Origin of the sequence: Pedosphaera parvula Ellin514 (assembly GCF_000172555.1) — a bacterium.
In the GTDB taxonomy this organism is placed as follows: Bacteria; Verrucomicrobiota; Verrucomicrobiia; order Limisphaerales; family Pedosphaeraceae; genus Pedosphaera.
Genome location: NZ_ABOX02000008.1, coordinates 115343 through 173013, shown reverse-complemented (window position 1 = coordinate 173013; position 57671 = coordinate 115343). Strand labels below are relative to the sequence as shown.

The window sequence follows — 57671 nt, the reverse complement described above, 5'->3', positions numbered from 1 at the left end:
CGGAGCCCAGTCACTTCATGGCAACATCCGCGCGCACTGGGCAAGCCTGGGCTATGAAACCAGTCCGCTTGGCTATCCCACTACCGATGAAACCGGCACGCCTGATGGCCTCGGACGTTACAACCACTTCCACAACCTGACGACTGGCGTCGCCGGCTCCATCTACTGGACACCCCAAACCGGTCCCTGGGCAATCTACGGCGCCATACAGGACCACTGGGCCAGCCTCGGTTGGGAAACCAGCCCGCTCGGTTATCCCACCACGGATGAAAACAGCACGCCCGATGGCATTGGCCGCTACAATCATTTCACCAACCTCGTGAGTGGCGTTGCCGGCTCCATTTACTTCACACCCAACTACGGTGCCTGGGCCATCTACGGCGCCATTCACACGCACTGGTCCAGCCTCGGTTGGGAAACGAGCGTCCTGGGTTATCCTGTGACCGACGAAACGAGCACACCCGACGGCGTTGGTCGTTACAACCACTTCAAGAATCCCCACCTGAATAACCAGGACGGCTCCATCTACTGGACACCTTCCACCGGAGCCTATGAAGTCCACGGCCCCATCCGCACCTACTGGGCCAATGCCGGCTGGGAAAAAAGCACACTCGGCTATCCCACCAGCGACCAGTTTACAGTGAGCGGTTCAACCAACCTCGTGCGAAACAATTTCCAACATGGCACGATAACACTCAATACCACCACCGGCGTGGTCACCTCTCCGTAATCATTCAGACCGTACTCCAAAAAGAATGTCAAAAAAGGGGTTGTGCTCTGATGGGAAAACAACCCGTGATGGCAATCCGCGCCATCATGCCCAATCAACCATGCGCTGCCAGACGTAGTCACCCTCTCCCTTTGCGCATGGGAGAGGGCGGGGTGAGGGAAGATGCGCCCGGGACTCCGCGCCGCCTCGGGTGACTTCCACGCCCCCCAACCGATGAGGCGGCCAATACCTCGCTCCGTTTCCGACATTCATTTTGAGAAATGTTATAACATCATCACAGACACAACCGCGGCGGCGGCGCAGCCAAGGTTCGTGTGAGTCGAGCAGGAAGTGCGAAGCCAAGGTTGCGACCGCCGTGCTGCAACGAATCTCAATTTAGGGGTCTAGCCAAAATAAAGTTGTCTTTTATGGCGCAGGGATTTTGGTCGCTGGCGAGGCGCGAGCGACGAACATACCCTGCCCATGGGTCTGTAAGGAGCGAGCAACGAAGCCAGCGGCCAAAAGACCAAGCCAGAATGGGCAAAATTATTTTGGCTAGACCCCTTAAACCTGGCCAGGTGTTTGAATGTGGGATCGTCAAATCGGCTGTAGAGGAAACCGAAAATCCATCAACCCTGGCGAGTCTTTTTCAAGCACGTAGACAGCACTTCCTCGCTCTGCAAAAAGTGGGTGACCAGTTCAAAGCGGAATTGTGAGTAAGTTACCTGTATTACCAAAGTCAATTGTCAAGCACAAAATTACTTGACCGTGTCCTTTGGACCCATCTAGCATTTTGCCCTAGCTCCCCCGTCTTGCGATGTGCCTTCAGGCATATTCGCGCAAAAATCACGGTGGCAGAAACAAACCACATGAAAACAATATTCAAACCCATTAACAATCCTCCTCCCGCTTCGATTGAAACAAACCTTGTTACGATGAATCGCCAAGGAAGCAGAAAGAGGATTTGGAGGTCGATGTTGGCAACCGGGCTGACCCTGGCCTTCAGCGCCGGCCTTGCCCAGGCGCAACGCCCGATTGGCATCGACGTCTCCTCCTACCAAGGCTCGCCCAACTGGTCGAGCGTCAAGGCTTCCGGTATTTCGTTTGCCTGGGCCAAAGCGACGGAGGGTGCCAACACAACCGATGGATCTTTCACCTACAACCAAAACAACGGCAAGGCCGCCGGCGTTTACATGGGCGCCTATCATTTCGCCCATCCGGAACTGAACAGCCCCAGCGCAGAGGCCGCTCACTTCTGGGCCGTCGCCGGTCCTTACATCAAGGCGGATGGCAAAACGGTCATGCCAGTGCTCGATTTTGAAGTGTTCAACGGCGTGGTCGGCGCCAGCAGCTACTCGGACTGGGCCAACCAATGGTTCAACGACATTTTGAACGACGCTTCCGCGGCTGGCATTGCGGTCAAACCCGTGCTTTACACCAGCGCCTGCAGTGCCTGTAACTTTGACGGCAGCGTGGCCAAGTGGATGAACTGGATCGCAGATTACAATGGCCAGAACCCGCAGAGCAGCACTCCTTGGACCGTCTGCGGCGGCTGCAACGTCTGGGGCGGCTGGAATGCCTGGCAGTACAGCGATGCCGGCTCCATTGGCGGAATTTCGGGCGGTTGTGACGTGGATGTATTCAATGGCTCCATGTCCAGCTTCGTCTCCGCGATGGTCATTGGCAGCGTCCAATCCACCCCTGCTTCCGGTTACTCTGTCGGCCCCATCGCCATGAACACCGATGGCACGCTGGAAATGTTCGCGGTCACCAGTGGCAACACTGCGGCTCATGAATATCAAAACAATCCCAACGGCAGTTGGACCGCCCTCTTCAACATGGGTGGCATCACCGCGGTACCCGGCGTGGCCGTGGCCAGAAACCCGGATGGTCGTCTGGAAATCTTCTGCGTGAACAGTGCTGACAAGAAGGTTTATCACAACTACCAGAATTCGCCGCACTCATCCTGGAGCGGCTGGTTCGCTCAGAATGCAGTGGGTGTGACCAATCTCAACGCCCTCACCAACGCCGATGGACGTCTGGAGGTCTTCGGCATCGGCTCCAATGGCGACATCTGGCACAATTATCAAAACACCCCCGGCGGCGCCTGGAACGGTTGGGTGGATCATACCGGAGCACACTTAAAAGCCGGCTATGCGGCAGCCAGGAATGGTGACGGTCGCCTGGAAGTCTTCGGCGTCGGCGACAACGGCCATGTCTGGCACGATTGGCAAACCAGCGCCGGCGGTGCGTGGAACGGCTATGCCGACATGGGCGGAGCGGGCATGAATCCCCGCCTGTCGGTCGGCCAAAACGCAGACGGACGCCTGGAACTCTACGGCCTCGGCAGCAATGGCAACGTCTGGCACAACTATCAGGTCATCGGCGGCGGCGGTGCGTGGAACGGTTGGGGTGACATTGGCGGATTCGGAACCGGCGCGAAGCCCGGCATGGCCGTTGGCATCAACCCGGATGGACGCCTGGAAGTTTTCGGCGTCACCACTGCCGGCGTCGTCTGGCATCGCTACCAAAACGTGGCGGGTGGCAGCTGGACCCCGTGGTATAGCCTGGGCGGCAGCGGCCTGGATTCCCAATTGATGGTGGCCAACAACGCGAACGGAGCCCTACAGATCTTCGCCATCAGCGGCACTGACCTGGCCATGTGGACCAACTACCAAACCACCCCCGGTGGTGGCTGGAACGGCTGGTTCAGCATGGGCAACGCGGGTGCCAAATTCTACTACGGCCAGCCATAATCCAAAACCATGAGCAAAGCCCGCGCAAGCTCCTCAGAGTTTGCGCGGGTTAAATTTTTTCAGCCAGGTGGTCTTGGCTTGGATCGATAATCACCAACTCCTCAAGGCTTCAAGTAAAGATACAACGTCTGAGTCTGGCCACTTCCTCCCCCGCTGCTTTGACTTTGACCGGTGCTGTAGCTGAACGTGTCATTGAAATAAGTCGTGGAATTGTAAATCCCGCCAAAGATCAGCATCTCGCTGCCCGTCCAAACGGCTGAATGCCAGTTCCGCGCCGAAGGCTCACCGGTGGTTATCATCGCCGTCCATGAATTGTTGGACGGATTATACCTCGCCCCATCATTCAAGGAACCAAAGTTGTATCCGCCCCAGATAATCATCTCGTTCCCGGTCCACGCCCACGAGTGTCCGAACCGTGGCCCCGGCGCGCCGCTGCTGCTCATCGCCGTCCAACTGTTGTTCGCCAGATTATATCGCGCACCATCACCCAAATAGCCGCTGGCACCGTATCCACCCCAAATCAGCATCTCCGTTCCCGTCCATACCGCTGCCTGGTAAAAACGTCCCACCGGCGCACCGGAACTTGAAATCGGCGTCCACGTATTTGCGCTCGGGTTGTATCGCGCTCCGGAGTTTAGAAACGCCCCGTCACCATTCGAACCGCCCCACACGATCATCTCGGTACCAGTCCACACCGCCGTGTGAAAATAACGTGCCACCGGCGCATTGGCCGTGGCCATCGGCGTCCAGGTGTCGGTGTTCGGATTATACTTCGCTCCATCTCCCAGGTAATGGGTGCCGTTGTTATTGTATCCGCCCCAAATAATCATTTCCGTGCCGGTCCAAATCGCGACCGGCGCATCGCGTATCACCGGCGCTCCGCTCGTGGTGACCGACGACCAGGTGTTCGATGCCGGATCATACATCGCCCCATCATTCAAATAAATGCCGTTATCATAGCCGCCCCACACAATCATTTTGCTCCCCGTCCATACCGCCACATGAAATTGCCGCGGTGCCAATCCACTCGCGGGCAGCGGCATCCAGGTTTGTGTGGAAGGATTATAACGTCCTCCATCGCTTAGGTAGTTGGCGTTGATGCCACCCCACACAATCATCTCGCTGCCAGTCCAAACCACCGTATGCCCCCAACGAGGTTGCGGCGCATTATTATTCGACCGCTGATTCCACGCCTCTGCTCCCGACGTGGGAGGCGGCGAATTTGAGACCGCACCAGCGATCTGCCCGACCATTTGATAACCGGCATTCAGCAAATTCGCTGCTGCAGCGGATGTTGAAAGAATGATGCCACCGCTCGGAACAGCGCTCTGGCCGCTGGCCTGCAAATTGTCCACAGCTGCTCCGGGAGCAAGGTTCCCGGAACTCACCGCATTGCCGGAAAGTTTCGCAGATGTAATCGCGCCATCCGGCACCGTGGCGGCTACGCTGGCATTCGCCGCAGTCATGGCATAGCCAACCGAGGCGAGACGTTGGTCGGGGGTCATTTGCTGAAAGCCGTGCTGCCCATCATTAAACCAGATGCGCAACCGGACATCGCTGTTAGCAAATACCCCCGGTAAAATGGAACTCATGTTGTTCAGCGAAGTATCGCCCAACAGGACTGAAAAAAGTCCGTTCGCCGCACTAATGCCCACCGATGTATTCGGCTCACTCCCATTATTACTGGTGCCGTCATTACTCCAGTACGTGACGGAGCCATCACCATTGACGAGCGCGAATTTGAATTGTCCTGAACCAGTAAACGCATTCCCGCTCACCGCTACGCGACCCTGGTAATGGATGAGTTGCGGCACCTGCGCCAAAGCTCCCTGCGGCACCGCGCAGCCAAGCATTACAGCTAGAACGAAAATAAAGTATTTCATAAAAACAAACACTCTCATCCCCGCCGTCCTGCTCACCCGCCTCATTGCGGGCAACCAAGGCAAACCCGTCGATTTCACAGGTGAAGTTGTATGATCTGGCTGCAAAAAGGTATATGGAGTCCCTTATCCATACCGCATGGAGATTCGCCCCATTCATTTTCGCAACATTCCCCTCCGACAGGACGCTCCCGGTCTCATACGAGCCGCGGTGTCGTGGCCGGGAATTCCAACCCCGCCGCCAGGCTCGTGGGTAGGGCGTATCAGTCCCTGAGCGCCGCACTAACCTGGCCCACGATTCCATACAACCCCTTGCCCCAACTCGCGTATGCGCCCCACGACTCAACACCTCGCGCCAGCAATCAGTGCCGAATGGCAGACTTCAATGCTCTCCCTAAAACAAGAGGAAACTTTACTTCGCATCCAACTTTCCTACACTCACCACGCTTGAAAACTACTCTCAAAAGGCGGGTGTTTCTCGGAGTCCTCTGCTCCGCCCTATATCTTTGTAACCTCATTTCTTCCCATGCTTTCTCTCTCCTTGGCCCGTTTACGCCGTGGATGACTCCCGACCTGGGCTACTTTCCAAATCAAGGTGACATCGGCGGCCCAATGGCCTTGGGTGAAGAATATCGCTGGAACGTGCCAGTCGTCACCTATGGCTTCGACCAATCCTTTCTCGACTACTTCGGCCAACCCGGCGTCGACGCCGTCGAGCAGGCGATTCAGGTAATTAATGATCTGCCACCCGCTTCAAACATCGCGTTAACCAACTATCCTTTGGCAACGAGCCGCTTTAATTACCAGGCGCAAGCGCAAACTCTTTATGACCTCAAGACGGTCACCCTTTCTTTGCTCCTGGAACAATTGGGCCTGACATCCCCCTCACGTTACGTTTGGACTCTCAGACATTGGGATGCCGCTACGGCCAATTACTTTTATCAACCCTCAAAGTTTTTGGACGGTCTCTGGGAAACAGATCTCGAACAGGCCGGATTTATTCCCGATTACGGCATTTTACGAAATTACGATCCTACCATCTTGCAGCCCACCAACTCCATCAACCAAATCAGCTATTCGTTTTATCTTATTGCTTATGGCCCAAACCTCTCCAAGGCAATTACTCGCAATTTTCCCGTCGATCCTTCATCGGCGGATAATGGGAGTGTTGCAGATTATCTCTTTAATTCCTCCAATCTAAGCGGTCAATTCTGCATCGGCTTGTCTCAAGATGATGTCGGCGCCCTGCTTTTCCTTTTAAATCGTACGAATGTACATACAGAAACGCTGGAGGATTCGGTTGTTGCCGCCTTAAATAGCACCAACACACTTGTCCGCACAGCTCCGCGTCCTGGCATCGAAAAGCTCACTTTTCTTCGCCACAGCACCAATTCCTTCGGCAATTTTGCGCCGATGACGAACCAATTTGCGGATCTTTATTTCACGAATGGGCTGCTGGCAACCCAAATGGTTCAGCGGGTGACTGCGAAACCCGATTTTATTTTCAGCGTCAAGGACCTTGGCTTCAGTATAGTGAAGGACAGGGATGGCAATCCTTTTATGGGTTTCACCCCCATCATGCAGAGGTCGGGCACAACGAATTGGGGCAACAATTGCAACTTGAACGCAAACCCGGGAGGCGCCGGGCCAGGAGTAATTCACGGCCCGATCCAGATTATTTACCAAGACGAAAGCAAGTATATCGCTGCTGCTGGTGGGTTAACGAACTATTCCTGTGGTGGAGCGCTTATCAACTGGGGCAGCTTCTCCGATTCTGACGAAGAAATCATTCACACTGGCAATCAAACCAACATCACCTGCCTCACCCTCTCCACCAAGGTAATTTCGAGTAATGGCACACCTACTCTGGAGTGGCTCGTACTCGGCCATCAAAGTGCCAGCTACCGCATCGAATCCTCCACCAACCTGGTTGACTGGACGGTCACCGGTTCCATCACCAACACCAATGGTATCTTTATTTTGCACCAGCCGCTCGACCAACCTGCCAAATATTTCCGCACCATCCTCGAAGAATAATTGCTAAATTCTCCAACCATCGCCGCGTATATCGGTTGCAGACGCTCTCTCAGACCGCTATTTTCTTATTATATCAGCCGGTTCAGTCATTTGCCTGACGGCTGGTCTGATAAGTTGTAAGAATAAACAACCCGCGGCGAGCGTCGCTTCTAATGGCACGTGCGAAAAAGCTTGTACAGTTTAATTGGTGTTCTGCTGCTGGGAGTCCAACCCGCTTCGGCAGCCGACGCTGTCGCGCATCCCGATCCCTTCAAGGAAGAAATCCGCCCATTACTTGACCAATATTGCGCCAAATGCCATGGCCCGGATAAAGCCAAGGCCGGAGTCAACTTCAGTTCGTTCACCAACTCAATCTCCGTCTATCACGACATCAAACTCTGGGAGAAGGTCGTCGCCAAAGTCCGCGATGAGGACATGCCGCCCGAGGGCAAGCCACAACCCACCGTCGAGCAGCGCAAGCAGATGGTTGCCTGGATTGAAAAATCCTTAAAAGACCTTGAAGAAGGCCGTCTGCCCAAAGACCCCGGACGCGTGCTCATCCATCGCCTCAGCAAAACGGAATACAATTGCACCGTGCGCGACCTCCTGGGCGTCGATTCCAATCCCGCCGACAAATTTCCCACCGAAGGCGGCGGTGGTGGCGGCTTCGACAACAATGCCGACACCATGTTCATCCCTCCCATTCTGATGGAACGCTATTTGGCTGCCGCCACGGAAATACTCGACGCCGCCCATCACGATAAAATTTTCTTTGCAAAGAAAAACATCTTCAACTCCGACCGCGCCACGGCTAAAAAAATCATCGCGCATTTCGCGCTGCAAGGCTTTCGCCGCCCCGCGCAAAAAGAAGAAGTAGACCGCCTCTTATCCATTTACGATACGGCCAGAAAACAGGGACAAGACTACGAAGCTGCCGTAAAAACCGCGCTGAAAGGCATCCTGGTTTCCCCCAAATTCCTTTTCCGCGTGGAACAGGATCGCGAATCCTCCCAGCCCTATCCTGTCAGCGATTACGAGCTCGCCAGCCGGCTTTCCTATTTCCTTTGGTCCTCCATGCCCGATGACGAACTGTTTGCTCTCGCCTCCAAAAACAAGCTCCACGAGCCGGCAGTATTGGAGCAACAGGTGCAACGGATGTTGCGCGATCGCAAATCAAAAGTTTTCTCTGACAGCTTTGCCGGTCAATGGCTGCGCGTGCGCGAATTGAAAACCTCCGCCCAACCCGACACAAACAAGTTTCCGGAATACACACCTGCACTTCGCGATGCCATGTATGCCGAGGTGATTGAGTTCTTTAACTCCGTTGTTCAGGAAGACCGGAGTGTGATGGACATTCTCGATGCCAATTATACCTACCTGAACGAAGATCTCGCGCAGCTCTACGGCATCGATGGAGTTCATGGCCGCGAATTGCAAAAGGTCGAATTGAAAGACGCCAATCGCGGCGGCGTGCTCGGCATGAGCGCCGTCCTTACCATGACTTCCTATCCCTTGCGCACCAGTCCAGTGCTCCGCGGCAAATGGGTGCTGGAACAAATTCTTGGAACTCCTCCACCTCCGCCGCCGCCACTCGTTCAAAGCCTGCCTCCCAACGATCATCCAGTCGATGGCCTGACCCTACGCCAACAATTGGAAAAACATCGCTCCAATCCGAACTGCGCCGGTTGCCATTCCAAGATGGACCCGCTCGGCTTCGGTTTGGAAAACTTCGATGCCATCGGCCGCTGGCGCGCAGAGATTGAGCAAAAGCCGGTGGACGCCTCCGGTGTAATGCCTTCCGGGGAAAAGTTTACCGGTCCGGCGGAATTGAAAAAAGTCCTGCTGAATCGCAAGGACGATTTCGCTCGAAACCTCACCGAAAAAATGCTAGCGTATGCGTTGGGTCGGGGATTGGAATATTACGACGTCCCCACGGTCAAAGAGATTACCAAAAAGTTGGCAGAGAGTAATTATCGCAGCTCGGTTTTGATTGCTGAGATTGTAAAGAGTTACCCGTTTCAGTACCGTCGCAACCAACCCACCCAACAGGCATCCAACTAATATGCAAAACTGGAAAATCTCCCGCCGAACCATGTTGAAAGGCGTCGGCGCCATGTTGAGTCTCCCCATGCTCGAGGCCATGGCCCCGCGCTCGTTGTTCGCCAACTCTGCAGCAAGTACCGCCACCCGCAGCTTTCCCGTCCGCATGGCCGTTCTTTACATGGCCAATGGCGTCAATCCCCACCACTGGACACCCAAGGGTGTCGGCCACGATTTCGAACTCTCTCCCATCCTCCAGCCGCTTTCCAAACTGAAGGATGAACTGCTGGTTCTCACTCAGTTGATGAATGCGAAGACCGAAGGTGGAGACGGGCATTACGTCAAGACGGCCGCGTTCCTCACTGGCACCACCATCACGCGCACCACCGGAAGCGACCTGCGTTGCGGCGGCACGTCCATGGATCAAATCGCGGCGCAGCGCATCGGCAATCTCACCACCCTGCCCTCCCTGGAACTGGGCATCGAACCGGTGACCACTGGCGTCGATAGGACTGTCGGCTACACCCGCCTGTACGGCTCCCACATCGCCTGGAGCACACCCACCACTCCGGTCGCCAAAGAAATCAATCCTCAACTGGCTTTCGACCGCATGTTCCGCACTGGAGATGCTGGGGGCAAGAACAGTACCGCCGACAAAAGCGTCGTGGACCTGGTGATGGAAGATGCCCGCCGTTTGAAATCCAAAGTGGGCCAAGCCGATCAGGCCAAGATAAACGAATATCTTGATTCGGTCCGCGCCGTGGAAAAGCGGATCGAATTCGATGCCAAACGCACACGCGAGGAATACAGGGCTGATCCCCTGGTCCGCCGCGAAATCGATAAGCTCGGCGCTCGCATCAAGGATTTCTACCTTGATCCCGCCCAGGCCAGTGAACGCTCCGGCAATCATACCGAACATGTCCGCCTGATGCTCGACTTGATGGTGCTGGCCTTCTGGAGCGACTCGACCCGCATCTCCACTTTCATGTTTGGCAACGCTGTTAGCACTAAGAATTTTTCCTTCCTGGATGGCGTGAAAGGCAGCCACCACGAAATCTCTCATCACCACAGCGACGAGAAAAAGCTGGAGCAATACAAGTTAATCAACATCTGGCACATGACCCAACTCGCTTACATGCTGGAGAAAATGCAATCCATCCAGGAAGGCGAGCGGACCTTGCTCGACAATTCCATGGTGTTGTTCGGCGCCGGCATGCGTGATGGCAATGAGCATAACCCGCACAATCTTCCCATCCTGCTCGCAGGTCAAGGCGGCGGCACACTTTCACCCGGCCGCCATCTCGTTTACGAGAAGAACACTCCGCTCTGCAATTTATATCGCTCCATGCTCACCCGCATGGGAACGCCCGTGGATCAATTCTCCGACAGCACCGGCGAACTACCCGGATTGAACGATCCCGCATTCAAGGGCGTTGGTAATTCCAAGGCATAGAAGTCATCCATTGGACGTTTTTGCTCTGCAACACCCTGTTTTCCATCCTTTCACTATAGGGTGTTTATTCCTCGAATTTGAGACTCACTGCTAATTGTCAGATTACTGCCGCAGCCTGACGATGGCCGGCGATGCAAAAGAAGTGTTTCGTTTTTCGTTCCCTGGTTTCGACTCTCGTCAGACCCCGCCTGAAAAACCGTTTCAAACCTCTGTCATGCGGACGGGGATTTTTAGCCGCCCTGCTGGTTCCGGGATTCCTGAATTGTGCCTCGGCCGCCATTCCTCTGCCCATTGATATTCAGACACCGGCACCCGGCGATCATGCCCTGCGCATTCTCTCTCCTAATTTGCTGGAACTGTTTCTCGTTAACACCAAGCAGCCCGATCCCGCGCGCGTGAATGACTGGGATTGGGTCAACGACCAGCAAACTTTTGTTTCGCCGGACATGTCCAGCGTCAGGGTAATCGTCAATGGCCAAACCAACCTCGTCACGGGAGTTGGTTTCAAACGCCGTCCGCTCTATGCGCCTTTACTCGCGTGGGATTTGCGAATCGGCAACCAGCTTTATCTGCAATTGAGCAATTCCATCGCGGCGGGCGCTGCGGTTCAGGTGATCAACAATGGAACACTCTGGCCAACCAACATGGCTTTTAGAGCTGCCGCTGACACATTGAGATTTAATCCTGCGATTCACGTCAACCAGGAAGGCTACCTGCCATCGTACCCGAAAAAGGCGGCGATTGGTTATTACCTGGGTGACCTTGGCGAAATGACGATTCCCGCCAATCAATTTTCCATCGTCAACGCATCCAGTGGCACCACAGTCTATCAGGGCACGCTGACCTTGCGCCCGGATGTGGGCTACAATTATACGCCGACGCCATATCGAAAAGTCTACGAAGCGGATTTCAGTAGTTTGACCACGCCCGGCGAATACCGCCTCGCCGTTCCTGGCATGGGCGCTTCACTGCCATTCCGCGTCGATGACGGCATCGCCATGGCTTTCGCACGCACCTACGCCTTGGGAATGTTCCATCAGCGCGGCGGCTTCGCAGTGGACATGCCGTTCACCCGCTTCACCCATGCCGCCGATCACCTCGCTCCCGCGAGCGTGCCGACCAACGCCTCAGCACCCTTCGCCTTCACCTGGCAGACAGTTTCGAACTATTGCCTCGAAGTGAATTCGGACAATCCGCCTCAAACCGCTCCTGCGCTCACGAATTATTCCACGCAACTTTATCCTTTCGTAAATCAAGGGACCGTGTCCGTTTCCGGTGGCCACTTCGAAGCGGGCGATTACAATCGCGTCACCTATAACGGAGCACAATTGGTTCACACCCTCGTGTTCGCGGCCGACTCACTGCCAGGCGTGGGAGCCTTGGACAATTTGGGCATCCCGGAAAGTGGTGACGGTATCAGCGACGTATTGCAGGAGGCGAAATGGGAGGCGGATTTTCTGGCGCGAATGCAGGATGCCGATGGCGGCTTCTATTACTCGGTCTATCCGCAATTCCGCGAATACGAGCTGGACGTGTTGCCTGAAAATGGCGACCCACAGGTCGTGTGGCCGAAGAACACCGGCTGCACCGCCGCCGCTGTGGCCGCGCTCGCGCAATGCGCTTCCTCACCTCGCTTCAAACAGGCTTACCCGCAGGTTGCCAGCAATTACTGGGCGAAGGCGCAACTCGGCTGGCAATTCCTGACCAACGCCATTGCGCGCTTCGGCCTCGATGGCTCGTACCAGAAGGTGCAGCATTTCGATGACGATTTCACCCACCATGACGAACTGGCCTGGGCCGCCTGCGAAATGTTTTTGGCCAGCGGCGACCCGCAATATCAGGCGAAGCTCTTCGAATGGTTTCCCAATCCCACGGATTTTACCACCTTTCGCTGGGGGTGGCTGCGGATGTATGCCTGTTACGGCAATGCTGTGCGTGATTACGCCTTTGCCGTGAGAAATGGCAGATTGAGCAACGCGCAAATCCAGCAGGATTATCTCGAGAAGTGCATCAACGTGATCACGAACTGCGGCAATGACATTCTGAGTTGGTCGCAGGATAACGCTTACGGCACGAGTTTCCCGGATTTATCGAAAGCCTATCGCGGTGGCGGCTGGTATTTTTCGTCCGCCCAGGCTTTCGATATGGTAGTGGCTTATCAGTTCAACCCTGACCCGCAATATGTGGATGCTCTTCTCCGCAACCTGAACTTTGAAAGCGGTTGCAACCCCGTCAACGTCTCCTACATCACCGGTCTCGGCTGGAAACGTCTGCGTAACATCGTGGATCAATACTCGCTCAATGATCGTCGTGCGCTGCCCAAGGATGGAATTCCCATCAGCAATCTCCAAACCGGTTTCCAACCCACATGGGTCTATGGTTGGGAATTGAGCGGGCTTACCTATCCTTCCGACAACGTGGACACTTCACCCTATCCTTATTACGACCGTTGGTGCGATGATTGGAATGTTTCCACGGAAGGCTCCACCACTGACACCGCGCGAAGCTTCGCCGGCCTCGTCTGGCTCGCAGCACAAACGCCGCTCGCCAGTCAGCTCTGGCGCTCAACCAATGCCAGCATCATCGCGCCCACAACCGCCAGTCTCCCGAACCAACCCGTAACCGTTACCCTCAACGTGGCCGATACGAATCTGAGCACAGCGAGGATTATGTGGGAAGCCAGCGGCCAGGAACCCGCTTTCGGCAGCCAGAACTACACCTTCTCTCCGGGATCTCAAGCCGGGACGTATTGGATTGAGGCTGAAGTGCAATGGCCAGATGGCCGTCGCGCCTTCGCCACCAACTCAATAACAGTCAGCCCCAATGCGCCACCATTTCTAAGCCAATTACAAAAAGTCTTCGGAGGAGGATTCACCTTCGTTCTCACCGGAACTCCCATGGCAACCTATATCATCCAATCATCCGCGGATCTCGTCTCCTGGAATCCATTGGCCACAAATGCTCTGCCGGCAAACGGCGTGTTGACCATCACTGATCCGCAGTCCGGCTCGGCTTCACGTCGTTACTACCGCGCGCTGAAGTCTCCCTGACCTCCCTTTTCCTGCTTATCTGGCAGTCGCGGCAGTCGTCTCCACCGCTTCGCCATTTAATCTAATCGCCGCTGTTGTTCAGGGATTCCAAGACCTTTTTGACACTCTCCCTATTTTTGAAGTAATAGTCCTTCTCACACGAGTAGGTGATGACGAAGGTGGCGGATTTCGTGTAATAACACGTTCTAAAGGAAATTTGCGGCACCTTCGTCTCATCCGTAAACTCATATGCCAGCAAAAAGCATTTCAAATAGGCGCCATTCAGCACCTTTGAATCCAGCTCCTTTGTCACGTTTATTCCCGTTTGCGCAAAAATGGGACGCATTTGCCGGAACATCGCGTCGGCCAGTCCCTTTCTTTGCTTCGGCGTGAATGCCTTCAACTCATCCTGGGAAATTTCGGGCGGACCCAGGGTCAACAGGAGCTGGCGCGTGGGAGCCGACTTATTATCCACCGCAGCCAGGAGGGTCGTTCCGGCATTGGGGCGGAACGTCAATTTCGGGCGTAGTTTGTCCGCTGTTTCTGTGATGTATTTGTCAATTCTCTCGATGTTGGCGGAATCAAGTGCCTGCAGTTCCCCGGGGCACAGGATGCTGCAACCCTGTTTGAATTGAATCACCTTAAAATCGTTTGTAGCGGCGGACGCGGGCCTGGAGGTAAGGACGGCGAAAAGGATCAACAAGCTCGCGCAATACTTTTTTGTGAAATTCCTGTTTAGACCGTACTCCAAAAAGAATGTCAAAAAAGAGGTTGTGCTCTGATGGGAAAACAACCCGTGATGGCCATCCGCGCCATCATGCCCAATCAACCATGCGCTGCCAGACGTAGTCACCCTCTCCCTTTGCGCATGGGAGAGGGCGGGGTGAGGGAAGATGCGCCCGGACTCCGCGCCGCCTCGGGTGACTCCCACGCCCCCCCCCAACCGGTGAGGCGGCCAATGGCTCGCTCCGTTTCCGACATTCATTTTGAGAAATGTTATAACCGGGGTTTTCCATTCGATTTTTCTGCCCAGGAACAGCGTGGGTGTTGTGATGTTGTTCCTGCTCCAAAGGTTTGCAAGTCCTTTTTTCAGTCCACCCTCCCTCCGTCCTTCTCGCGCCAGGCGGATTATCAGCCGGGGATGATGGCCGTCTTATTTGACGGACGATCCAGACGCTTCCGGGGCTGCTGGCTTCGGCTTGGAATCGCTGGCGACATCCGGCTTCACCGCCGGCACAGCATCAGCCACGGCGAGTTCGTCCGGCAGAATGGTAATGGCAATGCGGCGATTTCGCGCACGACCTTCAGCCGTTGAATTGTCCGCAATGGGACGATATTCGCCATATCCGGCGGCTCCCACCCGGCGAGGATCGACTCCCGCTTTTTCCGTGATAAAATGCACTGCCGCAATGGCCCGCGCCGCGGAAAGCTCCCAATTGCTGGCAAACCGATTGCGAATAGGCACATTGTCCGTGTGGCCAATCACCTGAATTTTAAGCTCCGGATGACCCGCGAGAATGGTCGCAATCTTGCGCAACACAGATTCACCATCCGGTTTCACCGCCGCTTCACCAGAATCGAACATCACGCGATCGAGGATATTCACCGTCAGTTTACCCTTCAGGTTGGAGATGGTGACATCCCTCGATTCCAGGTCTGAACGCATTTCATCCTCCAACCCCTTCGCTGTCTGCCCGACTTTTTCCTTTTCCTTCTGCAAGTCAGCTACTTGTGCCTGCAACTCCGAAATCTGTTCCTGGTTCTTCTGATTTTCGGCGAGAGCCTTTGCGAGGTTACCCTTGGCCTCCTGCAACTTGGCCGGGAGCGGTTCCAACCCGCGCAACTGTCCCTCAGTCGTCGCCCAAAACAGCAATGCGCCGATTAAAAGCACGCCCAGGATGCCGGCAGTAATCCAAGCCGCTCTGGCATTGCCCGGACCGCGATTTGCCTTGGTCACGTATTCGGTAAATGGCTGTCGGTTCTCGCTCATATTCATCACCTTGATTTAAACAGACCGAAGATGGTACACAAAGGAAAGATTGCAACTAATTCTCTTCACTGCGATGGCTCTGAAAAGTCAGACAGATCAATGGGAACTCCATTCAACAACTCTTCTGACAACACAGGCGAACTCTCCCCAGCTCGAATTGATCCTGCTTAAGGCCTGGTGGATTCCAAGGCATGGAAAAATTCCGGCACAAATTTTTGGTAGTCTCCTAATTCAAAATCAGGCCGGCACGGAAATGAAGGATGCGTACAGCATTGCACTTTGGATTTGCCTTCCGCTTTGTCCGCTGATGGGACAGGACTGCTTGGTTTAATAGGGTGCGAGAGGATCGTCAACTCCCCCGCTGTCCGCCTTGAATTTAAGCGTCGCCGCAAACTCAAAACAACTGCACCAGCAAGCCCTTCTGCTTTTTGGCGGCGAGCCCGAGGGCGCGATTGAAATGCTTTATATAGGGCAAAAAGCCTTTCTCAAAAGTGCGCTCCACATCCTCAATCTGCAAAACCTCGGCAAGGGTTTCGCGGACGTCTTCACAGGCTTGCGAGTCGAACATATCCCGATACAGCGTGAAATCAACATCGTCGGCCAGAGCTGCGAAACGAGCGGCGGATTCGGGACTGATGCTTAGAAAAACCGATTCCGCGGGCAGGTCGTGGCAATAGTCGGAATAGGTGATGAGGTGGTCCATAAACTCACGCGCTTTGGCATCGACCTCCGCTGGAACACCCTCTGCGCCTCGGATGGCTTCCCACGCCTCGGCGCACTCAAAATACCAGTTCTCCGAACCAGGGAACCAATTCAACAGCTGAATCCATTTTTCCTTGTTGTAGGCTGCCTCGCCCAACATTTCGCCCAGCGCGGGCTCTTCCTTGGCGCGCTTGGTCGCCTCTTTCCAGTCCACCAGATATGCCTCGAAGTCCATAGTTTGTTTTCCGGATTCTCTCCAAAATGCTCTCGGGCGATGCTGTCCGAAATTAACTCGCTTGTCAAAGGTGCGGCTTAACTCCCAGTCTCGCCGGGTGCATCTTGACACTTTTCTTACGCACAGAGCCAAACTTGCGCTCACTTCACCTCATTGATGGTGAGCGAGCCGACCACATTCTCGCCAACGACGAGCAGTTGGGTAAACAGGTCGTGCCGATCAATCTTATAACGTCGGAGCACGGCTTCGAGCAGCAGACCTTCCGGCAACAATCCTTCAAACACCGCCGGAAACTTTTGAAATTCATAAGGCCTTTCCCGAACGGGGAGAGTCAGTGAGATGGGCTCACCCGCATAGTTGGTTGCATAGCTGAACCGATACTCGGACGGGCTTAATTCCTCCAGCAAGCCTGCCAACTCGTTTTGTTGAAAAACCTCTGCCTTTCTCATGTATAAAAATTCGTTTCGCGCGCGATCGTTGACACAACTTTAAAGCACGAGCTGGATATTTAGCGCGGTCAGGATTTTCTTAAAGGTACCATCTTGGACCATTTTCTTTCCCATTTCCGAGATAAAAGCGTCCTGCAAACTCTAACCAGCTTCGCGAACGCTTCTTATGTGAGTTCGCTCAACTGGCGGCCTTTGGCAATATGTTTTAATTCGGTGTTCAGTTACCGTCATAACAGTATAAAGACAAGATTTTAGCACTATGAATGCTTTAGCATGGAAGTGTCCCATATAATTTACTGCCATAGCAGTAAATATGGTTGTTTACTGTCTTGTTTTCATTTTTCCAAGTGCCTCAAATATCAAATCAGCAAGCTTACAGTTGACAAAACCCTGGGACCGCTCCGATTCTTTAATCAGCAATGATTCGCCAGGATTATATACTTCGGATGGTGGAGGAACTGGGCCGCATTCTCCGGCGCATGCGCAACAAGGTCGATTCTCAAGAATACGACGAAGCCGAGAACGATCTCGATGAAGCCTTCACCAAATTGCTCGGCAGCGGGGCTGAAGCCGTCAGCGAACTCTCCGAGATGGAGCTTCTGGAGCGTTTGACGCACGATGATTCCACCCTGGTCCTGCGTCAAAAAGCGATGTTGCTCATCGACGTGTTGCAGGAAGCAAGCCGCATCTACTCAGGACAAGGTCGTGAAGCAGAAAGTCACGAGTCGCTCATTAAAGCCTTGAACCTCCTCCTGACCCTTCAACTGCGTGATTACGATCTCGAAGCGCCCGAACTCGTGCCAAAGATTGAGCTCGTCCGCGAACAACTCGCCGGTGTCGAACTGCCCCTGCGCACCCAGGCGGGATTGTGGCGACATTACGAACACGTCGGCGCCTATGGCAAAGCCGAGAACGCCCTCTTCGCCATCCTCGAAACCGAACGAGCCAATCCCAATCTTATTTCCGAAGCCAGGGCATTTTACGAACGCCTCCTCCGTCAGGATGATCAAACCCTGGCAGCTGGCGATTTACCCAGACCCGAAGTCGAAGCCGGCCTGAAAGAAGTGCGCTCCATGGCGGTGCAATAAAAATCATCGAGTGAGCTTTTCTCTGGCGCTCATTGAAGTGGATTCCTTCCGCTAATTTGAGATTGCAATTGGAATCCTAGGATGGGGATTTTGCAATATCACACCGGTTCCCGAACTGACATCAGAAATCATGTAATCAGGCGCAAAGACTGGTGCAAAGGCTTCCTCATCTGTAAACGTTGGATTCACTTCGATTTTCTTGAACACCACTTTCCTTGTCTCGAATGAAGAATCGGCTCTCACGGTGGAGATGGTCCAGACGGTTGGTTGACCATCTTTGTTAAATTTTCCCCTCTTGGAAAAGGTGGCAACATGTTGCATCTGATTTGTCATGCTTTCCTGCAGACAAACTGTTTTGCCCGACACCTGGCCAAGCCAAACATCTACCTGGAAACCATTCGACGTGACATCGGGGTTTGATCCAGGCAGCAGGGCGAAGCCTCCCTTCAAGCAAAAGTGGGTGACTTTGCTCCCATCCAGCTTTTCGTCGGTGGTTTCCAGCCTCCCGCTCGGATTTGATTGATCAGAAAGTTGCTGGGCCTTTGCATCATCCATCCGCATTTTACTGAGATCAAAGTGGTGCGGGTCCATGGTTTTGAGGTTGGAGAAGTCCAGGAGCGGTAGAATTAATACCCCGGCCGCTTGTTCCTCAATTTGCAAAGCCTGCCAAAGCTGGTTTCGTTGCACTGATCGCTCCTGCTTGAAAAGCATCAAGTCGCGCAGATTGCGGTTTACCTGATAACTCGCATACGGGGAAAAAGGTGCGTTAGGAATATTAACAGAGGATTCGTAGTATTCACCCGGATGAGCTCGCATGAATTTCTCTATGCCCATTGCCTCATCGTTTATATCCAGCCTGAAATAGTCACCAGAATACCATTCCCGCACATGCTGAATCCTCTTGCCGGAATTGGCCTTCACAATCGCATTGGACTGTCCAATCCTCCAAGCCGCCCTCTCTTGCGCCCTCCAGTTTGGACGCCGCTTTTGAAGCGTATTTTCAATTTCATCAAGTGTGGCTTTTACCTGTTCGCGGGTAAAAGCTGGTGTGGTCAGTTCTATGTCTGCCACGAATTGGCTGCGTTCCGGTCTGGGTGTTGTCGCAAGGGCGAACAACTGCTGGATTTCAGATAACGTGGCTGCCCGTGGGCGATGGGATTCATCCGCGTGCATGCTCGACACTGTCACAACGATCGCTGTCGCAGTGATGAGTCCGAATGCTCCGGCTGCCCCCAGCTTGAATTTCATCCAGGTGACCATCTTTGCAGTTCCGCTCGCGAGAGCCGATATCGAGGCACTAACTGTGGCTCCTTTTACAATCGCGGCGGTGGTCACAGACTTTGCCAGCGGGAGGGGGGCAGCTTGGATGGCGTGGCCAGACACTGTTGCGGCAATCGCTGCCGAGGAAAGCACCAAGCCGCGTTTGGCAAGGAATTTCCGCAATTTCTCCAGCCCACGGTCGACCCGCTTTCGCGCGGCATCCTCGCCTGTTCCCATTGTTGTACCGACTTGTTTGAATTCCATGCCTTCGAAAAATCGGAGAACAACGGCGTTGTGTTCTTTATCACTTAAGCAACTGAGGGCCTCGTCCAGCTGCGGCGCGAGTTGTTCCCAAAGGCCAGGGCTCGATTCCTTCAGTGTTGATTGCATGTAAGCCTCCTGTTCGCGGAATTGGCGACGACGCTGCATTTTCAATGCGTTGGCGGAAGCGTATCGGGCGGCACGGCAGAGCCAGCCGGAAAGGATGGTCTTCGGCCCCAGCGAATTTGCCTTGCGTGCCAGGACGATGAAAACGGCCTGCGTGATTTCCTCTGCCAGATGCGGGTCGCGGACCTGACGCAAGGCCACCGAGTAAACCAGATTGATGTGCCGGGATACGAGTGTGTTGAATGCCTCCTCGGAATTGCTCTGGGCAAATTCACGCACCAACGTCATGTCATCGCTCGTCATGTTATTGGTGTATTTACGCCAACCTACTAAACCGGACGGAATATTTGCAAAATTCTTTATTTGACCGCAAGGAGCACAAAGAACTTAGAGAGGGAGGGAACATGAACATGTTTGGGCGTTGGATCACCCGCTTCTCTGTTTGCGATCTCTTCGTTCTCTGTGTTTGGCACCGTCTGATCCACTGCCCGACTATTGAGTTTCGTTTCCGGCTTTCAGTTGCGTTGATAACGCCTGCTCGGATAGATCCCAAAACCGTATTGATCAGACTTGCGTGAGACTTGTGTCAGCGCCTCCGTGGTGACCGGAACAAACAAGTAGATGACTTCCCAATCCCCACGTTGAAGTTCAGCGACAGCGGTCAAGGCAGCATAGGGATAAAGTTGGCTGGCAATCTGCTCATCAAAACCAAATGGGGAAGGATAAGTGAAGTCCGAGTAATTGAGCGTAGCTTCGCGGATGGTTAATTTCTTAATCTCGGCTGGCCGAAGCCGGCGTCCACCCGAACCCTGGACTTCCACTGACGCAACTCGCGCTCTTCCCTCTTTTATCCAGGAAGTAATTTGGGCGATTGTCGCCACCTTGCACGGCTTCGAAGGTTTTACCGAATGCCAGTTAACCTCCAGTTGAGTTAGCTTTTCTCCGGTTTCAAATTGCAGGTGAATACCGTCACCACCACACAGGATATGATCGAGCTGTCTGCGAAACTCAATCCCCATCGTCGAAGGCACTTCAACGAACTCCTTTTTCCCTTTATCAAAGCCGCTTACGACGCCAGGGTAAAACCACGCCTTGGGTCGATCATCCTCTCCGGTCACAAGCTCTGCCGTCGGAATCTCGAGCAACTTCAGCAGGCTGGTTCCCAGTTTCATCGCTCGCGACTGGTCCGGCACTTTCGTTGGCCAGTCGGTTGAGACATTGGGAACGGACAGCTTAATGTGCCCCTGGCCTGGAGCGATCGAGAGGAAACTTTTAGCATCCTCGCCGCGGAAATTCAGCTCGCCTGCAGGAACTGCAACCCCACGGGCTTGACCACCGGTTCGATCTGCTTCCGTAAAAGCACCGAGCCGCATCATATTAGAAACGACATTTTGTGAAAAGTCGTGCGGCACGATTTCGAAAATTCGGACCGTCTGTGGAAATGGATTGGTTTTGATCTCCCACTTGACCTGAATGCCTTTTGAGTAAAAGGACTGGCCAAGGTTATCCAGAGCCGGTACTGAGCCAGCCGCCATCAGCGTGCCTGCGTTTGCGAGTAGTGCCAGCAGGTAAACAAATCTCCTCAACATCAGAAACAATTATCCGCCTCCGCCTTGATTGTCGATGATTTTGCATTCTTTGTTGGCAGATCGGGGAGGATGCGGACTCACCGCCTTCAACGGCCCTCAAGCCCTGTCCTTCCCTGGCGCTGACTCGAGATATTCAATCAGGCTCTTCATACTTTGCAGGTAATTCGTGAGCGCCTTCCTGCCGCCTGAAGTGATTCTGTAGGTCGTCTTGGGCCGTAAAGCGACAAACGCTTTCGTGCCGGTAATGTAGCCGCACTCCTCAAGTTTGCCCAGGTGCAGGTTCAAACTGCCATCCACGGTTTCGAGCCGCTTCTTCAAGGTGGTGAAATCGAGAGGGCCATCGACCTGCAATGCCGTCATGATCCCCAGTCGGATGGGGCCATGCACAGCAGTGTCGAGGCCGTTGAAATCAATGGGTTTCATGTTGACCTTCGATTCGCCGGATTTGCCAGATTTGGATGAATGCAAACGACAACGCTACGGCTATAAACATCGCTCCAAACAGGACTCCGTTCACTTTGTGATTCCCCCCTGTCAGCGGCAGACTGAGACCATAGGCCAGAAACGGTATGGCATATCCCAACAATATCCATGCTCTCGCAACCAGCGCCGCCACCAAACACGTCGATCCCATGAGAATAAACAAACCCGACCAGAATGGTCCGAAGGCAATGTGATTGCTTCTGCCCCAGACAAAAAACAACAACACTTGCACCACCAGCGCCAACCCAAACCAGAGTCCTTGGGCGGTCATCCCATTAATCCGCTTGGATTCTCGAATCATGCTTTCAGGACGCCCATCCTCGCGCGTCACCTTTCGCGTGTGGCCACTGGCGATGCCGATCAGCGCGACGACCACCAATACTCCCGCCCATTGGTCAGAGACCAGCCCCAAATATCTTTTCGCATGGTCAACCGGCAACAACGTTGCAGCAATAAGAATGAATCCCGGCAGACACCACAAGAGGTTGAACCACCGGTCGCGTTTCATCCATTGAATCCATTCCCGCCCCATCGAAGGAACCAGGCCCATGGCCTTTTCAATTGTCTCCACATCCTTTTTAATCCGATCCAGTTCTTGTTTCATTGATTATCCTTTCGGTCGTTTCACTCGGAACACTGTGCTTGTCTTTCTTAATTACTTAAATAGTTTAAGTATGCGACCGTGCTTTGTCAAAGCTTATTTTGAAGACCAGGGTGAGAGCGCTAATGGCCAGCATATTCGAGCCGGAACCATTCTTCCCGCTCCCAATCTCTCCTCCAGCACTTCTCGCAAAATGCAACCAGTCCTGAACTTTTCATCGCAAATGTCCTGACTCTTAATCTATTTACAAAACTTCCATTTTCCCGCTCATTTTCTAAGAAAATGATGACCATGCCGTTGCGCTAATGAATGAGCGATGGCACGCCCCATGCGACTGAACACTCGAGCAGGTAATACAAATCCAGGTGATTGAAGTGTCGCTGTTCGCGCCTGATTCCACCTGCCAGACCGCATAAACAACAGCTTCAAGGGGTTTCAACCGGCGGCATGACAAAAGGGAATATTTATGAAATTCATTACTTTTCTATTCAAAGCGATAAGTCACCTATACCCACGTTTGATTCTGTATCCACTATTACAGCCTCAACTCGTTTGCCCGACTCACGTCTATTCTTATGGCAAAGCCATATTCAAGTGTATGGCGCTGCTCACGCTGTTTCCGGCTGCTTCAGCCGGAGCAACCGAGTTTTACGTATCTCCCAACGGCTCTCCTTCCGGCGATGGAAGCGCGGCCAATCCATGGGATTTGCAAACGGCACTGAATCAACCCTCCACTGTTAAACCTGGCGATACCATCTGGGTGCATGGCGGCATGCATCGGCAATCGAATCGCCCGACCAAGTTCGTCAGCCGCCTGGCCGGCGCGAGCGGACAACCCATCACACTACGCGCCTATCCCGGGGAACGGGCCACCATCGATGGCAACCTTCTGCAAACCACTGGCGGCTGGGTAAATTACTGGGGACTTGAAATCATGGATTCACAGGAGTTCGGCGGCGGCATGATGCCCATTCGCAGCAGCTCACAATCCGGTCCATGGCCAACCACCTGGTGGGTTACCTACGACGGCAACCAAACCGATTTCTGCGTCAGCGGTGCCGATCTGCGAGCTCCCAACTGCAAGCTGATCAACATGGTTATCCACGATAATATCGGGGGCGGCATCGGCATGAATACGGCCGCCGGCGATACCGAAGTTTACGGCTCACTCTCCTATTACAACGGATGGCAGGGTCCCGATCGCGCCCACGGCCACGGCATCTATGGTCAAAACGTCGCACCCACAACCAAACACATCATCGATTGTTTTATCTTCGATAATTATGCGCTTGGCATGCAGGCCACTGGTAGCGGACCCAGTCCCATTGCGGATAATTTTGACGTCGAAGGTTCCGCCTTTTTCCTCAACGGCGGACTTGCTGCATCGCATCAGGCAAACTTGCTGCTCGGCGCCTACCAGGGCCAGGCACAAAACCCGGTTGTTCTTACCAACTTTATTTATGACACCATGGGCAGCAGCGCGGATTTCTATCTCGGCTACGACGGCGGTTCACTCAACGCCGTGTGTGAAGGCAATTACTTTCAAACCAGCGCGATGTTCAGCGGCAATGCCAACATGACTTTGGCAGGAAATACCTTCGTCAATGGCACCCTCGGACTGAATCAATCCGCCTATCCCAACAATAATTTTCTGATCACAAAACCCGTCAACAATGTCGTGTCGGTTCGCCCGAACAAATACGAACCCGGTCGCGCCAACATCATCATCTATAATTGGGAGCACTTAAATTCCGTGGCCGTGGATGTCAGCCAGGTGTTGCCAGCGGGTACGTCTTACGAAGTCCGCAACGCACAGGATTTCTATGGCACTCCTGTGGCCACTGGAACGTATAACGGCGGTTATATCATCGTCCCCACCATGGGTCTCTCAGTCGCCCAACCGGTCGGCGCTAATGCCCCAGCCGCTTCAGGACCGGATTTTTGTGCGTTCATTCTCCTGCCCACCAGCGTTACCAACTCCCACACTGCACCAATCATCTCCCCTATCGGCAACCAAACCATCAATGCCAATACGCCACCCGTGCCCATCCTATTTACGGTACAGGATGCACAAACCGCTGCCGACAACCTCTCGCTCTCCGCACATTCTTCGAACCCCAACCTCGTTCCCGACGCGAACATCGTAATCGGCGGCACCGGCGCCAATCGCTCTCTGACCCTCACCCCAACGCCCAACCAATCCGGCACTGCCAACATCACCATCACCGCCAGCGATGGCGCGACTTCCGGCAGCAGGACATTCACACTGACCGTCAATCCTTCCGTCTCCATCGGGCAAAAAGTTTACCTCCCGTTGGAAGCGGAATCGGGATTACTCACTCCGCCAACGACAGCCGCCAGTGACGCAGGGATCCCTTCCCGTCGCTACGTCTTCTCCCCGGTGGCGGAGCAAGGCACTGTTGATTTAACTGTGAACGTTCCCGTTGCTGATACCTATGTCATTTGGGGCAAAGTGCTCTCGCCCTCATACGCCAGCGATTCCTTTTATGTATCGGTGGACGGTGGGCCCGAAGATATTTACGACGACGCCGAAGGGATGTGGTCCAGCGACTGGCAGTGGACCGTCGTCAACGGTCGCGCGGGAACCGCAACACCGGCCGCAGTGAGCCCAAGGCTCTTTGGCCTCACGCCTGGAAGCCACACGATTCGCTTTCGTTGTCGTGAAGCAAACTCAACTCTTGAGCGCATTCTCGTAACCAATGACCCCGATTTCGTGCCTCAGGATCTGGTTGCGGCCAACGATTCCCTCTCAGTCACACCTGGCACCTCCACAACTTTCGACCAAAGCGCGCTACTCGCCAACGACAGTGATCTGTTTGGCGGCGCACTCGCCATCGGCTCCGTCCCGGGCAACAGCACCGCGGGCGGCACGATTGCTCTAATCAATGGCGCAGTGGAATACACGCCACCGACCGGCTTTGTTGGCACGGACAGTTTTATCTACGCTGCAACCAATTCTGAGGGAGACTCCAGTTCCGCCAGCGTGATGGTGGACGTGCAACCGAGGACTTCCCTGGTCGTTGATCAAGGCGCCGCGCAACTTCGGTTCATCGGCATCCCGGGAACCTATTACAATATTCAGGCATCGACCGATCTGCTCACTTGGGAAACCATTGCGACGGTCATGGCCGATGATAGCGGCCTGGTTACTGCCACCGATCCCGTCGACACGGAAAGAAATTTAAGATTCTATCGCATCACATTGCCTTGAGCTCTTGCTGAATCGCGTGGGAGTTTCAACAGGCAGGGTGAGGCCAGCTGGCAGGAGACGCAAATGATAGTTCCGCTAAATGGCCTTGCTCACGGTCCGGTTTGAACACGATAATAGCGCCGGGAAAAGCCACCAACGCCGGCATCAAGCACTTTGAAGCTGGTACTGGTGGAATTGGTGGTGAGGAGCGCGGCCCAGTTTATCAAGTTGGTGGAAACCTGGATGGTATAATTCACGCCGGAGTGTCCATTCACCTGAAACCTAAATTGTCCATTTGCAACCGTCGGGGAACTAAGTGTTATGGCAGGTGTATTTCCAGCATTTACCAACAAACTCAAGACTCGATTGGTGAAGCTCCCGGACGTGTCCTGCACTTGCGCGATGAAGTTGAAATTGCCACTGGTGGAAGGTGTGCCGCTGATTTCCCCCGTGATGCCATTCAAGGTCAGCCCACCTGGCAGGGAGTTGGAAACAACCGACCAGTTATATTGCTGATTGCCGCCGCTGGCGCTCAGCAGAAAACTATAAAACGAACCTTGCGTTGCAATGGGCAGATTTGTTGTGGTGATCGCAAGCGGCTGCAACGTCCGGTTCCAATAACTGTCATAGGAATTTCCGACGAGGTCGTTGAACACCATCCCGATACTGGTGACGTTTGTCCAGATGATCGTTTGTGTGGGAAAATGGTTGGTGACGGAAGGAGCAATCCGATTTTGCTCGTTGCCTGCGTCATACAATCTGCCATTGAAACCTTCCACGCGGATCTCAATGTTGCCCATGAATGCCGGCGCCGCAATCGTGGCGCCCGAGCTGCTTTTATAAGTCCAATAGATTTGCTGCACCACATTCGAGGCATCGATGGCCACTGAGGGAACAATCAACACCTGTTCGTTGACGGCATCCGGATTCGGCAGATTGAAATTGTTGCTCATTCCTTTGTAAACCACTGTATAGATGCCGCCTCCTGGAAAGGGTGGCGTGTTGATGGGCGGACTGCTGTAGAAGGCTGAGGTGCCGAAATCCGAGCCTACATTTGAATTGGTCGTATTGTTCAGCCCCGAGCTGGATGGCCCGGTAAAAGTCACCGTAGAGGGATAATTCGTGTCATTGTCCACGTTATACAATGCGAAATAATAGCTTATCGCTTGCGGAAACGAAATGGTTCCCGTGGTGCCCGAACCGAAACTGCCGCTGGCAAAATTAAAAACCAACTGGAATTGGCCCTGCGCACATCCCACCTGCGTCCCGGTGGTAATCAAATTCATTTGCAAGTCATCCAAATACGCTGCCACCCCGCTCGCTCCGGGATAACTGGTATTATCAAACGTGGATATGCGGACCACCTGCATCTCCGCGGTATAAGTCATTCCCGAACGCAACGTTTGCGCTGGAATGGTGAACGCAGTGGCCAGTCCATTCAAACCGCCGGATTTGCCAAATTCTGGCGAGGCAATCACCTTATTGCCCGTGCAGTCCCTGATCTGGATCTGCAAAAAATCATTAGCCGTTGCTCCCGCAATCGCATCCCAGGTCAAGGTGAAATCCAGTGTTGGATCGACCGCTTGAGCCGCGTTGAAATTACTGAAATGAGGCGTCGTCGGGTAGAGATTGCCGGTTAGACTCAAATAGTTCGTCTTCATACCATCGTTCACCCCGGCGGTCGCGACGGCGTAAGTACCGTTGGGATATGCGGCATCCAGCGCGACAACCGAGGCGAAGTTTTGCTTCAAAGTAAAACCGTCGCTTTTGGCAGGCAAAACCACCCAGGTACCGCCAGGCGGCAAAAGTGCGGCGTTCGTGACGAAATTAAAGCCATTGGGAGAAACCTGGGCCTGAATCGTAGCACCGGATGCGGCCGCTGAACCGGCATCACTTTGAAAGAAAGATTGCCCTTTCAAAACAAGGTATGAATTGACATCTCCCGCCTGGACGGGGCGAGTGCTGACAAACAACAGCAGCGACAAAAGGAAGATTTTGTTTCCGATCAATGGAGTTAGGAGCTTTTTCATGGGCTAAACGTAGCTGTTGCTGCAATGAACGAACGAAGACACCCTGCAAAGACTCCACTAAAACCCGTCCTAAATTGAATTGCCAGATAAATATGCGGCCCGGACGACACTCAAGAACCGGCTATGAATGTTCCTTACAGATTGGACCAATCACCAAAACGAATCGTCACATATTGAGGTTTCAAAGAAAATCAGCATGAAAAGCAATGGGGCGACGGAGCGACGGTCTCCAAACCGGATAACGATGGCGTGCCAGCGCAAATGATGGATTTCTCTTAGTCGAAGAAACTCGAATTTACAGTGGAAGACTCTGCTGAACTAACTATCCAAACGCTGCAACGGTTTGCAAAGGCGTCTGGCAGGAAAAATAGCAACTGTCGCGTCAAGCGACTTTGCGGCAACCATCAGTAGCCGCGATGTTCACATCATACAAGCCGGTGGGAAATTTCAATACGATCTGCACATCTTCCAAATTTGCTTTGGCACAATGCGTCAAGGCATCCACGGACCTTTTAAAATCTGTCGCCTCATCTGCTGAAGCGGTCCATTCTCCCGGAGCCTTCAAATATAAATATGTCTTGCAGTTCTGTATCAGGATGCGCATAGCACAAACATTTCCTCAGGTTTGTTATTTCAGCAAACGATAATCTGCTGTTTTATGCCCACAGCATTGGCGACCATCGCAGCGAATACCGATGACGTAATGACGATCGGTTCAAATACATTCCTTTGACAACTGCAACGGAGAAAGTTATCAAAATTACATTGCACATTTGTATACGGTCACCCCGTCTTATTTGCTTAAAAAAATGCCAACGTTTGCTTTCCGCCTGCCCCCATAAACTATTGGTCATTAATGATTCGGAGGCGGCCATTGGGAGTTGGACGATGCCAGGCGCCAAGGTGGCGCACAAATCGAGTGGCTTGAAGAAGCTCAAGCAGATCGCGACGCGACAAGTATAGGCTTCTAAATCCCCATTTCCCTTTACATCCTCTCCAACCAATTCCATCTTTCACCCGTCAACAAGGCGAAACTGAAGCCTTGAGTTCCAGTAAAAGTTTATAACGCCATCCGCTTCGCAAATTTCATGTTTAACCCCTTCAAGCTTCGGCAACGAACCTACAATTTCGAGACGACAGTGTCGCCGGAAGCAGATGCGTTTCTGGCGGAGGCACGCGCGGAGTTGAATCCCAAACAGGACGCCATGGAAACCACCTGGCGCTTCGATGACGCGACGCAATGGAATTTCCAACAGCAGACCGGCATCTTTAAAATGGATTTTGAGGACGGCTCGCAATGGCAGGCCGATGGCCAAATCCTCGGCAGTTATTCGCCGCAAAAGAAGATCTGGGAATGGGCGTGGCATAATCCGAACATCGATGAAGCCGTCGCCCGCGCCAGCCACAAGGTGGGGGAACTGGGCGAACGCTGGGGAATTGATTATCTGCGCGATGCCCAGGTGGATTTGCCCGATGAGAAATACATCGCCCTGCTCTGCGCCATTGGCATCCACGCCATCGCCGCCGCCGGCGTTTACCAAACCGATGCCAACGGCATCTCCGTTTACATCCTTCTCAGCAACTTCCGCTGGACCAAAACTGGCTGAACGCTATCAATGGCTGCCAGAGCTTTAAACTCTTCATCATTAAAAAATTCTCCCCGCACCAACTGAGGCGCGGGGAGAATCGAGTGAAACAATTTAATTCAGGCTTTAATTCCAGCTTCCGCCCAGGCTGCTAAAGGCCGACCAGGTGGCGCTGTTCGCCGCGCTTTCCGTGGCGGTCTGTACGTCGGCACTTGGACCGGTGAGGAAGACCTCCAGTTTTCCGCTCTGATTCATTCCCACGCAGGGACGGACGTTTTGGGTAAAGCTCCCGGTCAGGCTCAACCAACCGGACCACCCGCCACCGCTTTGGTAGTTGTGATACAAATTACCGGTGCTGCCTATGAGAAACACTTCCAGCGCGCCGTTCGAGTCCGTGCCGACAAATGGTTTCGCATCAACCTTCCACAGGCCGCCCAGGCTGCCCCAACTGCTCCAGGTGCCAGGCGTGTTGGCGGTCGTTTCCCACTCGTGATAGCAGACACCATCGGTGCCCAGCGTGAATACTTCCAATCGCCCATCCGAGTTGCGGCCCACCGCCACGCGCACCTGCTCCGCCAAGGCTCCGCCGATATTTGCCCAGCCATTCCAACTGGTGCCGTTAGCGGCAGTCTCCCAGTTGTGATAAAGGTTGCCGGTGTTGCCGATGACAAATACCTCCACGCGACCATCATTCTCGCGGCCCACCGCAATATCACCGTCCTGCTGCCACGAACCACCCAGGCTGACGAAGCCCGCCCAACCGCTGTTGGGAGCGGTCTGATAATTATGATAAAGCACACCATCAGTCCCAATCACGAAAAGGTCCTGCACTCCATTCGCCCAATTGCCAACCGCGAGCTTGGCCGTGGGACTGACCGAGGAGCTGAACGCCGTGAACGAGGACCAATTGGTGGCCGCGCTGCTGCCGGCAACCTTTTGCCAGATGTGATTAATCACGCCACTGCTGGCCACGGCGAACAGCTCCAGACGTCCATCGGCGTTCACTCCAACAGCCGGAAAGGAGTTGGTGGCAAAAAGATTACTCGCTGTCCCAAGCAAGGTCCAACCAGCCCACGATCCGCCAGGACTGGTCTGATAATTGTGAGTCATGTTGCCGGAGAGATCGACGGCGAAGAGTTCCAGGCGGCCATCCGAAGTGCGGGCGACGCAGGGATTGATGTGAGTATTAATATAAGTGTTGGGATTGTTGGGCGAATGCACACAACCGAGCAACGCCCCCGCGCCCCAGCCGTCCGCCCGGGCCAAAGTCGAACCGTTGCTGCCGGAGCGGTTAAGGATGGCGGTCCCATAATTGCACATGTTCTGCTCGCAAATATAAACATGCCCGCCATCCACATAATTCACCACCGCCACATGCCCCGCTGTATCTGTAGTAGCCGCTGTATTCCACACGACACAATCGCCCGGCACCGGCACATAGCCGGAACCATTTGCGTGAGTCTGCATACCGGCGGGTGGGGACGTGTACATCTGATACGCATAAGTATCCGGCCATGCCCCGAGATACCAACCCAGCGTCGTGTAGAGGCGGAACGGCAATTCGCCGCACTGATATTGTTCGCCCGTGTAGTATTGGGTGCCGTTATAAGTCGTGTAAGAATTACCGCCCACGTAATTGGGATTGCAGTTGGGAGTTCCATTCCAAAACACATTGACCCCGTGACCAGTCATCCAGGTGCCACCCGACACGAGCGTGGTCCCCCAGGTGTAAGATTGCGCCGACACACTGGCAGCCGAAGCCGCCAGCAACACGGCAACCGCGACACCGAGCATCCCGGTACCTGTGGAAATAAGAATTTTAAGTTTCATAAGGTAGAAGCTTTGTGAACGACGATTGATGAATAATGAACGGTTTTGAATATCCGGATGAAGCATGAAGCCTGCACTTCATCCACCTGAGTGCTTGCAGAAGCACGGGCAAGAAATCAGGGAACGCTTAACCGGAGTTTAGCAAAAGCTGCCGCCGCCAACCATTACATATTCATGTCTCGCCATTCGTATAGGTCGAGGCTGTCAAACCTCCGCTTCAAAATGGAGCGAAGTTGGTGCTGCCAACAAACTTGCGAGTTTGATGCCAGCGCCTTCTGTTCCGCCAAATTGAATATGAGTAAAAGTTGAATGACTCCGTCTAATATGTCGGTGCGTGACGGTTCAGATCGATTGCCAAAGGATTGGAAATCTACCTGAATGCAGCACGCGAAAGGAAACTATGACGAAACTTATTGTAGCAGCGATCGGACTTGGTTGTTTCTACGGCGCCTCCGCAGGTGTATCGAATAGCAATGCAGCGGCAGGCATGGAGGTATGCAACGGAAAAGGGAACGGCCACGCAGCGGCGGCCGCGAATGGCGAGAGTTACACAGGCAATGGTTTCCCTCTGCTGTGTGCCGGAAGCTATCGAGACAACGGCTTCGCGCCGATGAATGCCGGGTTCTACAGCGGCAATAGTCGTGTTTCGGTAATTCTGGATGAAAACGGAAAGGGGAATGGCCGCACAAAGATGCATGGAGGAAGTTACAGCGGCGATGGCCACGTACCGATGCCAGGAGCGAAGTAAGCGCAACTCAAGTTAACAGACCCGCAGTTTGCCAAGGTGAGTTAAAGGCCCGAATCCCTTAGCTCACTTCGTTTTCCTAAACATCTCTGAAATCACATCTTTGAGAACAAACCGTGGCATAGCATCCATGCCAGACCCAAGAAAACCAAGAAGTGCACACTATGGATCAACCCTTCACGACGTTGGAGAAGTTGGCACTAAACCATAACGAAAAATTATGAATAAAAAATGGATAATGGCGTTAATCGCCTTGTGCTTAAGCAACATTTGTTGGGCGAAAGAAATGGAAGCAGTGAAGATTACCGGCGCTCAATTAAAAGCTTGCGCCGTTGCGTTGGAGGATTTTTCCAAAGGCAAGGATGCCGCCAATTTAACAAACTTCACAGTTGAAGTTTCAGAATCAAAAGATTCCCGCGAAGTAATTTTCATTCCCAATCAGGTGCCGGGCGAACCGACAACCCGGGGCGGCAAAACCAAGTATGGAACAGAAGTCCATTATCTAATCTCCAACGATAAAAATATCATCATCCGGAAATCCTTTGCCCGCTGAAGAGGCATTCCTCTTTTTCATGTGCGTGGTGATCCACTTATCTTCAAAGGCGATTTGAACCATTCTGAATGGCGGCGAGGGCAAGGCATGGACTTTCTTAAATGGGATTGGCATAGTCTACAAAATGAATTCCAAAGCCATCTACCTGATACTCAAACGTGCCAGCAGAGGAGAAACACCTGAACAAATCGGCGTTGAAGAAACCATGGAAGAAGTAGCTATATACGCTGAACTGGTTAAATGGAAATATTTAAATTGATGCGTGACGAATGACAGCATGGGGCGCCCAGCTAATGTCGCGGGAATAAGCATAACCATGAAAGGGCATCAATACCTTGAGCAGCTTAGAAATGAATTCGAGTCGCAGACTTTAGCACTAAGATTCAGCAAAAAGGTAATGGTGGTTATTGCTCTGGTTATAGGGGCAACTATTACCGGCTTCGTTGCATTAGCCATTAAATTTTTGGAGCAGCTTTGAATACTACTTCCAATCCCCTTTGCTCCTCCGTAGGCAGAATGAAAACCCTACAGTTCTTTCTCGCATTGCATATAAACGTTTGTTAACTCAAGCATATGAATCGTCCACTCTCCAGCGGTAAATCTCAACTTTTCTCCTGAATGGAAAATCAAACTCCTTTATCAAATCGGGAGCCCGGTCCATGGGTTGAGGTTTCTTATCTGGATGGCATTCGCATCGTCGAAATACCAACGTTTGAGGCGTTCTTCCAGTTTCTACAAATTGGTTTCGGTGGCAGCACAGACCATTCTCTCTCGTGGAGAGGTCAGCGATGCGCGGAATGGGAAATAACATCCTCGCTTGCTCGGGTTTCGAAGTCGGAAGATTGGGCTCACATCTTTCGATATCGTGAGGCGGTTGCTCGATGTACGAACGTTGAATTTGAAATACAAAACTCTGACAAGGACAGCGAAGAGCTCAAATTATGGGCTTTAGGCCAACACCATGGGCTAAAAACACCGCTCATAGACTGGACTAAATATCCTTACGTTGCTTTGTTCTTTGCTTTTGCAGAGCCACAGGCGTCGACATGCGGTCGAAGAGCAGTGTTTGCATTAAATTTTCACGAGACTGCATCCTTAAATTTTAACATCACTGAAACCCATGGGATGGCACCATTCAAACAGAAGCTTTCGAAGACACCATACACTGATGACTTTAGGCGTTATATTTTAGAGGAAATAGGTGTTCCTGATCAGATAAGGAAAATGGTAGAGGAGTCGAAAATTTCGGACGCCGTTAAAGAGTGGCTGTGTGACAATGAATATCAGCGACTGAAAAAGAAGCAGCTTCGATTCTATACTCCCAGCACAAAAGAAAATCAGCGCATCCACAGCCAAGGAGGCAGTCTAGTTTATACTCCGGGAAATGTCCCCGTTGAAACATGGATACGTACATACAATGAGCTAAGACCTCCACCTTGGGATCAAATTCCTTTACTTACCAAAGTAATCATTCCGGAAACCGAACGGAAAGCCATATTGAAGGGTTTGAACAAAATGAACATAAACTATCTGACGCTTTTTCCAGATCTTGGTGGTGCAGCTCAATACTGCAACATGCTTTTAACTGAGGGGCGCGAACTGGGTCTAAAGAGTATTTGAACTGGAACACTTACCTTGCCTCTGGCCCGGATGCGCCTTACCGAAAAATTGCGGGCAATGGTAGCCATCTGGGCCGATTTGAGTCGCAATGGGGAGCAGGTGCAATCGCCGGGTTGGCACCAGCGTGAGTTGTGCAAGCGGGATGACAAAGTGAAGTCGGTCGGGGAGATTGGCGGCTAAAGGGTTTGCTTTCATCAATCCTGCTGACTCCAAGATCAACCCCGCCGATTCAAATACTCATGCAGCCGACAATGCCCTCTATACCGCGCTTTGTCCGCCTCAAGTGAAGCCTTTATCTCCTCCTCCGTTGGCTCGCCCCTGCGAACGGACACCCCGGCCATAAACCAATTATCCTCCTCAAACTTTGGCAGCGGGAGAGCCGCGTCCTTCTGCAGTACAAGCCGGACCCCCTCTGGAACCGCAGCCAAGATTTCCTCCGCTTCAATGACTGCGGCAAGGTAGTAGAGGCGATGGATCACGAAGGATTCGTCATAAATTCCTTTATGGTAACCCTCCACGAGGCCTTGAAGCAGTTTTCGGGCATCCTCTGGTGTCATAAAATAATTCTTCTAATTGTAGTCAGGTTGTTGACAGTGATGGTGAGGCTGCTTATGGACCTCATCAGGTGTCATGGCTAATCTCCTTTGAAAGTCAGTTTAAGCCGGTCGGTTCAAATACTCGTAAAGTCTGCAACGACCTTTATACCGGTTATCATCTTCTTCCCTGGCGGCGCGGCGTGATTCCTCCGTGTCTTCGTGGATGAAAGTGCCGCCGATAAGCCATTGATCCTCCTCACGTGTCGGGAGAGGACGGGATGCAGCTTTTAAAAGTTCTTTTCGAAGCGCCTCTGGAACCTGCGTCATGATTTCCTCCGGCTTGATGAACGCAGCATACAGGTATAGCCGATAGAAAGTTTCACCGATCATGTAAATTCCCCGGTTGTAGTTTTTCAATAACTCCTGGAAATGTTTGCGCGCTTCATCTTGGGTCATTTGTTCTCCTTGAATGTGTGGATGTTCTTGTGACGAACTATCTATACAAAGCTAGGGGAAAAAGGCCAGTGCATTATTGGTGGAAAGAACATCAGAATCTTCATGAATTGCAAAAGGGCCAAGACGCAATTGTGTAAACGGATGGCGTGAGATGTGGCGCGCCCATTCAGGGCTTGATTAAATCTCAACCAAGTAACCCAAGGCTTCGCCATTAGGCTGGTTTAGGCCGGGCCGTTGGCCCTTTCAGAATGGGGAACGTTCACGCCATGCCGGTTTATAATCAAAATTCATCACTAGAATCATTTTGCTGCGTTTGCTTTTCATTTCACCCAGATTTTTGCAGCAGCGTCAGGGTCAATGGCTTCGAGGGCGATGCTGAATCTGCTGCCGTTGTCTCCGTAATTTGTATACCTGTTTATTTCATTCAGGAGCATGGGAACTGCAGCTTTTGCCCGGGGGCCCATTGCTCTCAAGGGGTGTATGGCCTCGGATCCCATTAGAGATTTGTCCAGTTTAGGAACATCAGAAATGAATACGGGAAGAGCGATGGTTTCATCCTGGGTGATGTACCAGAGAGCAGCGGCCACCTGGATGCGGAATTCGACATCAGATGAAGATAAGAGATTCGTCAACGCGGGAACGGCACTTGCAGCGGCCGAACCGATGCTTCCCAATACCCGGAGCGCAACAGCACGAACATGGATTGTCGAACCTTTTCTACGGCCCGCTTCGCTGCTCCGCAATGAGTGGATAAGGTTGGGAACGGCATTTGAGGCAGCCGGACCGAAGCGTTCCAAAACCAAAGCTGAATTAAAGCGAACCAGAGGATCGGGGTCCTTCAAGGCGAAAATACAAAGGGATAAAAGCTGCTCGCTCGGAATGGAACGAAGCCTGTATGCTTCCCAAATCTCTGGAGCAACGGCTTCACGGACTGCGGGGTTGGGATGAGTGAGCAGTTGGGGTAATTGACTGGCCATGTTGGTGCCCAGCACAGATCGGAACGCTCTTTCAGCATCCTCCACGGTAAAGGTTTCAGGCGCAGGCGTGGGCAGAACCTTTTTTGGCCAGGCAGGCAGCGTCGGCCAGGCGTCGCGATATTTGTTTCTTATGGGCGAATCATTTTGCTCCAGCTTGCGCACTATGATGGGAGTGGCGTTGGTTCCCATTTTGGCCAGGATCAGGAGTGCCTGTTCCTGCTCCGGTTTCATATTCTCACTTATCCCTTCCAGCCAGTCGCCCAGAGGTTTTCCGTGATAAATGGGCTCCTTCGGCGTGGCACTGTGCCAGGCCAATCCGCCCAAAATTGCGGCAAGCACCACAATTATAAGCATGAGGCGGAACTGGTTTTTCTTCATCATCGGCGAAACGATAGTGGATTCGGAATGCCGAGAAAGGACAAAACCAGTTAGTTCCACAAGTCCGCAAGAACCCCCTTTGACGGCACTCCCAACAAAACCTACGTTGTGAAAGGAAAGAACTTATGGATATCAACCTGCCGTTGGATCAGATGACACGAGAGGAAAAATTGCGGTTAATGGAGGCGATCCGGGCGGATTTGAGTCGCCACGACGAACAGGTGGAATCGCCGGGTTGGCACGAGGGTGAGTTGTGCGAGCGGGATGATAAATTGAAATCCGTCGGGGAGCTTCCCGTGGATTGGGAAACCGCCAAGACTCATCTGCGCGACCGGCTGGTGTGAGGTGGTGCACCCATTCAGGACTTAAAAGAATTTCGGGCAGATAACCCAAGGCTTCGCCGTTGGGCTGGTTTGGGTCGGGCCGCTGGCCCTTTCGGAACGAGGAACGTTCACGCCCACGCCCTTTCAAAACTCGCCTTTCGCAAATTTCCCGCCTTTTCCTCTAACTCCTTGCCACTCAACACAATTTTCTCCAAACTTTTTTGAGGCCATGGACACCCCATGTCCCACCCCCCATTTATATTATCTGCATGCTAAGTGAAAAGAGGCTGAACATACCCGGGGCGCGCCGGTCAAAGGATGGATTTGTCCCTCTGTGGCAACTGATGGCAACGAATAAGGCTTTGATGGGCAGTCAGTTGGGTGAAAAGGTTGAATACCATAAATTTCTGCATCAATATGCAACTTTGCGGGTAAAAAACCCACTTTTAGCTATTGGCAAATGGGGTGTTAACCTGAATATTTTATAGATTCTATATATGGCCGAGAACAAGAAAAACGTATACGACGAGAGTAAAATCAAGACGCTTTCCTCGCTCGAACACATCCGGTTGCGCACCGGCATGTACATCGGGCGCATCGGTGACGGCTCCCATCACGACGACGGTTGCTACGTCCTGCTCAAGGAAGTCATCGATAATACCATCGATGAATACATCATGGGCTACGGCAAGGAAGTCCAGATCAAGGTCGAGGGCAACAAGGTGAGCGTGCGCGACTTCGGCCGCGGCATCCCGCTGGGCAAGGTCATCGATTGCGTTTCCAAGATCAATACCGGCGCCAAGTATAACGACGACGTGTTTCAATTCAGCGTCGGCCTCAACGGCGTCGGCACCAAGGCCGTCAATGCACTCTCCAAGGATTTTTATGTCCGCAGCCATCGCGGCGGCGAATTTTCGGAAGCCTCGTTCAAGCAAGGCAAGTTGAAGGGTGAAAAGACTGGCAAGACCACGGAACCCGACGGCACGTTTATCGAGTTCGAGCCAGATCCGACGATTTTTAAGGAGAGCGAGTTTCGCGCCGAGTACATCGAAAAACGTCTCCGCCATTACAGTTACCTGAATACCGGCCTCAAGCTGCAGTTCAACGGCCAGACGTTTCAATCCAAAAACGGATTGCTCGATCTCGTCATGGAAGATCTCCGCGCCGACAACAGCGAGCCGATCTATCCCCCGCTCCATTTCGCGAACAAGACGCTGGAATTTTGCTTCACGCACAGCAACAGTCGTTATGGCGAAAGCTTTTTCTCCTTCGTCAACGGTCAATACACCTCCGACGGCGGCACGCACTTGAGCGCCTTCCGCGAAGGTTTGCTCAAGGCGGTCAACGAACATTCCAAGGGCAAATACGAAGGCGATGACGTGCGCGAATGCATGGTCGGCGCCGTCGCGATTCGCCTGAAGGACCCGTTATTCGAATCGCAAACCAAGAACAAACTGGGCAACACCGAAATCCGCACCGAGCTCGTGAACACGGTGCGCGAGGAATTACTCCACTTCTTCAATCGTAATCGCGAAGTCGCTGAGAAGATCATGGCGAAGGTGGAAGACACCCGCCAGCTCCGCAAGGAATTGCAGGATGTGAAGAAACTCGCCCGAGAGCGTGCGAAGGCGATAACGTTCCGTATCCCGCAGCTCAAGGATTGCAAGGTGCATTTCGACAAGGAAAAGGGCAAAGGCAAGGGCTCGATGGTCTTCCTCACAGAAGGTCAATCCGCCGCCGGTTCCATTGTGAGCTGTCGCGACGTCAATACCCAGGCCATCTTCGTGCTCAAGGGCAAGCCGCTCAACGTTTGGGATCTCAAGCGCGACATCGTTTACAAGAACGACGAAATGTACAATCTCATGCGCAGTCTCGACATCGAGGACAACCTCGAAGGTTTGCGTTACGAGAAGGTGATCCTCGCCACCGACGCCGACGTCGACGGCCTGCACATCCGCAATTTATTGATCACTTACTTTTTCCGGTTCTTTGATCAGTTGGTGCAGGACGGCCATCTCTACGTGCTCGAAACACCCCTCTTCCGCGTGCGCAACAAGGATAAAACCATTTACTGTTATTCCGAAGCGGAGCGCGATACCGCGTCGCAGGCGCTGGGCAAAAGTTGCGAGATCACCCGATTCAAAGGATTGGGAGAAATCTCGCCCGCCGAGTTCAAGCAATTCATCGGCAAGGAAATGCGCCTCAGCCAGGTCGAATACGCCGCCAAGCCGGACGCCTCGAACATCCTTTCGTTCTACATGGGCCGCAATACACCCGAGCGCAAGGATTACATCATGGAAAACCTCATCGTCCCTGTCGAAGACTAACCCCAGGATTTTGAAGTAATGAGCGAATCAAAAAAAGAGAAGAAAGAACAACCCGCCCAACCCGAACTCCCCACGAACGGGAATGGCGATGGTAAGGATAATGGCAATGGCAACGGCAAAGACCATGTCGTGGCCGAGACCGCGGCGACCGAAATCGCGGTGCGTCCCTTCGATATTAACAAAGTGGAAACCCCGCTCCACAAGCGGATGGATTTCAGCTTTCTCGAATACGCCTCCTACGTCATTCGTGACCGCGCCATTCCCAATCTCGCCGACGGTTTGAAGCCCGTGCAACGCCGCATCCTCTGGTCGCTGCATGAGAAGGACGACGGACGCTTCATCAAGGTCGCGACCATCTCCGGCCATTGCGCGCAGTATCATCCCCACGGTGAAGCTGCCATTGGTGACGCCCTGGTTGTCATTACGAACAAACGTTACTTGATCGAAGGCCAGGGTAACTTCGGCAACATCTACACCGGCGACCCCGCAGCCGCCCCGCGTTACATCGAATGCCGCCTGACCGAGCTCGCGCGCAACGAACTCTTCAACGACGAGCTGACCGAGTTCGTTCCCAGTTACGACGGTCGTAATAAGGAACCGGTCACACTTCCCTCCAAACTACCGACGCTCCTCATGCTCGGCACTGAAGGCATCGCGGTCGGCATGTCGTGCAAAATCTTGCCGCACAACTTCCCCGAATTGCTCGAAGCGCAAATCGCCATTCTCAAGAAGCAACCCTTCAAAGTCCTGCCCGATTTCCCGACGGGCGGTTTGATGGATGCCCGCGAATACGCCGACGGCAAGGGCAGCATCAAGGTGCGCGCCAAAATCAAAGCGAAGGACGAATCCACCGTTGTCATCAAGGAAATCCCGCCGATGACCACCACCGATTCATTGATCGGTTCCATCGAGGACGCCTCACGCAAGGGCAAGATCAAAATCAAGAGCATCAACGACTTCACCTCTGAAGAGGCCGAGATTGAAATCAAAGCGCCCTCCGGCGTCAGCGCCGACCAGTTGATCGACGCGCTCTACGCCTTCACCGATTGCGAGATGTCCATCTCCAGCCGCATTATTGTCATCCGCAATAATCGCCCCGTGGAAATGACCGTCTCCGAAGTGTTGCGCGAAAACACCGCCCAACTCGTCGACACCTTGAAGCGCGAACTGGAGCTGAAGGAAAAGAAACTTCAGGAAGAACTCCACTTCAAAACCCTCGTCCGCATCTTCATTGAAAATCGCATCTACAAAAAGATCGAGCAGTGTAAGACGAACGAAGCCGTTTATGAAGCGGTCTATGATGGCTTCAAACCTTTCCGCAAGGAAATGATTCGCGACCTCGTTGACACCGATGTGGAAATGCTCCTCGGCGTTCGCATCCGCCGCATTTCACTCTTCGATATCAACAAGCACCGCGAAGAGATCGATAAGATCAAAGCCGACCTCAGCGAAACCGCGAAGCACCTCAAGAACCTCACCAAGTACGCCATTGGCCGTCTCGAAGCGTTGCTGGAAAAGTACGGTCCCATTTATCCTCGCCTCACCAAGAGCAGCCGTTACGACGAAGTCGAGGCCAAGGATGTCGCCTTCAAAGCCTTCAAGGTTGCCTACGATCGCGAATCCGGTTACGTCGGCCACAAGGTCTCCGGTGAAGAGTTCCGCGTCGATTGCACCAAGTTCGACAAGCTCCTCCTCATCTTCCGCGACGGCCATTACAAGGTCACCGAATTGCAGGAGAAATTGTTTGTGGGCCCGGACGTGGTGTATTGCGGCATTCCCGATCGCGACCGCATCTTCACCCTGGCCTATACCAATCGCGAGGCGACTTATCTCAAGCGCTTCACGTTTGGCGGCATCATCATGAACAAGGAATACTTCTGCATTCCTGAGAAATCGAAAATCCTGTTTTTCGAACCTGACACCCCGGCGCAGATTTACATCAAATACAAACCCGCCGCGTACCAAAAAGTCGCCCAACAAACCGCCAACCCTGCCGATGTTGCAGTGAAGGGCGCGAAGACCCGTGGCAACCAAATCTCCATCAAGGACGTTTCGGCCATCAATAGCAAACCTCCGCGCGGCTGGGACGAAAGCGCACCAACCACCAAGTTGAGTTTCGCTTAATAGAAACAGTAAATTTGAAGTCACACTCCAGCGGGAATAAACGACCCGCTGGATTTTTTTACACCACTCGCGCCGAAGAAACTCCCAACGCCAGCCGCTCCGCCAATCGCTGCAACGCTGGCGACCGATCCGCCGGATCCAACTGCACGTCCAAAAGGCAAAAGGTGTGCTCACATTTCTTCGCTTCCTCCAGCGCTTTGTCCAACTCCCCTTCCGTCTTCACGAGAAAACCTTTCCCCGCTCCCAGCACCTCCGGCAACTTGCTGTAGTGCCACAGCAACACATCATTGTAAGCCCCGTCCTGCATATGCCGCTCCGTGCCATAACCAAAGTTGTTCAACAGGATCACAATCGGATTCAGGCCGTACCGCGCCGCGGTAGACAACTCCATGCCCGTCATTTGAAATGCTCCATCGCCCACCAACACCAGGGGCCGCAACTTCCGATTCGCCATCTGCGCTCCAATGCCCGCCGGCACCGCAAATCCCATCGATGCATAATATGCCGGCGCCAAAAACTCCGTGCGATGCCGTATGAACAAATCCGTCGCCCCAAACAACGCGTCCCCCACGTCTGCAACCACCATCATGTTCTCCCCCAGAAAATCATTGATCCGCTGATACAATCTTTTGACCGTCACCGGCGTGTTCCCTGCCTTCGCGCGGAACGATCCAATCGGCGGCGGCGTGGGAATTTTTCCAAGCTTCCTCCGGCGCAACCGCAACTTCAACAATCCCCGCATGAAATCCTTGAACCGCACATTCTCATACGTGTGGTAACGAATCGAAAGCTTCTCGCTGTTCGCATAGATCGTTCGCATCGGATCCAGCTGCGCCGTGTAAATTCCCAAATTGATGTCCGTCAAGAACGCCCCCAACATCACCACGCAATCACTCCCCTCCACATACCGCCGCACATCATCCCGCCCCAACGCCCCCTCATAAACGCCAAGATAAAATGAATGCTGTTCTCCAATCACCGATTTTCCCAGCACCGTTGTCGCCACCGGAATGTTTGTCTTGTGCACCAGCTTCATCAATACGTCCTGCAATCCAAACCGATGCACCTCCACATCCGCCAGCCACACCGGCTTCTTCGCCTTGTTGATCATCGCCTCCGCCTCTGCCAGCGCCGCCCGCAATGTCTCGGTGTCGCTCTGTTCATGAATCTCCTCCGGTCGATAATATTGAATGCCCGTCTTGAACACCATGTCGCGTGGCAGCTCGATATATACCGGCCGCTTGTACCGCAACGCTGCGTGCAACACCCGGTCAATTTCCTGGAACGCTGTCTGCGCGTCGCTCAACACCGTCGAGGCCACGGTGATCTGCTCAAACACTTTCTTCTGCGTATCAAATTCCTTGACCTTGTGATGCAACAATGGATTTTTCTCCCGCTCATTCATCCCCGGCGCGCCGCTGATCACCACCACTGGAGATTTTTCCGCATAAGCTCCCGCCGTCGCATTCGCCACTTTCAATCCACCCACGCAATAGGTGATGCACACCGCCCCCAACCCCCGCATCCGCGCATACGCATCCGCCGCAAAGCCCGCCCCCTGTTCATCACAGGTGTTGACCATCGTAACCAGCTTGCTCTTCGCCAGTTGGTCATAAAATCCCAACACATAATCTCCCGGTATGCCGAAGACATGGCCGACCCCATGCGCATGCAGTTGCTCGATGAGATACTCCCCTATGGAAATCGCCTTTTTCATAATGGCAGTCCTTCGCCTGCAATATGCCATGGATAAACCTTTCTGGAAATTCTTTTGACATGGACGGCACCCCTTCTACATTGCTTGTACGGCAGCACCTACCGCCCGCACTCCTCAAACACGATGCGCCGGTTCCAAAGCGCCGATTTGGTTTTGTCTGATTTATATCATGATTACTGAAGAGCAAATTAAAGAGGCACTCAAAGCCGTGAAATATCCCGGCTACAGCCGCGATATCGTTTCGTTCGGTCTGGTGAAACAAGTCAACATCAGCAACGGCTCCGTCAACGTCTCGATGCAACTCGCCTCGGGCACACCCGAGGTCGCTCAACAGATCAAAACCGAAAGCGAACGCGTTTTAAAATCCCTTCCCGGCATCACCGCCGCGCAGGTGCATTTGCAGGCCCCCACCGGCGCACCGGCAGTCGCCGCTCAAAATCCCTGGCAAAACCAAAATAAAATTCCCGGCATCAAGCGCATCGTCGCTGTCGCCAGCGGTAAAGGCGGTGTTGGCAAGTCCACCACCTCAGTCAACCTTGCCTGCGCCCTTCAACATCTCGGCGCCAAGGTAGGCTTGCTCGACTGCGATATCTATGGGCCCAGTATTCCCCTCATGATGGGCATTCACCGCAAGCCGACTGTCACGGAGGACGAAACCATGATGATCCCTCCCGTCGCCCACGGAGTGAAAGTCATGAGCATGGGCCTTTTGATCGAGGGGGATAGCCCCGTAATTTGGCGCGGCCCCATGATCATGAAAACGATCCAGCAATTCATCACCTCGGTTGCCTGGGGCGAACTGGACTACATGATTGTCGATCTCCCCCCCGGCACTGGCGATGCCCAGCTTTCCCTTTGCCAAACCGTTCCTTTGGATGGTGGCGTGATCGTTACCACCCCCCAGGAAGCCTCATTGGGCGTTGTCCGTAAAGGCATCGCCATGTTCGAAAAGGTAAACGTCCCCATTTTGGGAATTGTCGAGAATATGAGTTACTTCACCACCCCAAACGGCGAGCGGGTTGAAATATTCGGTCACGGTGGCGGCAAATCTGAAGCCGAGCGTCAAAAGGTGACATTTCTAGGCGAGATACCCATCTTTACCGAAATCCGCATTGCAGGTGATTCAGGCGTGCCAATCGTTGTATCCGCCCCCGAAAAGCCTGCTGCCAAGGCCTTCCTTCAAGTGGCTGACCACCTGCGCGCTAAACTTGGCTAGTCGTGTAGCCTATTTTGGCTACTTGCCAAATCAGAGTCCACACTACATTTTGATGTAAGTAGATTGGCGCACACCCCGAGAGAAATAAGGTTGTTTTCTCGGAAACTATGTTACATAGTCGTGACAAATCGACTTTGCAAGTATGTCTAACGACACAAAAGACATTCCTACTGGTAGTGATTTGCTGAAGAATTCTTCGCTCTATCGCGAGTTCCAGGCAGAGCGCGAGGAGATTCTTAAGCATAAATGGATCGAATCAGAAAAAGCCGGCAAGGATATTGGTTTTGAACGGGCTCTGACTGATTGGATTGTAAAGCACCGATCCAAATGGCGTAGGAGTCGGCATTCTCCAGGTAAGACCGATATCTGAGAATCTCTGGTCCTTTAAAGCAATCCTGCGAGGTTGCGAAGGTTGCCAATGAACAAATGTAATTTAAATTTCCCCGCGAACCGGCACTTCACCGGCTCACTTTTTTTATGTCCGATTCGACCCTGATCCTGAACACCTCCGCCCTCCAACGCGCCCTCACCCGCATCGCGCACGAAATCGCGGAGCGCAACGAAACCAGCAAAGATGTCGTCATCATCGGCATCCAGCGTGGCGGAGTCCAACTGGCGCACCGCCTCAGCACCATCCTCGCTGGCATCTGGAATCATCCCGTTTCCACTGGCAGCCTGGACGTCAGCATGCACCGTGACGACCTGGATCGCCACATCACACCCAACATCCAACCCACCGTCATCCCTTTCGACATCACCGCCAAAACCGTCGTGTTGGTCGACAATGTTCTGTTCAGCGGCCGCACGATCCGCGCCGCCATGGATGCCCTCAATGATTTCGGACGTCCCCAGCGCATCCAACTTGCTGTGCTCATCGATCGCGGCCATCGTGAACTGCCCATCAAGGCCGATTTCGTCGGCAAGAATGTCCCCACCTCGCTTAACGAAAACGTGAAGGTGCAACTCAGTGAAACCGGCGGCGAAGATGCCGTTTACCTTCAGAAAAAATGAGCTGGAATCGCAAACACCTGTTGGACATAGAATCCCTCAGCCCCGAGGAGATTAACACCGTTCTCGACACTGCCCGCGCTTTCAAGGCGGTCGGCGAACGCGCCATCAAAAAAGTCCCGGCGCTACGCGGAAAAACCGTCATCAACTTGTTCATCGAACCTTCCACCCGCACCCGCATCAGCTTCGAACTGGCAGCGCAACGCCTGACCGCGGACATCATCAATTTCACCGCCGAAGCCTCCTCTCTCAAAAAAGGCGAGACGCTCAAGGACACCGCTCGCAATCTCGAAGCACTTAACGCGGACATCATCATCATTCGTCACAGCGCCACCGGCGCAGCGCATTTCCTATCGCGATTCCTAAACGCCTCCGTCATCAATGCCGGCGATGGTGCCCACGAACATCCCACCCAGGCGCTGCTGGATACTTACACCATTCGCGAGCGCAAAGGCAAAATTGCCGGCCTCAAAGTCACGATTCTTGGCGACATCCTGTACAGCCGCGTAGCCCGCTCCAACATCTGGGCGTTGTTGAAACTGGGTGCTCACGTCACTCTGTGCGGCCCTTCCACCCTGGTTCCCAAGGTATTCGAGAAGATGGGTTGTCGCGTCACTCACAATGTTGAGGAAGCCATCGCCGATGCCGACATCATTAATCTCCTGCGCATCCAGCACGAACGTCAGCGCAAATCCATGTTTCCCAGCCTGGGCGAATACACCAGCTTGTTTGGCTTGAACAAAAAACGCCTCGCCATCACCAAACCCGACGCCCTCATCATGCACCCGGGCCCCATTAATCGTGGCGTGGAAATCGACAGCGAGATTGCCGATTGCGGCCGCTCCGTCATCCTCGAACAAGTCACCAACGGCCTCGCCGTCCGCATGGCCGTCCTCTTCCTCATTAACGGCGGCAAAGGCCCCCAGGAAGTCGGCTGATTTAAAATCATTCCTCATTAAAAGGGCGATTTTCGTGAGTGGCTCCGTTTTTTCTTCTTCGACCACTTCAGATCCGTCTTCGCCCCTTTCCTAAGGGCTGAAAGCCCGCCCACGTTATAGCCCGGGGTGAAGCGCGCAAAGCAGCGCTGAGCCCCGGGTTAATGTCCTCTTAAAAATCTTCGGACCCATAACGCCAGCCTGCACTTGCGAGTTCAACCGAAGGATTCAATCACGCCAAATTCCTCGCGAACCTATCGCGCTCAGCTCTCTCACTGATTGAAAGCTCAAAAACACAATTTGTAATTCTTGGCATCCCCACACATCCGCACCTTTTCTGCGTGCAACGTGCGACACCTCGCCACTCACGTTTTGTGCGCCAAAATGTCATGGAATTTACCTGCCCCCAATCCTCACCACCACCGCGGACGTCTTCTCCACCCCTACCCTCCATTCACCCGCTTTAGCTGACTTTACCCTCACCCACTTCCCACGCCACGGGCCATCGTTTGTTATCAACTTACCCCCGAGCATCACATCCGTTTTCGCCGCAGCATCACCGCCCGGTGCAGTCAGGAACATCGCCTCGGCGCGCCCGCTCATTCCATCCGCCCGAATCGTCACCTCTGCCCCGCGCGCACCAGCGCCGTGATCCTTGTTGATGATGGTCACAAAAAGATTCCCACCATCACGCACCGCATAAGCCGTCAGATTAACCCCGTCCGGATTGGAGATCGAAATCGGTTGAACCCGGCCGTGCCCGCCAAGATTAAACACCGCAAGCCCATATGCCTTCGGATTGATCGTCACACGCCCCTGAGCATCCAAAGTGAGAGCTCCATTCACCGCCCATTGCGTGTTGTGAAAATCAACACCTTTGGCATCATGCGCCGCCCACCAATGAAGAAAATCCAGCGCCCACAAGGCTCCCGCGAAGGTGTCGCTTCCACCCGGTACCCCGCCGGTATAATGATCGTTCGCCTCGGTGAATCGAAACGGCAACCCGTTCGACAAAACGACCGCTGTCACCTTGTCGTAGATCGTTTGGTTGGCCTTAATCCAATCGGGCGACAGCATCGTCTCGATTCCCTCTGCGGGACTCAGGCCCCGCCCCGCTCCGCCAACATAAAAATGCTCCACAACAGCACTGATCAGGCCCGAATTCTTTTCCGCATCGGCAAAATCGATCGTCCAGTGAACGTTGCCGCTGCTTGCATCCGGTCCGGCGAACTTCGCCTCGGGCACAGCATTGCTAATGGCAGAAGCAAATTTCTCCCATCGACCAATGTAAGTCGTAAAATTGGTAATGGCCCAATCCTGATTGTAAACGCGCCGGAGGTCGGGCTCATTGCCAAGCGCAAAGCAGTCGAGGTTCGACCGATAATGGCTCCAGATATATTTGGCAAGGACAGCGTTGGTTTCGGCATAATGCATTGCGGGATCGGGTTCCAGCAGGCGCAAGGAATAGATCACCTTTTTCACACGGGCAGCGCGGACAAAAGCAAACAGGTTGTCGATGTCCGTTTCGCCAGGGATTGGCGTGGTGACAGGTGATTCGACCGTCGTTCCTCCCACACGCAAATGGGTAATACCAACGTTCTGGAAGAGGGTAATGAGGGACGTGTTGGTGGCGCTGAAAAAATGTGTACCGCCTTCCTTGGGCAAAAGAGCCTTCATCCCAAAACTCAACCCGACGAAATCATCCGGAATGGTTGCGCCGGATGTCTCCGTTCCAATCGTCAGGTCAATCGGCGACTGCGCCACTGCCGCCCCGCCCCAAAGACCAACGACACAAATCAATCTTATCAATCCTGAAATCAGTTTCATTTAATTAACAATGCCTCCGGCTGCCACGATCCGTGTTTGCGCATCCACGCCGGCGGTAACGAATGCGCCCTCTTCCATCCTCGCCTCTGGCGCAAACTGAAAAGGGCTGAAAGCCCGCCCCCGTTATAGCTCGGGGTGAAGCGCAGAATGCGCTAAGCCCCGGGTTAAACGTCTTCTTTAAAACCTTCGGCCTCATAACGCCAACCACTCCCCCCAGCCCAACCGAAGGATTCAATCGCACCAATATTTTCCCCCACTTCCCCCCAATTCCCAAGGGCTGAAAGCCCGCCGCGTTATAGATGATATGGGTATTGGCGGGTGAGCGAAACAGCGCTACACCAATGGTTATATGAAAAAACAAACCAACACCAATACCCACCCCACAACCTCAACACAAAACGCTCCCAAAGCCAAGAGCATCAAGCTGGGCATCGATGTGCACGCCGACAGTTATCGCGTGGTCCGGCAGGTCGATCACGCCACGCCCCAGCCGGCCCAGAAATTCACGCCCCAGGATTTTCTGGTCTGGGTGAAGAAACAACTCTCCCTCGCTGAAAAGGTTTACACCTGTTACGAGGCTGGTCCCTTTGGCTACGGTCTCCACCGAAAACTTGCCGAGCTGGGCATCACCAACTACGTCATCTGCCCCCAGAACTGGGACGAGCGGGGCAAGGGAGTCAAAACCGACAAGACCGATGCCCTCGCTCTGGCCCAGCGGCTATCCAGCTACGTGCAGGGCAACGAGCGATCTCTGGCCATCGTGCGCGTACCCACGCCGGAGGAGGAACTGGCCCGGGCGGAAAGCCGTCAGCGCGAACAGCTCCAGGCGCACAAACTGCGCCTGGAGGCTCAGGGCCGCAGTCTCCTGCTTTATCACGGGGTGCGCATCAAAGGCCGTTGGTGGCTGGCCAGCCATTGGGAGAAGTTGTGTTTGCAGATCTCGCCACGTCTGCAACAACTCCTCTCCACCTTAAGGGAATTGGTCCTGGCTGTGCAGGACCACCTTAAGAGCGCCACACGGGATTTAAAGGAGAAGGCCACGCCGCAACCTTATGGCTTGGGAGCCCTGACCAGCCAGGTGATTAAAAGGGAGATCCTCTCCTGGGACCGGTTCAAGAACCGCCGCCAGGTGGCCAGCTACACGGGCCTTTGTCCCGGAGTGCATGCCAGCGGCGAGCGTCACCGCCATGGCCCCATTACCCGGCACGGCAATAAACGCCTGCGCACCGCCTTGATTGAAATGGCCTGGCGGCTCCTGCGCTTTCAATCCAAGTACCGACCCATTGAAAGGCGGCGTGTTCTCCTGACCAGCACCAAGGCGGGCGGCGGCGCCAAGCAAAAGGCCATCGTCGCCATCGGACGCCAGCTGGCCATCGACTTGTGGCGCCTTGGCACCGGCCGCACCACCCCCGAAAAGCTGGGGCTGAGAATGGCGGCCTAAAACCGGAGGCTCCCCATCAACCAAACTGGAAATAATTTTGGAGCGGTGCGCGCCCGGCCCCAGGCATGGGTCAGCTGGACTGAACCCGATTTATAGATGGGGCGTGCTTCGTTCCTCTTCACCGACTTGAGAATGTCAACTGGCACTGAACTCCTTAAAAACGGACTCACGTGCGAATAGCAGACTGAACCGGTGACACCAACCGTTCACATGGAAGAGGAAACGCCAGCCAAAAAAAACCAAAAGAAAGACCTCCTTTAGAGAAAAGAAAAAACACAAAAAAACTTCACTCGCTTGACATACCTCATAGCAGCCTGGGGTGAAGCGCTCCGAGCGCTGAGCCCCAAGTAATCAGTTTCCTAAAAACCTTCGGCCCCACAACGCTGGCCTGCTCCTCCCAGCCCAACCGAAGGATTCAATAGCGCCAAAATCCTCGCGCACCAATCGCACTCATCCTCTCCCCGATTGAAAGCTCAAAAACACAATTTGTAATCCTTTGCCTCTTGATATATGCCACCTTATGCTTGCAACGCGCAACAACCTTCCGCTAACGATCCCTTCTTCCATCCTCGCCTTCGGTGCAAACTCAAAAGGACTGAAAGCCCGCCGACCGGGCAGGCCCACGTTGCAGCAAAAAAATGGAAGGATTGTCGCCCGTCCCTTGCAAAATTTTCTCTAGCCCTCCGCTTTTTAAGAAGCTATCCTTTTTACGCCTGAGGTTAGGGATTTTCTAGCTGGGCAGTTGAATAAATAAACTGCGGGCATGTCGAAATGATTGCGTTCTCTGGGAATTAACGAAAAAATATCAGAAAGAACATGCAGCTACTTGCCAAGCTCAGCTCCACCACACTTTTCCTCCAGGAACTCGTCAACGCGCCGCGACAGGTCGGCGCCATCCTGCCCAGCTCAAAAAATCTCGCTGCTGCCATGGCCCGCTGGCTCCCGGAAGACTCGAACACTTTCGCCCTCGAATTGGGCCCCGGCACCGGCGTCGTCACCCAGGCCCTGATCGAGCGTGGACTGCCCGAGGACAGGTTGATCGCCATCGAGCGCTCTCCCAAAATGGCCGACCACCTCCGCAGCCGTTTCCCGCGTGCAAAGATTATCACGGGCGATGCCTTCCAACTGGATAAACTCCTTAAAAAATATTCCCGTCACGCCACTCAAATCGGCGTCGTCTTCTCCAGTCTGCCCCTGCTGAATTTCAAGCCCGCCATTGCGGACGACCTCGCAAAAAAAATCCGGGCCACACTGGCCCCCAATGGCAAACTCGTCCAATACAGTTATCATCTGGGAAACAAACAACCCAAAGCCGCCGCCCATTTCAGCTACGTTGCCTCAGACCTCATCTGGGCCAATCTCCCCCCCGCCCGCGTCAGCGTTTACCAAAAGTAACCAGGCCGCTATCCCCTGGCGCACTAAGCGAAGATAAGAAAGCTTTGGCAAAAAAGACCGGCCAATTGCTGCAAATCTGACTGAATCGTACACGACCGCTGTAGACACCTCTGCTCCAAAGGCCCAACGGGCCGGCCTTACCTTAGCCCAGGTCGGAGCCGCAGGCGAAGGCCTGGGAACAAGCCCACAAAAAGATCCCCGCTTCGGCCCGCGATGTTAAACACCTCGAGGCAGACGACCGAAGCGGAATCTACCGGCGTAACGCCACGCACCACCATCACCTTACTCTTGGCAATATTTTCCTCACCGCCCATTACTTAAACATCAATCGACAGATGATCACCGACGCGATGATGCTCACCGTATCCGCCACCAGACCCGCCGGCACCGCATGACGAGACCGCTTGATCCCAGTTGCCCCGAAATAAACCGCCAGCACATAAAAAGTCGTCTCCGTACTGCCGTAAATGGTTCCGGCCATCCTGCTTAAAATGTGATCCGCGCCATTCTGTGTCACCAGGTCTGTAAATATTCCCAAGGTTCCACTTCCACTCAACGGTCTCACCAGTGCCATCGGCAACAATTCCGGCGGAAAGCGCACCAAATTCATCGCCGGTGCCAGCAACTTGGTCAGCATGTCAATCCCACCCGCCCCACGGAACATCCCAATCGCCACCAATATCGCCACCAGGTTTGGAATGATCTTGATGATCACCTGAAAACCTTCCTTCGCACCCTCCACAAACTCTTCATATACCTTGATTCTCCGCACAAATGCATATAGCGGGAAAAAGGAAAGCAATATTGGAATGGAAAGCAATGACAGCGTCTTCACCGCACTAATCAGGTGATTGTCCTTCTGCAAATCTTCAGGCACCGGTTTGCCAAACACTTCCGGAAACCACAAGGACACAAAAAGCCAAAGGAAGAAAAGTGCATAGCCGACAAGGACCAAAATTCCCCACCATTGCAATGGCTGGATGGTGATCGCTTCCTCCTTCGTCGCCTCCGTGGCGACTTGCTCCGCCTTCTTTTTTCTATCTTCCTCGGTAATGGGTGGCAACCGGAACATTGGCAACTTCTCCAGTATCTTCACCATAATGATTGCCGAAATCGCGGCGCAAACAGTGGCCAGAAAAGATGAGCCAATGATGGAAGAAGGATCCTTGGATTTGTTTACTGCCAAAATGGCGACTGCCGTCACCGGGATCAATTGAATGGAACTCGTATTGATCGCCAGGAAGGTGCACATGGCATTTGTCGCCGTGCCCGGTCGCGGATTCAACGAATCCAAATCCTTCATCGCTCGAATTCCCAATGGCGTCGCCGCGTTGGAAAGCCCCAACATATTTGCCGCCATGTTCATCACCATCGATCCCATGGCCGGGTGCTCCGGTGGAACATCGGGAAACAACCGCACCATCAGTGGCCGCAGCAGCCGCGCGAGGATTTGAACCATACCCGACTTTTCCGCCAGCCGCATAATCCCCAGCCACAGCGCCATGATCCCGATCAGCGGCAACGAAATATCCATCACCGCCGTCTTCGCCATGTTGAATGCCCCGTCCGAAACCTCCTTCATATGGCCCGTCACGCCGCCGATCACTACGGCGAAAACCAGCAATCCAAGCCATATATAGTTGAGCATCGACCCGACCCTACACTTTCCCCAAAGAAATGCGCGAGTAAAATTTGTGCTGTCTGCCCTGCCTTGCCTGCTTCTCCTCAACATCCGACTCTCATCCCTCGAGCCATTGATCCTTTGCCCTTCGCCATCAATTTCAGTGTACCCTCTATGCCATTTCCCAAGCTTCCTCAGGGCTGAAAGCCTGTCATGTTAAAGCCCGGGGTGAAGCGCGGAACGTGCTGAGCCCCGGGTAACCATCCCCTTTTCAACCCAACTGACTGCCGAAGGCGCGAGCCCAAGCGAGCATCTCCCCCACCCTTAACCCGCAATCGTTACACATGCTCTGATTCAACGGGCCTTGGTCATTGACATTGGTCATTCCCTAAGGCTGCTTCTCCGGAATCTCAATCACATCCCCATCCCGCAGCCACAGGCTATTTGCAGACATGAAAGGCTCAGTTTCATCAATCGGCCTATTTAACTTAACATAGGCAAACACGAATTGTCGTGTCGGCAGTTTTCCTTGCTGGGTTCGTTTCTGGATGTCGGCCTTAAGATCAAAAACCATTTCCTCCGTTTTCTTCGTCCCTGGATCGGTTCGTTTGACTTTGACACGCGTTAAGTCCGAGGATGCCAACAGCACATTCGCCTCGAATAACACCTTTGGTAACCAGAAGGATGAAATCCGAATGTCTGGTGAAGCTGGGCGAGACACAAACTGGGCTTGAAACTCAGCAACGGTGGGTAGACCGGGGGCAAGGATCACCTTTGTTGATTTTCCTTTTACAATAATGGTTACATTTCGCTCCAGGCATTTTATCAAAGTTGCTGTAATCTTGCCCGGCAGCCCCGACCACTGCTCCGTCACACTATGATCCAGTTCCGGTATTTCAACGATATCCCCCCATTTCAACAGAATGTCCTTCGAGCAATCCCCATTGGTAAGCGCAGCTTCAAGATTAAGTTTCAAACTGTTAGTACGCCCATCCTCCTCCAAACGGCTGATCGTGATTTTGGTGAAGTCTGGAAATCTCAAGCCCGGCGGCTCCTCACCCTTCGCAGTCCAATGGTTTGCCCATGCGTCCGGAGTATAGGACCGGGCAATCAGCTCAAAGAGCGTGTAATTGTTATAAGCATTTGTCCCCTTCAAAAATATGTCTTTGATCAAATCTTCCCGACTGATACCGATGACCGAGAGGCGACGCAAATTCTCGTTAGCTCCAGCCTTGCGTAACTGTTCAACAATTTCGCTCATCTTTTCTCTGTCGATGGCGGCGACATCGCTCCGATTGGCATAAGACTTTGCCATGGAAATCGCCGTAGTCCCTCCATTATCCTGTTGGTTAATGTCAGCTTTGTGTTCCAGCAGCAGGGTTATCATCTGCTGGTTCCGTTGTTGCACCGCAATCTGCATCGGCGAGGCGCCACCCTGCTTGAAAGGAGCGTTAACATTCGCCCCGGCATCCAGCAGCAGCCCGGCAATTTTAACATCATTATTCACCAAAGCCGACTGTAACGGTGTGTAACCCTGATTATTCAAAACTTCCAGTTGCGGCTTAGACTTGAAAATGCTGGCAACGATATCTGCCGATCTGTTAGCCACCGCCAAATTTAGTGCAGTTTGGTTCTGATCTGTTTGGGCATTTACTTCCGCTCCTGTCGCGAGCAGCAGGTCCACAGCTTGCTTTGAACCGGTGGAAACCGCAGCCATTAACGGCGTGTAACCATTTCTTGTCTTCGCTTTTATATCTGCATTTTTTTCAAGAAGAAGTTTCACGATCTCCAGACCCCGATCAGAAGCGGCTACGTGCAATGGCGCGTATCCTTCAACATTCCTGATGTTTGCATCAGCGTGATTGGCTAATAATAGTTCCACTATGGCTCTGTTCGCCGCCAATGCCGCAGCATACAGCGGTGTATTTCCGGCGGAATCCACCGCGTTAACCTCGGCTCCTTTTGCCAGCAGCAGTTCTGCTACCGATTTAAAACCCTTCTCAGCAGCAAGATGCAACGGCGATTTTCCATTTTGACTCCTGGCATTCACATCCGCTTTGTGTGCGATCAATTCCTCCGCGATAGCTCGAAAACCATTCATGGCTGCGTGATGGAGTGAGGTGTAACCTAATTCGTCTGTTGAAGGAGCACTCGTTGCTCTTGAGGTCAGTCTGGCAGATCCCCTTTGCATGGCGTTCACATTGGCTCCATGCTCCAATAGCAATGCAACCATGGACTTGTTGCCTCTCTGTGAAGCTTCAATCAACGGTGTTCGCCCTGTTTGTGTATCTATTGCTTCTATGTTGGCACCGTTATCCAGCAGGAATTTGACCACCTTCAATTGTCCCTCGTCCGCTGCTTGATTCAAAGGCGCCGCCCCATTCACCGGCGTGTTGATCAAGTCCGGGCTATCCTTAATCATATTCTGGATCTGCTCTATTTTTTGATCTTCTACTGATAACGCTGGTCGAAATCCTAGTACCCCGGCCGGGGGAGGGCTTTTGACGGTAGCCTGTAGTCGGTCCACAAAGGTTCCGTTGGTTACCGAACTTTTCCCACCATTCTCCACATACCCCTGACTCAATTTCACCAACTCCGGCTGATCCGCAAACTCCTTCACAATCCGTTCATACTGCACCGTCGCCTCATTCGTTTTGCCCTGCTTGCGGTAACACTCGCCCAATCGAAAAATCGCCGTCGCCGCAAATTTCCTGTCCTTGTCGGTCTGCGCAATCGCCCCCTGATACGCCTGGATGGCCGCATCCAGATTCCGATTCGCCTCCTCCTCAAACAGACCCTTCTGCAACATCCCGCTCACATCATTCGTCGCGGCCAGGCCCGTCATCGCAAACAAGGCGATGCCCAAAACCATCAGACTCCATCGAACTCGCTTCATAATCTCGTTCATGCTTTCACTCTGCCTTCTTTTCAATTTTGTTTTGTCACACTTTTGCAAAATCACTCTGGATTATTTTTTCTGTTTCCCGCCGCCGTCTTCCACCTTTAGGCCTCGGCAGGAATTATTCGATTCAACCACAGATGTATGCGGATAAACGCAGATGCAGGCAGCGAATACAAGAAGGCGGGAAAGCCCAACCACACTCACCACAGGGGCGGGTGCACTCTGGTCTCGGAAAATATCTCCGAATGAATTCTTATCTGTGTCCATCTGTGTTTATCTGTGGTTTGAACTGCTTCGTTCCGGCTCAGCCCTCCAGTCGGTACCCCACTCCATGCACCGTCTTGATCCACCTCGGCTTCTCCGGATCGCTCTCAATCTTCGCCCGCAGACTCGCGATATGATTATCCACCGTCCGCGTCGTGGGAAACGCCGCATAACCCCACACCACATCCAGAAACCGTTCCCGCGATATCGGCTCTCCCGGCGCTTCACTCAACAACCGCAACATCGCATATTCCTTCGCCGTGAAATGCAAATCCTTGCGACCTCGCCTGGCCGTTTGCTTCACCATGTCAATTTCCACCTCGCCAAATCTCAACGTCGCCACCGCGCGCTTCTCCCGCTGATGCCTACGCAACATCGCCCTCACGCGCGCCAGCAATTCATCCGTGCTGAACGGTTTCACCAGGTAATCATCCGCCCCCGCATCCAAACCCGTCACGCGATCCTCAATCTGTCCCTTCGCCGTCAGCATTAATATCGGCACTGGATTCGCCAACCGCCGCAATTCCGCGCACAACGCAAAGCCATCCAGCTTCGGCATCATCACATCCAACAAAACCAGGTCCGGCTTCTCCGCCATCACCCGCTTCAGCCCCTCCTCCCCATCCGCCGCCGTAATGACGCGATAGCCCTCGCCCTCCAGGCAATCCTTCAACGCCGTCCGCATCGGCACCTCATCTTCAATAATCAATATCCGCGCCATAGCTCTCTCTCTATGTCCTCAGTGTCTCCGTGGTGAATCACCCTCACCGAACCGTGGCAACTCAATCGTAAACCGGCTCCCCTGTCCCACTTCACTCCGCACCAACACCTTTCCTCCATGCCCCTCCACGATATGTTTCACAATGCTCAACCCAATCCCCACCCCCTGCGTCTCCCGGCGCAGCTCTGAACCAAGCCGGTAAAATCTCTCAAAAATTTTCTGATGCTCCGCTGCCGGAATGCCTTCCCCTTGATCCTCCACCCATAACGCCACCTCATTCTCCGCAAACTCCAACCCCACCTTCACCACGCTCCCCTTCGGCGAATGTTTCACCGCGTTATCAATCAAATTCACCAACGCCTGCTGCATCGCCTTCCCATCCAGATCCACCGACCTCGCTTTGCCCTTCACTTCCAATTCGATGCGAATCCGCTGCTCCTCCGCATACGCCTGCATCAACTTCACCGTCTGCTCCGCCAGCTTCACCAAATCCGTCGGATCGAATTCATACTGCTTCCTCCCCTGCTCGATGCGCGAGAAATCCAGCACATTCTCAATCAGCGACGACAACCTCCGACATTCCTGCACAATGAAATGAAAATATTCGTGTTGTTTCTTTGGTTCCGAAATCTTCCCCCGCTCCAATCCCTCCGCCATCAAACGCACCGACGCAATCGGCGCCCGCAACTCATGCGACACACTCGAAACAAAATTGCTCTTCATCTCACTCAAATGGAGCTGCCGTCGAAACGCCTGTCGCGCCGCAAAAAATCCAACCAACGCCGCAAACGCCGCCACGCCGATCAGCAAACCAAAAATCATTTCGTGTTGATGTTGTTGACGGAAAAAGGCTGCTGGATCCGCAAGTGTCACCGTCATCACGATGGGATAATTAGTCGATTCTGCAGTAGCCGCAACGGATTCAAGTTTCCAGTCGACTTTCTGCCCTCCGATTATGATCGTCCGTTCTGCTATCCGGATTTGCAAAGCATAATCCCCATTGCGATCTACAGCTTTGCAGAAGTAAACGAGATTAGTAATAACGTATTCCTCTGGTAAAACCGCGTACCAGCGTTTATCGGAACCCGACAACTCTCCGAATGTCCTTTGGTCTTGAAGAACAGCGAGCCAGGAAAACTGCTCTCCTCTTGAAAGCGTTTCACCTCCCACCCAGAATACAGAAGGCCAAGTTGTATTTCCCTCTCGGCCATCCCTGGCTTCGACATACCGTCTGCGCATCCACTGGCAGGAACTCCACAAA

The 57671-nt window shown here is 53.4% G+C and carries 46 protein-coding genes (2 of these 46 running past the window's edge); 25 read left to right on the top strand and 21 right to left on the bottom strand.

From position 1 onward, the window contains the following. Together CFLAV_RS34840 and CFLAV_RS32070 are read left to right on the top strand one after the other, a co-directional pair. A protein-coding gene (locus tag CFLAV_RS34840) for a GH25 family lysozyme (protein ID WP_007414322.1) crosses the window boundary here: on the top strand, positions 1–730 show its 3' portion. The gene continues 1175 nt to the left of window position 1, outside the view; 730 of the gene's 1905 nt are visible here — the last part of the coding sequence; its start codon lies beyond the left edge, outside the window; the stop codon is at positions 728–730. 848 nt (positions 731–1578) lie between these two features. Beyond that, positions 1579–3465, top strand: coding sequence for a DUF8189 domain-containing protein (locus tag CFLAV_RS32070; RefSeq protein ID WP_050785662.1), 1887 nt, complete (start codon positions 1579–1581; stop codon positions 3463–3465). Between the two features lie 101 nt (positions 3466–3566). Here CFLAV_RS32070 and CFLAV_RS08685 read toward each other — a convergent pair whose 3' ends face one another. Then, positions 3567–5348: a Kelch repeat-containing protein gene (locus tag CFLAV_RS08685; protein ID WP_160164532.1), complete on the bottom strand. Its 1782-nt coding sequence runs from the start codon at positions 5346–5348 to the stop codon at positions 3567–3569. A gap of 444 nt (positions 5349–5792) precedes the next feature. Here CFLAV_RS08685 and CFLAV_RS08680 point away from each other — a divergent pair, with 444 nt between their 5' ends. From CFLAV_RS08680 to CFLAV_RS08665, 4 genes are all read left to right on the top strand, one after another. Further along, the gene (locus CFLAV_RS08680) at positions 5793–7382 is read left to right on the top strand and encodes a hypothetical protein (protein WP_150107324.1); all 1590 of its coding nucleotides are present in this window, start codon (positions 5793–5795) and stop codon (positions 7380–7382) included. A gap of 171 nt (positions 7383–7553) precedes the next feature. Beyond that, positions 7554–9422, top strand: a complete 1869-nt coding sequence (locus tag CFLAV_RS08675) for a DUF1592 domain-containing protein (RefSeq protein WP_160164531.1) — start codon at positions 7554–7556, stop codon at positions 9420–9422. A 1-nt stretch (position 9423) separates the two neighbouring features. Next, complete coding sequence (locus tag CFLAV_RS08670; RefSeq protein WP_007414315.1) at positions 9424–10854, top strand: DUF1552 domain-containing protein; 1431 nt, start codon at positions 9424–9426, stop codon at positions 10852–10854. 131 nt (positions 10855–10985) lie between these two features. Beyond that, positions 10986–13904: a glycoside hydrolase family 9 protein gene (locus CFLAV_RS08665; RefSeq protein ID WP_007414314.1), complete on the top strand. Its 2919-nt coding sequence runs from the start codon at positions 10986–10988 to the stop codon at positions 13902–13904. Between the two features lie 61 nt (positions 13905–13965). Here CFLAV_RS08665 and CFLAV_RS08660 read toward each other — a convergent pair whose 3' ends face one another. The 4 genes from CFLAV_RS08660 to CFLAV_RS08640 all read right to left on the bottom strand — a co-directional run bounded on the left by CFLAV_RS08660 (position 13966) and on the right by CFLAV_RS08640 (position 17259). Beyond that, on the bottom strand, positions 13966–14868 hold the full coding sequence (locus CFLAV_RS08660) for a hypothetical protein (RefSeq protein WP_007414313.1): 903 nt from the start codon (positions 14866–14868) through the stop codon (positions 13966–13968). Between the two features lie 168 nt (positions 14869–15036). Continuing rightward, on the bottom strand, positions 15037–15873 hold the full coding sequence (locus CFLAV_RS36885) for an OmpA/MotB family protein (RefSeq protein ID WP_160164530.1): 837 nt from the start codon (positions 15871–15873) through the stop codon (positions 15037–15039). 394 nt (positions 15874–16267) lie between these two features. Further along, the gene (locus tag CFLAV_RS08645) at positions 16268–16810 is read right to left on the bottom strand and encodes a hypothetical protein (protein ID WP_007414310.1); all 543 of its coding nucleotides are present in this window, start codon (positions 16808–16810) and stop codon (positions 16268–16270) included. Positions 16811–16950: 140 nt separating this feature from the next. Then, a complete protein-coding gene (locus tag CFLAV_RS08640) occupies positions 16951–17259 on the bottom strand; it encodes a HipA N-terminal domain-containing protein (RefSeq protein ID WP_007414309.1) in 309 nt (102 codons plus the stop codon). Between the two features lie 419 nt (positions 17260–17678). On the opposite strand from CFLAV_RS08640, the gene CFLAV_RS32060 reads away from it, so the two are divergent. Next, positions 17679–18347, top strand: a complete 669-nt coding sequence (locus tag CFLAV_RS32060; RefSeq protein ID WP_007414308.1) for a DUF6483 family protein — start codon at positions 17679–17681, stop codon at positions 18345–18347. 51 nt (positions 18348–18398) lie between these two features. Here CFLAV_RS32060 and CFLAV_RS08630 read toward each other — a convergent pair whose 3' ends face one another. The 4 genes from CFLAV_RS08630 to CFLAV_RS08615 form a co-directional block, all read right to left on the bottom strand. After that, positions 18399–20297 (bottom strand): RNA polymerase sigma factor, encoded by a 1899-nt coding sequence (locus CFLAV_RS08630; RefSeq protein ID WP_007414307.1) that lies wholly within the window; start codon positions 20295–20297, stop codon positions 18399–18401. A 212-nt stretch (positions 20298–20509) separates the two neighbouring features. Next, positions 20510–21583 carry a hypothetical protein gene (locus CFLAV_RS08625; RefSeq protein WP_007414306.1) on the bottom strand — a complete coding sequence of 358 codons (1074 nt, stop codon included), beginning with the start codon at positions 21581–21583 and terminating at the stop codon, positions 20510–20512. 96 nt (positions 21584–21679) lie between these two features. Continuing rightward, on the bottom strand, positions 21680–22006 hold the full coding sequence (locus CFLAV_RS08620) for a transcriptional regulator (RefSeq protein ID WP_007414305.1): 327 nt from the start codon (positions 22004–22006) through the stop codon (positions 21680–21682). Beyond that, positions 21993–22670 (bottom strand): hypothetical protein, encoded by a 678-nt coding sequence (locus CFLAV_RS08615; protein WP_007414304.1) that lies wholly within the window; start codon positions 22668–22670, stop codon positions 21993–21995. Before CFLAV_RS08615 ends, CFLAV_RS08620 begins: the two co-directional genes overlap by 14 nt. Before the next feature lie 463 nt (positions 22671–23133). Between CFLAV_RS08615 and CFLAV_RS08610 the strand changes: the two genes are divergently transcribed. Then, positions 23134–25899: an Ig-like domain-containing protein gene (locus CFLAV_RS08610; protein WP_007414303.1), complete on the top strand. Its 2766-nt coding sequence runs from the start codon at positions 23134–23136 to the stop codon at positions 25897–25899. Between the two features lie 89 nt (positions 25900–25988). Here the strand turns inward: CFLAV_RS08610 and CFLAV_RS08605 are convergent, their stop codons facing one another. Then, positions 25989–27908 carry an Ig domain-containing protein gene (locus CFLAV_RS08605; RefSeq protein ID WP_007414302.1) on the bottom strand — a complete coding sequence of 640 codons (1920 nt, stop codon included), beginning with the start codon at positions 27906–27908 and terminating at the stop codon, positions 25989–25991. A 382-nt stretch (positions 27909–28290) separates the two neighbouring features. After that, on the bottom strand, positions 28291–28512 hold the full coding sequence (locus CFLAV_RS08600) for a hypothetical protein (RefSeq protein ID WP_007414301.1): 222 nt from the start codon (positions 28510–28512) through the stop codon (positions 28291–28293). A gap of 484 nt (positions 28513–28996) precedes the next feature. Between CFLAV_RS08600 and CFLAV_RS08595 the strand changes: the two genes are divergently transcribed. Then, a complete protein-coding gene (locus CFLAV_RS08595; RefSeq protein WP_007414299.1) occupies positions 28997–29515 on the top strand; it encodes a DUF6882 domain-containing protein in 519 nt (172 codons plus the stop codon). A 105-nt stretch (positions 29516–29620) separates the two neighbouring features. On the opposite strand, the gene CFLAV_RS32055 is transcribed toward CFLAV_RS08595, so the two are convergent. Beyond that, a complete protein-coding gene (locus tag CFLAV_RS32055; RefSeq protein WP_160164529.1) occupies positions 29621–31324 on the bottom strand; it encodes a DUF8189 domain-containing protein in 1704 nt (567 codons plus the stop codon). Between the two features lie 400 nt (positions 31325–31724). Here CFLAV_RS32055 and CFLAV_RS08585 point away from each other — a divergent pair, with 400 nt between their 5' ends. From CFLAV_RS08585 to CFLAV_RS34005, 6 genes are all read left to right on the top strand, one after another. After that, positions 31725–32072 (top strand): hypothetical protein, encoded by a 348-nt coding sequence (locus tag CFLAV_RS08585; protein ID WP_007414297.1) that lies wholly within the window; start codon positions 31725–31727, stop codon positions 32070–32072. 217 nt (positions 32073–32289) lie between these two features. Further along, positions 32290–32622, top strand: coding sequence for a hypothetical protein (locus CFLAV_RS08580; protein ID WP_007414296.1), 333 nt, complete (start codon positions 32290–32292; stop codon positions 32620–32622). Between the two features lie 124 nt (positions 32623–32746). Beyond that, on the top strand, positions 32747–32881 hold the full coding sequence (locus CFLAV_RS36880; protein WP_007414295.1) for a hypothetical protein: 135 nt from the start codon (positions 32747–32749) through the stop codon (positions 32879–32881). 57 nt (positions 32882–32938) lie between these two features. After that, positions 32939–33100: a hypothetical protein gene (locus tag CFLAV_RS36460; protein WP_237712382.1), complete on the top strand. Its 162-nt coding sequence runs from the start codon at positions 32939–32941 to the stop codon at positions 33098–33100. Positions 33101–33240: 140 nt separating this feature from the next. After that, complete coding sequence (locus tag CFLAV_RS08570) at positions 33241–34242, top strand: FRG domain-containing protein (protein WP_007414293.1); 1002 nt, start codon at positions 33241–33243, stop codon at positions 34240–34242. Positions 34243–34257: 15 nt separating this feature from the next. Next, positions 34258–34422, top strand: a complete 165-nt coding sequence (locus CFLAV_RS34005; RefSeq protein WP_237712381.1) for an addiction module protein — start codon at positions 34258–34260, stop codon at positions 34420–34422. A 35-nt stretch (positions 34423–34457) separates the two neighbouring features. Here CFLAV_RS34005 and CFLAV_RS08565 read toward each other — a convergent pair whose 3' ends face one another. From CFLAV_RS08565 to CFLAV_RS08555, 3 genes are all read right to left on the bottom strand, one after another. Continuing rightward, positions 34458–34799 (bottom strand): hypothetical protein, encoded by a 342-nt coding sequence (locus CFLAV_RS08565; protein WP_007414291.1) that lies wholly within the window; start codon positions 34797–34799, stop codon positions 34458–34460. 99 nt (positions 34800–34898) lie between these two features. Continuing rightward, positions 34899–35234, bottom strand: a complete 336-nt coding sequence (locus CFLAV_RS08560; protein WP_007414290.1) for a hypothetical protein — start codon at positions 35232–35234, stop codon at positions 34899–34901. Positions 35235–35554: 320 nt separating this feature from the next. Continuing rightward, positions 35555–36592, bottom strand: coding sequence for a HEAT repeat domain-containing protein (locus tag CFLAV_RS08555; RefSeq protein ID WP_007414289.1), 1038 nt, complete (start codon positions 36590–36592; stop codon positions 35555–35557). 122 nt (positions 36593–36714) lie between these two features. On the opposite strand from CFLAV_RS08555, the gene CFLAV_RS08550 reads away from it, so the two are divergent. The 4 genes from CFLAV_RS08550 (at position 36715) to CFLAV_RS08540 (ending at position 41363) form a co-directional block, all read left to right on the top strand. Continuing rightward, a complete protein-coding gene (locus tag CFLAV_RS08550) occupies positions 36715–36933 on the top strand; it encodes an addiction module protein (RefSeq protein ID WP_007414288.1) in 219 nt (72 codons plus the stop codon). A gap of 248 nt (positions 36934–37181) precedes the next feature. Further along, positions 37182–37400, top strand: a complete 219-nt coding sequence (locus CFLAV_RS34830) for a hypothetical protein (protein WP_007414287.1) — start codon at positions 37182–37184, stop codon at positions 37398–37400. A gap of 9 nt (positions 37401–37409) precedes the next feature. After that, complete coding sequence (locus CFLAV_RS08545; protein ID WP_007414286.1) at positions 37410–39239, top strand: toprim domain-containing protein; 1830 nt, start codon at positions 37410–37412, stop codon at positions 39237–39239. A gap of 18 nt (positions 39240–39257) precedes the next feature. Further along, positions 39258–41363: a DNA topoisomerase IV subunit A gene (locus CFLAV_RS08540; protein ID WP_007414285.1), complete on the top strand. Its 2106-nt coding sequence runs from the start codon at positions 39258–39260 to the stop codon at positions 41361–41363. 58 nt (positions 41364–41421) lie between these two features. On the opposite strand, the gene CFLAV_RS08535 is transcribed toward CFLAV_RS08540, so the two are convergent. Further along, positions 41422–43080, bottom strand: a complete 1659-nt coding sequence (locus CFLAV_RS08535) for an alpha-keto acid decarboxylase family protein (protein WP_007414284.1) — start codon at positions 43078–43080, stop codon at positions 41422–41424. A gap of 169 nt (positions 43081–43249) precedes the next feature. On the opposite strand from CFLAV_RS08535, the gene CFLAV_RS08530 reads away from it, so the two are divergent. The 4 genes from CFLAV_RS08530 to CFLAV_RS08515 all read left to right on the top strand — a co-directional run bounded on the left by CFLAV_RS08530 (position 43250) and on the right by CFLAV_RS08515 (position 46242). Then, entirely contained in the window at positions 43250–44296 is a 1047-nt protein-coding gene (locus tag CFLAV_RS08530; protein WP_007414283.1) for an Mrp/NBP35 family ATP-binding protein, read from the top strand. A 142-nt stretch (positions 44297–44438) separates the two neighbouring features. Continuing rightward, entirely contained in the window at positions 44439–44666 is a 228-nt protein-coding gene (locus CFLAV_RS08525; protein WP_007414282.1) for a DUF4032 domain-containing protein, read from the top strand. A 107-nt stretch (positions 44667–44773) separates the two neighbouring features. After that, positions 44774–45307 (top strand): bifunctional pyr operon transcriptional regulator/uracil phosphoribosyltransferase PyrR, encoded by a 534-nt coding sequence (pyrR, locus tag CFLAV_RS08520; RefSeq protein ID WP_007414281.1) that lies wholly within the window; start codon positions 44774–44776, stop codon positions 45305–45307. Further along, positions 45304–46242: an aspartate carbamoyltransferase catalytic subunit gene (locus tag CFLAV_RS08515; RefSeq protein ID WP_007414280.1), complete on the top strand. Its 939-nt coding sequence runs from the start codon at positions 45304–45306 to the stop codon at positions 46240–46242. Before pyrR ends, CFLAV_RS08515 begins: the two co-directional genes overlap by 4 nt. Before the next feature lie 393 nt (positions 46243–46635). Here CFLAV_RS08515 and CFLAV_RS08510 read toward each other — a convergent pair whose 3' ends face one another. After that, a complete protein-coding gene (locus CFLAV_RS08510; RefSeq protein ID WP_007414279.1) occupies positions 46636–48066 on the bottom strand; it encodes a hypothetical protein in 1431 nt (476 codons plus the stop codon). A 349-nt stretch (positions 48067–48415) separates the two neighbouring features. Here CFLAV_RS08510 and CFLAV_RS08505 point away from each other — a divergent pair, with 349 nt between their 5' ends. After that, positions 48416–49507 carry an IS110 family RNA-guided transposase gene (locus CFLAV_RS08505; protein WP_007414278.1) on the top strand — a complete coding sequence of 364 codons (1092 nt, stop codon included), beginning with the start codon at positions 48416–48418 and terminating at the stop codon, positions 49505–49507. Between the two features lie 816 nt (positions 49508–50323). Then, positions 50324–50902: a class I SAM-dependent methyltransferase gene (locus CFLAV_RS08500; RefSeq protein WP_007414277.1), complete on the top strand. Its 579-nt coding sequence runs from the start codon at positions 50324–50326 to the stop codon at positions 50900–50902. A 313-nt stretch (positions 50903–51215) separates the two neighbouring features. Here the strand turns inward: CFLAV_RS08500 and CFLAV_RS08495 are convergent, their stop codons facing one another. The 4 genes from CFLAV_RS08495 to CFLAV_RS32050 all read right to left on the bottom strand — a co-directional run. Then, a complete protein-coding gene (locus CFLAV_RS08495) occupies positions 51216–52550 on the bottom strand; it encodes a nucleoside recognition domain-containing protein (RefSeq protein ID WP_007414275.1) in 1335 nt (444 codons plus the stop codon). Between the two features lie 361 nt (positions 52551–52911). Beyond that, the gene (locus CFLAV_RS08490) at positions 52912–55143 is read right to left on the bottom strand and encodes an ankyrin repeat domain-containing protein (protein WP_160164528.1); all 2232 of its coding nucleotides are present in this window, start codon (positions 55141–55143) and stop codon (positions 52912–52914) included. A 586-nt stretch (positions 55144–55729) separates the two neighbouring features. Further along, positions 55730–56410 carry a response regulator transcription factor gene (locus CFLAV_RS08480; protein WP_007414271.1) on the bottom strand — a complete coding sequence of 227 codons (681 nt, stop codon included), beginning with the start codon at positions 56408–56410 and terminating at the stop codon, positions 55730–55732. Positions 56411–56428: 18 nt separating this feature from the next. Beyond that, on the bottom strand, positions 56429–57671 hold the 3' portion of the coding sequence (locus CFLAV_RS32050) for a sensor histidine kinase (protein ID WP_160164527.1). 353 nt of this gene lie beyond the right edge of the window; only the last 1243 of its 1596 coding nucleotides appear in the window; its start codon lies off the right edge, out of view — the gene reads right to left on this strand; the stop codon is at positions 56429–56431.

Bases quoted from the DNA above. Each gene is read 5' to 3' on its own strand.
- CFLAV_RS32070 (WP_050785662.1), top strand. From the start codon at position 1,579: ATGAAAACAATATTCAAACCCATTAACAATCCTCCTCCCGCTTCGATT.
- CFLAV_RS08685 (WP_160164532.1), bottom strand. From the start codon at position 5,348: ATGAAATACTTTATTTTCGTTCTAGCTGTAATGCTTGGCTGCGCGGTG.
- CFLAV_RS08670 (WP_007414315.1), top strand. From the start codon at position 9,424: ATGCAAAACTGGAAAATCTCCCGCCGAACCATGTTGAAAGGCGTCGGC.
- CFLAV_RS08665 (WP_007414314.1), top strand. From the start codon at position 10,986: ATGCAAAAGAAGTGTTTCGTTTTTCGTTCCCTGGTTTCGACTCTCGTC.
- CFLAV_RS08660 (WP_007414313.1), bottom strand. From the start codon at position 14,868: ATGAATGTCGGAAACGGAGCGAGCCATTGGCCGCCTCACCGGTTGGGG.
- CFLAV_RS36885 (WP_160164530.1), bottom strand. From the start codon at position 15,873: ATGAGCGAGAACCGACAGCCATTTACCGAATACGTGACCAAGGCAAAT.
- CFLAV_RS08645 (WP_007414310.1), bottom strand. From the start codon at position 16,810: ATGGACTTCGAGGCATATCTGGTGGACTGGAAAGAGGCGACCAAGCGC.
- CFLAV_RS08640 (WP_007414309.1), bottom strand. From the start codon at position 17,259: ATGAGAAAGGCAGAGGTTTTTCAACAAAACGAGTTGGCAGGCTTGCTG.
- CFLAV_RS32060 (WP_007414308.1), top strand. From the start codon at position 17,679: ATGATTCGCCAGGATTATATACTTCGGATGGTGGAGGAACTGGGCCGC.
- CFLAV_RS08630 (WP_007414307.1), bottom strand. From the start codon at position 20,297: ATGACGAGCGATGACATGACGTTGGTGCGTGAATTTGCCCAGAGCAAT.
- CFLAV_RS08625 (WP_007414306.1), bottom strand. From the start codon at position 21,583: ATGTTGAGGAGATTTGTTTACCTGCTGGCACTACTCGCAAACGCAGGC.
- CFLAV_RS08620 (WP_007414305.1), bottom strand. From the start codon at position 22,006: ATGAAACCCATTGATTTCAACGGCCTCGACACTGCTGTGCATGGCCCC.
- CFLAV_RS08615 (WP_007414304.1), bottom strand. From the start codon at position 22,670: ATGAAACAAGAACTGGATCGGATTAAAAAGGATGTGGAGACAATTGAA.
- CFLAV_RS08610 (WP_007414303.1), top strand. From the start codon at position 23,134: ATGAAATTCATTACTTTTCTATTCAAAGCGATAAGTCACCTATACCCA.
- CFLAV_RS08605 (WP_007414302.1), bottom strand. From the start codon at position 27,908: ATGAAAAAGCTCCTAACTCCATTGATCGGAAACAAAATCTTCCTTTTG.
- CFLAV_RS08600 (WP_007414301.1), bottom strand. From the start codon at position 28,512: ATGCGCATCCTGATACAGAACTGCAAGACATATTTATATTTGAAGGCT.
- CFLAV_RS08595 (WP_007414299.1), top strand. From the start codon at position 28,997: ATGTTTAACCCCTTCAAGCTTCGGCAACGAACCTACAATTTCGAGACG.
- CFLAV_RS32055 (WP_160164529.1), bottom strand. From the start codon at position 31,324: ATGAAACTTAAAATTCTTATTTCCACAGGTACCGGGATGCTCGGTGTC.
- CFLAV_RS08585 (WP_007414297.1), top strand. From the start codon at position 31,725: ATGACGAAACTTATTGTAGCAGCGATCGGACTTGGTTGTTTCTACGGC.
- CFLAV_RS08580 (WP_007414296.1), top strand. From the start codon at position 32,290: ATGAATAAAAAATGGATAATGGCGTTAATCGCCTTGTGCTTAAGCAAC.
- CFLAV_RS36880 (WP_007414295.1), top strand. From the start codon at position 32,747: ATGAATTCCAAAGCCATCTACCTGATACTCAAACGTGCCAGCAGAGGA.
- CFLAV_RS36460 (WP_237712382.1), top strand. From the start codon at position 32,939: ATGAAAGGGCATCAATACCTTGAGCAGCTTAGAAATGAATTCGAGTCG.
- CFLAV_RS08570 (WP_007414293.1), top strand. From the start codon at position 33,241: ATGGAAAATCAAACTCCTTTATCAAATCGGGAGCCCGGTCCATGGGTT.
- CFLAV_RS08565 (WP_007414291.1), bottom strand. From the start codon at position 34,799: ATGACACCAGAGGATGCCCGAAAACTGCTTCAAGGCCTCGTGGAGGGT.
- CFLAV_RS08560 (WP_007414290.1), bottom strand. From the start codon at position 35,234: ATGACCCAAGATGAAGCGCGCAAACATTTCCAGGAGTTATTGAAAAAC.
- CFLAV_RS08555 (WP_007414289.1), bottom strand. From the start codon at position 36,592: ATGATGAAGAAAAACCAGTTCCGCCTCATGCTTATAATTGTGGTGCTT.
- CFLAV_RS08550 (WP_007414288.1), top strand. From the start codon at position 36,715: ATGGATATCAACCTGCCGTTGGATCAGATGACACGAGAGGAAAAATTG.
- CFLAV_RS34830 (WP_007414287.1), top strand. From the start codon at position 37,182: ATGCTAAGTGAAAAGAGGCTGAACATACCCGGGGCGCGCCGGTCAAAG.
- CFLAV_RS08545 (WP_007414286.1), top strand. From the start codon at position 37,410: ATGGCCGAGAACAAGAAAAACGTATACGACGAGAGTAAAATCAAGACG.
- CFLAV_RS08540 (WP_007414285.1), top strand. From the start codon at position 39,258: ATGAGCGAATCAAAAAAAGAGAAGAAAGAACAACCCGCCCAACCCGAA.
- CFLAV_RS08535 (WP_007414284.1), bottom strand. From the start codon at position 43,080: ATGAAAAAGGCGATTTCCATAGGGGAGTATCTCATCGAGCAACTGCAT.
- CFLAV_RS08530 (WP_007414283.1), top strand. From the start codon at position 43,250: ATGATTACTGAAGAGCAAATTAAAGAGGCACTCAAAGCCGTGAAATAT.
- CFLAV_RS08525 (WP_007414282.1), top strand. From the start codon at position 44,439: ATGTCTAACGACACAAAAGACATTCCTACTGGTAGTGATTTGCTGAAG.
- pyrR (WP_007414281.1), top strand. From the start codon at position 44,774: ATGTCCGATTCGACCCTGATCCTGAACACCTCCGCCCTCCAACGCGCC.
- CFLAV_RS08515 (WP_007414280.1), top strand. From the start codon at position 45,304: ATGAGCTGGAATCGCAAACACCTGTTGGACATAGAATCCCTCAGCCCC.
- CFLAV_RS08510 (WP_007414279.1), bottom strand. From the start codon at position 48,066: ATGAAACTGATTTCAGGATTGATAAGATTGATTTGTGTCGTTGGTCTT.
- CFLAV_RS08505 (WP_007414278.1), top strand. From the start codon at position 48,416: ATGAAAAAACAAACCAACACCAATACCCACCCCACAACCTCAACACAA.
- CFLAV_RS08500 (WP_007414277.1), top strand. From the start codon at position 50,324: ATGCAGCTACTTGCCAAGCTCAGCTCCACCACACTTTTCCTCCAGGAA.
- CFLAV_RS08495 (WP_007414275.1), bottom strand. From the start codon at position 52,550: ATGCTCAACTATATATGGCTTGGATTGCTGGTTTTCGCCGTAGTGATC.
- CFLAV_RS08480 (WP_007414271.1), bottom strand. From the start codon at position 56,410: ATGGCGCGGATATTGATTATTGAAGATGAGGTGCCGATGCGGACGGCG.